Consider the following 55,865-nt stretch of genomic DNA (forward strand, 5'->3'; position numbering starts at 1 on the left):
AAGAGACTGACGACCTCGCAAATCTGGCGCGCATCCGATCAAGCTTCGCCAAACAGGGGCTGATGAGGACCCTTGGCGCAACGCTTGGGGACATTTCTCGTGGGTCCGTGGAAATCTCTTTGTCTCCAAGCCCCGCGATTTCGCAGCAGCATGGCTTTGTCCATGCCGGTGCGATCAGCGCCGTCGCCGATACGGCCGCCGGCTATGCGGCGCTCAGCACGATGGCGCCCGGCAGGGGCGTTCTGACGACAGAATTCAAGATCAATCTCCTTGCTCCGGCGGTGGGGGACCGTTTCATTGCGCGCGGCAAGGTTCTCAAAGCGGGCAAGACGCTCACGCTCGCGCAGGCTGAAGTGTTTGCGGAAAAGGACGGCGCGCTCAGGCTGATCGCGTTCTTGACGGCGACTTTGATGGCAATCGAAGGCCGGGATGGCATCACCGACTGACGCATATTTCGGCGCGGCGGCAGGTATTCAGCAGATTGGACAGGCGAGCGAAGGCTATTTCGCGACGGCTTCGAGCTCGGCGATGCGCTCGCTGCACACCGCATGGACGACGCGACCGAGCTCCTCGACCTGGGCGCCCAGCCACTCAAGATCCTCGGCGCTAATGCGGTAATGCTTCGAGTAGCGCGCCTTCACATAGGCCTCCTTCAGCTTCTCGAAGAGCGCGCGTTCCTTCTTCGTATCACGCGGCCAGACATGGAAAAGGCGACGGTCCAGCCGCTCGGCCTGCGTGCGCAGGAAGCCCAGATTATGGACGTGGGGCGTATAGAAGGTGCAGACCAGAAGGACGCAATGGTAGAGGCGTTCGGTCGCTTGATGCAGCGTAAACGCAGCATCTCGCAGTTCCTTCTGGGACACATAGAATAGAAACCCTTTCTTCGCGCTGAGCGCTAAAGGGAACCACTCCTCGAAGTACTCCCTGGCCATGGCGAGCGCCTGTTCAGGCGACTTCGGCTTCGGCGTATGGAACGGCGTGTCGTCGCTCTGATAGAGCGCAATGCCGTCCTTCGCGACGTCCATGAAGAAGTAGCGGCCATGGGCCAGGCCGTCGTTCACCTCCTGCAGCGAGTGCACGATGAAGTTGACCGGGGTCTTCAGAGTCTTGGTGATGCCATACTCGCGCATCAGCTGGTCCTCGGCCTTCTCCCAGTAGGGGATGCGGTCGGTGAGGCGTTTGTCGTTGACGACAACAAGCAGGTCGAAGTCGGATTTGTAGCCCTTGGCGGTGTGCGGCTCGTCGACCCAGCCGCCCCTCGCGTAGCTGCCGTAGAGCACGATCTTAAGGATGCGGGCCTTCTTCTTCCATGCCTGTGTGGCGAGGCTCGTCGCTTGCTCGAACCCCGCGAACAGCACCTCGAGAACGCGCTCAAGCTCGCGCTGCTTGGCTGGTGGCAGATGATCGAGGTCGGTGCGCATCGAAGACCTTCCTAGCAACTGGGGCATGACTTTGCACTGCAAGAACAGGGCGCTACGGCCACAACCCCCTGATCAGAGGGTTGTGGCCTCATCGAGTGCCACCAGGGCATCCGCCATGCGGCTTTCCACTTCGCGGACTGAGAGACCCAGCCGCAGCGCGATGCGGTCATTGACCAGCCCGTCCCAGGCCAGCTCCATGATCTGCCGCGACACGGGATCGAGCGCCGAAAACGCCGCCCGGTAGCGTCCGCCGACATCCGCGATCCGGCCGATAGCGCGCACCATGTGGCGCTCGACGCACCATTCGCTCATGCCAAGCTCGCGTGCGATCTCGGCGTAGCGCTTGCCCTCGACCCGGTGCGCCATGAACACGATGAGTGTCGTCTCAGGCAGGCCTTCAAACACCCGCCGCATGACCGATAGCCGGTCCATCTCCTGCGGCACGGCGGCTCCATTGATACGCTGCTGCATCCGTCTTCTCCCTCTCCAACAGCCGCACCCGGCGGAAGAGCGGGGTGGGCGGCGGAGCGCCGACAGGTCCGGCCATGAGGGCCGGGCCTGCACCCGAAGGGCTGGAACGCATGTGGAAGACCCGCGTCAGCGGGTTGCAGGACCGGCACGGCCGGACCAAAGGCAAAGCGACCCGCACACACCGCGCGGGAGCCGGTCAAACCATGCCGATCTCCTTCACTTGCGCGGGTGTTCTTCAGAAATCACGCTCGGCGCGAATCTCCACGCCATTCAGGATGGTTGAAAACTGCTCGAAGGAAAGGCGATGCGTTTTACCGGTTTTACGAAGCGACAGGCAGAGAGGTGCGGGGATTATCGTGCCCCGCCGGGCTCCCACCGCTAGAACAAGCTCCGTCGATATCGCTTTGGTCAAGGCCGGAAGCAGATCAGTCGGCTGATCGCATATAAGTCGCGATATGGCGTCAGCTCCATGCAATTATACAAGGCGGCAAGAATCCGCTTTACCCGCGCGAAACGCGCGAATGGAGCCGATCACGCTCGCCCCCATTGCCATGCGTGCTTCAAGGGTGGAGCTGCCGATATGGGGCGTCATGAGCAGGTTCGGTAGGTCGAAATAGCCGGGCGCGATATCGGGCTCTCCCGCGAATACGTCGAGCGCGGCGCCCTGGATGCGCCCGCTGTCGAGCGCCGCGATAAGATCGGCGTCGACCACGAGATCACCGCGCGCGATGTTGACGAGAAGCATCGAGGGTTTCGCCCGCGCAAGCGACACGGCGTTAACAAAGCCGCGCGTGTGCGGTGTCGATGGCGCCGCAAGGAGGAGAATGTCGGCCCTTGCCATCAAGTCGAGCGGATCGGGTACGAAGCAGGCATCGGACGTTTCGACCAGGAGGCGGTTCGTATAGGCAATGTGCATGCCGAAGGCGCGTGCCCGCCTCGCGACGGCGCCGCCGATTTCACCCATGCCATAGATGCCGAGCGTCCGACCGGCGAGCTCGACGCCCAGAAGTTGGTGCGGCGTCCACCCGGTCCACGTGCGACTACGGATCAGGTCTATGCTCTCTGTCGCACGGCGTGCCGCGCCGAGGATCAGGAACATTGCGGCGTCGGCGACTGCGTTGATCAGCGTACCCGGCGTATTCGAGACCGCCAATCCCCGCTCGCGCGCGGCATCGAGGTCGATATGATCGGTGCCGACCGAGTAGCTCGCGATCATCCGCAGCGAGGGCGGAAGTGCGCGGATTGCGGCGGCGTCGAGCGGCGAACAGCCCAATCCCGTCACGATGGCGTCTAACCGCTCGCCCGCAGCATGCAACTGCGCCAGTTGATCGAGCGCGTTGCCGGCTTCGGCCATGATCAAGCGGAACGCGGTCCGAAATTGCGCTTCGACGGGGTCTGGTAGCGGGAGGCAACAGAAGACGGCCGGGTCCTTCACGGCGTGCTCGACCCGATCGGCGGCAGCAGTATGCTGAGCAGGCCGGGCTCGAGCTTTCCGCCCAACGCTGCATAGGCTTCATGCGCCGCCGCCCCGTCGATCTCGCAATCGGACGATCCCCAGAACGCAATCGCGGCCTCCAGCGTGGGTGGCAGCGCACAGGCCGCTTCGAAGCCGCGCCGGAAAGCATCGGCGTCCCAGTCACCCGCCCGGTCGCGAACGGCGGAGAGGCCGTCGCGCAGGTGGTCAATCGGCAACGTGCCCGGCATTGCGAGAGAAACACGATAGGCACCGGCCAACAGCACGCCGCATGCATAAGACAAAGTTTGCGCATCCAGATTGGCGCGCTCATCCGCATCGACCGGAGGTCTGTGACGCAGCCAATTCCCAACGAAGTCCGCAAGTTCGTTCACGTCAACGACGTTGTCGGGCAAGTGCCACTGATTTGAAGCGACCATTATCGCCGCACCGTGGTTTCGCCAGCCCCGGCCCTGTGTGCGCCACCCGAACATGTGCCCACCGGCATGATCAAAGGACTCCCATTCCGTCCCGTGATCGTTGATTCGCCAGACAAGTCCTTGCACATTGCCGGGGTCAACGGTTTGGGGCGACAGCATGTCTCGCGCGATCTGAGGCGCGAACAGCCGATAACCGTCCAGCTCACCATCGTTCAGCATCGCGAGTAGCAATCTGAGATGGTCGGCCGGCCGCTGCAAGGCGGCGCCCGCCGGATATTCGCTGATATACAGGGGCAAGGTCGGCACATCGGCGGCGCCCATGCGGGAATAGCCCTGACCGGTGAGCGACCAGATGTCCGAGCGTACATAGTCAGGGTGCTGCGCCGGTGGATACTGGCTGAGCTTCATGCCGAGCGGGTCCATTACATGACGCTGGACGAAGCCTGAAAAGTCGAGGCCTTCAGTATTGGCGGTCTGCACGATGAGGCCGAGGGTGGCGATACCGAGATTGGAGTACATCCACTGGGCGCCGACCGGAGCGATCCAACGCTTCATGGTCCCACCCATCAGCGGCGACCATTCCCGGCTGAACTCGGCCTCGACTGTCTCGGCCAAATCCACGGACGGCTGCCAGGAACACGCACCATCGACGCTGAGTCCGGCCCGATGCACCATCAGGTCACGGACCGTAATATCCCGCTCACCGAGCGGATTATTGACCTTAAACGGCAAATGGCGGTTGATCGGATCATCCAGGTTGATCACACCGCGATCGACCAAGATCATGATTGCGGTCGCCGTGTAGGTTTTTCCAAGCGAGCCTGAGCGGTAGACGCTGTCACACATCATTTTCCGGTCGGCGGCAATGTCTGTCAGGCCATATCCCGCTTCCCAGATCATGCGACCTTTGTCGGCGAGCGCAATCTGCAGACCGGGTGTCTGATGCTTGCGCATCACGATAGGGATGTAGGTCTTGAGCGCGTCGATCAGCCGGAGACCGGCCAGATCAGTCGTGTGAATTCGTTCCTCGTTCATCGTGCAACTCCCCTAACTCAAAGAATATGGCACTCGCAGCCGATGTAATTCATCGCAAAGAGTCATCATTCGGCATCGCTGCGCACCGTGCGGGCCGCGAAGCAAAGGCAAACGATCGCCGGGATCAGGCTGCTCGTCATCAGGATGATCGCGTAGCGCAGCGACACCACGCCGACTGCCGGCGCCAGGAAGTCGCTGATCGCGCCCGTGGCAAGCGGCCCGATCGTCATGCCGATGGCGTGGAGCGACGCCATCACGATCGCCGAAGCCAGCGCCCGACGTTGCGAGCCGCAGATATGCTGGACCGCGCTATAAAGCACGGGAATCGCAGCCATCAACAGCGTGGCGAGAACGAAAAACAGAATGAAGACGTGCACGAGCGAGGTCACGGCGAAAGCGGCCATCGCCACCGGGCAGGCCAACGTCATGCCTGCAGCGGGCAACCAGACCAGCCATCGCTCGTCGCGCTGCGCAAGCTTGTCGCCGATGTGCCCGCCCCCGATCGTCCCAACGATCGTGCCCAGGGCGGTCGCCAGCGCGAACACGGCGCCGCCCTGAACAAGATCCATCTCGAGTACGCGCACCAGGTAGGTCGGTGCGAAGATCATCGGACCGGCGGTGAACAGCGAATAACAGGTCAGGCCGGCGAGGAGGAATACGAACGAACGCTTGCGGAACAGCACCCGAACCTCGTCCATCATGCCGTCGCCGCCAGCCTTTCCCGCCTTGAGCGCATGCCGGGCCGGCTCCTTCAGAACGATGGCGGCCAACAGTCCGATCGGCAGCGACAGCCCGGCCATCAGCAGAAAAGCGACCCGCCAACCGTAGAGCTGCGCGATCCACGCGCCGCCGACCATCGCGATGAGCGGTCCTGCCGTGGCGGCCATGTTGAGAATGCCGAAGGCGCGGCTGCGCTGGCCAGGCGGAAAATAGTCAGCGATCAGCGCATGGCTAGGCGGCACAGCGCCGCCTTCACCCGCCCCCACGCCCATGCGTGCGAAGAAGAGAAAGGTCAGGGTGGGCGCAACGCCGCACAGGCCAGTCATCACGCTCCACAGCGCCAGTGCTACGATCAGCAGCCATTTGCGATTGCCGCGGTCCGCCGCTCTGCCAAACGGAATGCTGAGCGCGGCGTAGCAGATCGCGAAGGGGGCGCCGCTCAGCAGCCCGAGCATGCGATCCGACATCTCGAACTCGCGGCGGATGGATTCCAGAAGGATCTGGAGGATGCTGCGATCGATGAAGCTGACGGTGGAGACAAGGAACAGAACGGCCAACATCGTCCAGCGCCGCGCCGGCGAGAAGCCGTTCCAGGGCATCCCGGGCGGCGGGAGATCGCTTCGCATCATCGTTTGCCATCCGATTCCAGCGCGAAGAGCAGGCTGCGACTGATCATGCCGGGCAGGACGCTGGTGTGGGTTGCGCCTTCGAAGGTTGTAAGCATGCAAACCAGCCCCGCATTGCGCAGTGCGATTGCAAAATCCTGCGCGGCATCGACCATCCTGGCGTTGGCCACAAGCGTTTGCATGGCGGCCAGGTCCGTGCCGGGCGGCATCATCGCCGGCAGCCTGTCCGGCGCATCCTGTTCCTTCGAGCCGACGCTGACGAACACTGTCGGGCGGGTGTTCGATCCCGCCAGTTTGGCGGGCAAATCCTTGAGGCCGGCGAGTATGGCAAAACCATCCCACCACAGAGACGGACTGCTGATCAGGAACGTCGCAAAGGCATCCGGCCGCGTGAGCAGCGCATAGCTGACGAACAGGCCGCCAAGCGAATGGCCAAGCAGAATGTTGCCGGTGAGCGAGGCCTGCGGGCAGCGTCGAGCGATCGCGGGTGCAAGCTCGTCGAGGATGACGGAAAGGAAGCGCTCAGCACCGCCCCGATCATTGCCGATCATGTGCGCCAGTGCCTTGACTTCGGCGGCATGAGCGGTGTGAAGCGGCGGCGTGAAATCCTTCGTCCTCAGCTTCGCCATCGTCATGAGGTCGCTGCCATATCCGATACCGACGACGATCACCGGTTCGATCGTCCCGGAGACCGACGCACTTTCGACGATTTCCGCCGCCATCCCCATCGCCATGTCGGCATCCAGCACGAACAGCACCCGCGCAGTGCCGGCGGCTTCAGCGAGGCCGGTGGGTAGGAACACGCTGATCGAATAGCTGGTGCCGCCTTCACCCGATGCGGTGAATGCAAAGCGTTCGATGCGTTCGATAGTGCTGGTTCCCACTGAGATACTCCAAGGATCGGGGTAATCGCGCCCCCGCAATCAGGTGTTTAGCGCGCGGTACACGATCTCTTGCGAGACGAGTTCGTTCGCATGCGGGTCGGGACGGATGCGCCGCCGGTTGGACATGCCGACGAACAGCAGGTCGTTTTCAGGATCGATCCAGAACCAGGTGCTGTATGCGCCGCCCCATTCATAGGTGCCGCGTCCCACCGGGCGGCCAGCCTTTTCGGGGTCGATGCAGACCAGCCCGTTGAGACCATGACCGTTACCGTTGCCGACGACATAATGGGCTGCGCCGTATGTATTCTTGAGCAGCGCATCCGGGAGATGATTGGTAAGCATGAGGTCGACCGTCGCGGGCAGCAGGATCCGTGTCTCGCCCAGCGTTCCGCGGTTGAGCAGCATGCGTGCAAAGCGTGCGAAATCGAGGGCGGTCGACCTGAACGAGGTGCCGCCCATCGGAAAGATCGCTTCCATCCGCTCCATGGGATCGGTCGTGATCGGCCGCATCTTTCCAGTCTCCGCGTCGACGATGTGGCTACGCGCGAGGCGGCGCGATCGCTCATAGCCCAGGTCGAAACAGGTATCGTGCATCTCAAGCGGATCGAAGATGCGCCGCTTGAGGAACAGGTCGAAACGCTCGCCGGTGATGCGCTCGGCAATTTCGGCCTGAAGATCGGTCGCATTGCCATATTCCCACGCTGTCCCCGGATCATAGCCGAGCGGCATCTCGGCATAGCGGCCGATCAGCTCGGTGAGCGATCGTGCATTGTCCCAACCGATCTTTTGAAACGCAGCAATGATCTCCTCCTTGGTCGAGCCCATGGTGAACCCGGCCGTATGAAGGAAGATGTCGAGCATGCTCGGTTCGCGGCTCGCCATTCCGCCGGGCTGCCTGGCTATATCCCGGAATTCGGGGAGGTGAGTGGAGATAGGGTCGTCGAACCGCCACTTGCCCTCTTCGTATAGCAGCAGCAGACCCACGGTCGTGAACGGCTTGCTCATCGAATACAGATTGAAGATGGTGTCGTGCATCAGCGGCGCGCGCGTTTCCAGATCGGCGAAGCCGGTGACGTGACTGAAGACGAGCTTGTCGCCGCGAGCCAGCAGGGCGACCATTCCCGGATACGTGCCGTTTGCCACCAGCGTGTCGAAATAGAGGCTCAGTTCGTACAGCCCGCTTGCCGAAAACCCGACGTCGCCAGCGACCCCCGGCGTGAATCTGAATCCGCTCATTTTAGATCGTCCTCCCGCGACGGCTGTGCGAACAGGAATGCGCGTGCCTGCTTGCTTGTCTCCGCTCGCGCTTCACGCGGTTTTCCCGGCCATATCGATCCAGCGGTCGAGCAGGGCGACACCAAAGCCGGTCGGACCTGGACCGCTACGCGACGAGGGGCGCGTCGCCCATGCCGTTCCAGCGATATCCAAGTGCGCCCAGCGGCATCCTGCGGTAAACTTCTCGATGAACTTTGCGCCCGCGACCGGTCCCCTGGCCCCCAGGCCGAACAGCCCCGGGGTGCCGAGATTGGCGACATCCGCGGCTATGGATTCGACCAGATAATCCTGCGCTGGAACCAACGGTAGCCGCCACACCGCCTCCCCGGTTTCCCCGCCGGCACGGATAAGCTCGTCCGCGAGCGCGTCATCTGCTGTAAAAAGGCCCGCAAAATCCTCGTGCAACACACTGGTGACCGCGCCGGTCAGCGTCGCGACATCGATGACCGTAGCAGGGAGATACCGAGATATCGCATAGGCGATGCCGTCGGCCAAAACGATGCGTCCCTCCGCATCAGTATCCAGTACTTCGATCGTCAGGCCGGCCAGCGAGGTGATCACATCACCGGGACGATAACCCTTCCCGTCGATCAGATTCTCGGCCATCGGCACGACGGCGACGACGTTCATGGCCGCCTTGCGCCGCGCGAGCCGCTCGATCGCGCCCAGCACGGCCGCGCCGCCTGCCATGTCCAGCTTCATCATGTTGATAACCGGCGGTACCTTAAGGTTCAGGCCCCCGGCGTCGAACGTCAAACCCTTGCCGACCAGCGCCACATCCCATTCCGGGCGGTCCGGTGTACCGCGCCATTCCGCGAGAGTGAGGCGCGGTGGATTGTCGCTGCCGGACGCGACGGCGAGAAGTCCGCGCGCACCGATTTCGCTGAGAGCCTCCGGCCCGAGCTGGTGCACTGTGATGCCGAGCGGTGTGAGGGCGGCCTCCGCTTCATCCGCGAAAACTGCCGGTGTAAGCAGATTGGCGGGCTGGTTGACCCAGGCCCGAGCGCGATTGACCGGATCAGCACGCTGGCGTGCGTGCTCGACCAACACCAGGTCCTCTGCCGCGACCAGCAGCAGGTGATCGCGATCTTCAAAGTGGCGGGTGTTGCGTCCGCGATCGGGGCTGAAACCGTGGAGGAGCACACCCTCGATCAGGCTGGTGAAGTGCTCGCCGATGTCAAGATCGGTTGCGGCAGGAAGGCGTGCGGCGGGCAGGCCGAGCGCACGCAGCGCCGCGACAATATGGCCCCCGGTCTCGCGCCAGCGACCCTTGGCGGTGTCATCCGCCACGGCGACGACAACGATACGCGCAGATATATCCTCCTGCCCGATCAGGTCGAGCCAGCATCCCGGCTGCGCCGCAAACCCGACCGCGCGAAGCGTCGCAGACACGCGTTCCGCGATGGCCGCTGGTGCACGAACTCGCCGCGCACTTGCAAGGACCAGCAAGGGCGCTTGCGCCCGGCCTGCCTCTATGTTGACACTGGTCCAGCTGGTCATGACAACTCCGCGACGCGATGACGGGAAAGATGAGCGATGTCGGCTGCAGTGATGTCGCGAACACGGGTACGGCCCATCAGCGCCATGTCGCGCTCGATCTCGGCACGGAATATCGCCAGAACCCTCTCAACGCCGGCCTCGCCGCCTGCCGCCAATCCGTAAAGATAGGGGCGGCCGATCGAGCAGCCATCCGCACCCAGAGCAATCGCCTTCAGCACATGCGTGCCGCGCCTTACGCCGCCGTCAACGATGAGTTGTGCGCGGTTCTGAATGGAATTTCTGATCGCTGGCAGATAATCAATCGGGGCACCCGTGCCATCGAGCTGGCGTCCCCCGTGATTGGAGACCATGATCGCGTCCGCGCCGCATTCGACTGCCTGCAGGCAGTCGGCGGGGCTCGATGCGCCTTTTACCACCAGCTTGCCGCCCCATTGAGCGCGCAGCCATTCCAGGTCCCGCCACGTCGCCGACCGGTCGAACTGCTTGTTGACATAGTCGATCACGCTGGTGCCGCTACGCCCGATCTCATCGACATAGCCCACAACGTTGGCGAGCTGAAAGGCGCGGTTGCGCAACGTGCCCAGCAACCAGCGGGGGTGTGCGGCAAAGCTCATCATGCTGCCCAGGGTGAAGCGGGGCGGCATCACCATCCCGCTACGAAGGTCGCGCTCACGATTTCCCGCGACCGTCGTGTCGGTGGTCAGGCACAACGCGCCGTAGCCGTACGCCGCCGCGCGCTCGAGCAGCGCCTTGGTCAGCCCGCGGTCGCGGAAGAAATAGAGCTGAAAGTACCGCATCGCCCCGGTCTCGGCCACCGCCTCAATCGACGTGGTCGCCATCGTCGAAAGGCCGTAGGGCAGTTGCGCCCGTTTCGCGGCGCGAGCGACCGCACTTTCGCCTGCGGCATGAAAGAGTTGCGACATGCCTGTTGGTGAAAGCATCAGCGGGAGCGCCGAAGGGAAGCCGATAAGCTCGGTGCCGGGATCAACCGCGCTGACATCGACCAGTATATGCTGCGCCAGCAGCCAGTCGTCGAAAGCTGCAGAATTACGGCGCATCGTCGTCTCGTCGTCCGCGCCGCCCTGCATGTAGTTGCGCAATGGAAGCGGTAGCGCGCGATCCGCCAGCCGTCCCATGTCCGCAATATTATATGCCCGCGCGAGGCGTTCCCCGCCTAACATGATCCGGCCTCCGGTACGCCCCCGGGAAGATCAGCCCACGACATCGGTATATACCCGGGAGAAATTGCCGCCCAGCACCAGGCCGATGTCGTCATGGCTGTAACCGGCCACCAGCATGCACTCGACCAGCTCGACGATTATCTGCGGCGATGCGAAAGCGAAGGCCGGCCGCTGATAGTTGCTGTCGTAGCGGTCGCCTGAAGTCTCGACGATGCGGTGAAGGATATCCGAAATCGACGTGTCGACATAGTCGAGGCCGAGACCGACATGCCTGATCCCGGCCTTATCGGCGATATGATCGACCTGCCGGAACAGCAGTTCGGCCGTTACCTCGTCCCCGCCCTCGGTCAGGAACATACCGACGCCGTTGATGCCGATCACACCGCCGGTGGCGGCGCAGGAGACGATCTGGGCATCGCTGATATTGCGCGGGTGGGGCAGCAATGCCGAGGGGTTGGAATGCGAGTAGACGACCGGCGCAGCGCTGGCCTCGGCCGCCTCCAGCGCGCTACGCTCGCCGGTGTGGGTCAGGTCGACGAGAACTCTTGCCTTGTTCATTGCCTCTACCAGCCGCCGCCCGAATTTCGAGAGGCCGGCATTTTCAGGTTCCATGCAGCCGTCGGCGGCGGGATTCCGGTCGTTATATGCGAGCAGCATTACGGTCACGCCGAGCGTTCGATAGGCTTCCACCATGGCCAGGTCGCCCATCAGCATGGCAGTACCCTGAAACGCCAGCGACACGGCGAGCCGACCTTCCCTGCCCGCTTGACTGACCTCTGTCGACGAGGCGGCGAGCATATATCTGTCCTTGCCGTCCGCCAGCATCGCGCGCAACGCGGCGATCTGACGGACGGTAAAGTCGATCGATGGATAGTGATCGAGCCCGGCGGTCAGGGAAATCCAGCCGACCCCCGCATCACGATATTGATCGAGCAAGTGGAACAGGCCCCGCCGACCCCCCAGATACCCTTCCAGAGGCGTCGCGGGCACCGTGAAATCGACAACCAGATTGGCTGCGATCAGATCAGCGGCACGTACTTTCTGCAATGTATCTGGCACTGCCTTCCTCTCTTGGAATATCGTCAGAAGGCAACGCGAAGGCGTGCACCGATCGTGCGCGGCGTGCCGATGATGACACCGCCGCCAGAAGCAGGAACGTTGGCGCCGTATTCCGGAATTTCGTTTAGCACGTTGAGTGCAAAGATATCGAAGCCGAAGCGATCGAAATCGAGGCCCGCAGTAAGGTTAAGGCGCGAGTTGTCCTTCAGGTTGCGCCATCCCGTGCCAAGCGAGGCGCCTACACCGGGCGCGACCAGCGGATCGGGGGACTGGTTGTCGGTGAACGCGAAATCGGCGCGAAGATTGAGATCGACATTGTCGGACAGTGCGGTGCCATAAGCCGCAAATGTCGAAAATGTGAGCGGCGGCGAGTTGGGCAGCTCCTGCCCGACCAGCAACTGCGACGTCGCCGAAGCTTTGGTAAGCTTGGAATTGACGTAAGCAACGCTGACGCCCAGATCGAGGCCCTGCGTCGGAGTCACGGCCACGCTCGTGTCGAAGCCGTAGATGCGTGCCTGCCCCTGGTTGCTGATGTATCCAAAGCGGCTGCCTCCAACAACGACCACGTTGGCGTCGAGCAGCTGGATATCCTGCCAATCCGTATAGAAGCCGGCTGCATTGATCGTGACTCGACCGTCCAGAAAACTACCCTTTACACCCAGCTCATAGTTGTTGACGGTGTCCGGCCGGAACAGCGGGGGTATGGTGGGCGCAATCCCTGAATTGAGGTTGGGCCCGCCCGAGCGGAAGCCCTGGCTGAAGGTAAAGTAGGTCAGTATCCGCGGATTGATTCGATAGGACAAACCCGCCTTGAAGATCAGGTCATCGACACTGGCCTTGACAAAAGAGGTGTTGTTGATCGCCGACAATGGCGCGGATGCGACCAGCACCTGCGTATAACTAGTCTTCTCCTTAAACCAGCGCGCGCCGCCCGTCAGGTCCAGGCCAGGCAGAAGCTCGAACGATGCCTCGCCATAGAAGGCGAGCTGGTTGAATCCTTCGTTCGGCACATCCCGATACAGGATGAAGGGCGACCGGCTGACGGGGCAGGGGCGCGTTATCCCGGCGTCCGAGGTGCCGAGCACCGCAGCGCCACCGGGCACGTCCAGCTCACCGCAGATCGACTGGTCACGCTCGCGATAGAAACCGCCGACAATCCAGTCGAAGCGATTGTCGCCTTGCGAAACCAGGCGCAACTCCTGCACGAAGCCCGTTTGCTTGATCTGGCTTGGCAAAGTCTCCTGCGGAAAGCCCAGGAACTGGAAACGAGGCCGATGGAGACGGTTGATCTTGTTGTAGGAAGAGGCCGATACGAGATCAGCGAATCCGAGATTCGCTTCGACCGTCAAGGCATAGAGCTGGAACAGCTGATCGGTCGAGCGATCCTCGCCTAGATTTTGCCGCAGCCCCCCAAGAGCCGGGTTGATGTCGTTGAAATCGTCGAGTCGGTTATCATCACGCAGGTACATGAGCTCAGCGCTGACGTCGCTTCCCAGCTTTGCACCAAGAACCGCGCGAACCGACCAATGCTCCGAGGAATTCACATTCTTCTCGCCGACCGCGACATTATCGATGAACCCGCCCGAGCGGCGCCACGACCCCACGACTCTCAGCGCGGCAGCCTCGGAAATGATCGGCACGTTGATGAGGCCGCGCACCATCCATTCGTCGCCGCCGGACTTGATCGTCGCGCCCGACGCTTCACCGCGCGCCTCGAAATCCAGAAAATTCGGGCTGTTGGTAATAAGGCGGACCACTCCGCTCATCGCCCCTTCCCCGAACAACGTGCCCTGCGGCCCCTTGAGCACTTCCACGCGAGCAAGGTCGTAGATAGCCAAATCAGGTGCTGAACCCGCCCCAGAGATTGGGATTTCGTTCAGATAAATACCGACGGCTTCCACCGAATCGGCGGTGCCGTATTCCGAGCCGGTCAGGTTAGCGACGCCGCGAATACCGATTCGCGTCTGTCCGCCGCCGACATCCGTCAAGCCGATGCCGGGCTGGTTCGCGAGATAATCTGCAAAGCCTCTCGCCCCCTGGCGGTCGAGCAACTCCCCTGACAATACGCTTATGCTGGCAGGCACATCGAGAACCCCGGTTTCGCGGCGTGTCGCTGTGACAACGATCTCCTCGCCCACAAAATCAGCTGATGTTGCTGTGTCCTGTGCCTGCGCGGGCGTGACCGCCAGCCCCAGGGCGGTTGCTGCAAGCAATGCGGCGACTGCCCCCCGGACCTGCGTGCGCAAACTCAAATGCACCTGAACAAACATATGCCCCTCCTTTTATTTTCTATCTGCCTCCCGGCGCACCGACGCAGCCTTGGAGCAAATGTAGGAGGCGTTGGATCAGCAGGTCTCATGCCACCCGCAGGCCGCGCATGGATTCGTATGTTTTTGATGGCTGCCGCCATTGTGCTTCAATCGCGGTCGCGACATGTCGAACGCAGTCGCTTGCCATGATGGCGTGAGAAGGAGCAGAGTACGCGACTATGAGCGAGTTGTTGGCCGTTGCCGAACGCCTGCCCGGGATCGAGGGACGTGCAATCCTGAGTCGCTCCGACTTTGCGGAGCGGATCGCGATCAACACGCCGCTGGCAAGGGGCGAGGTTGAACTGATCCGATCGTCGCTCGACCTGCTCGTTCAGATCAATAACGTGGTGCTCAAGCCGCCGTTCCGGACGATCATCCCCTGTTCCGACCGTCTGTATCTAAGACTTCCCGTCAGCGGCATCATGAATGTCGCGATGTCGGACGGCCAGTCGATCCAGATCGATCAGGAGGTCGTCCTACACGATTTCACGCAGAACGGCGAAATGTTCTGCTGGTCGCATGACCAGGAATATTATTATCGCAGCATTGTGGTGGAGATCAGCCGATCATACTTCACCGCGCTGATGCAGGACTGCGGCTGTACCGACCTGATCCAGGCCGGGAAGGCCGGGTTCTGCATTTCTGCGCCGTTGACGGTGTTTCCCGCGTCGATGCGGAGAGCGATGAACGAGATGCTGATATGCGACATGTCCGGCAGGCTGCGCGCGAATACGCTGTCGGCTCTGGCCGAACAGATCGTCTGCACTTTCTTCGCGCAGCTGACGGAATCCGCGCGCGAAGAACAGTCGGCCGCCAAACTGACGGGCAAGCAGATCAATCGCCTCAACGCAGTGCGACAGAGCATCGTCGACGATCCGGTGCACGTTCCGTCGCTGGAAGCGCTGGCACGGGCCGTTGGCACCAACCGTTCCGATCTCGCGAGCGGCTTCAGACATCTTTACGGGACCAGCATCCACGCCTTTGCGCGCGAAATGCGGTTGGAGCTCGCTCATCGTCTCCTGATGGAGACCGATCGCTCGATCCTCGACATCTCTCTTGAGGTCGGCTTCGCCTTTCCGGGAAATTTTGCGCCGGCGTTCAAGGCACGCTTCGGCATCAGTCCGAGCGATTTCCGTAGGACGCTCCCAGACAGGTATCGCAACTAGAGACGCCCGAAGAGCAAGGCTCAGCGCCCTCCCCGACGTGTTACCTCCTCCCCACCATATAGGGCGCCGCGTCGATCGCCGGCTTCGCACCGGTCATAAGATCAGCCAGCAGCCGGGCCGAGCCGGCGGCGAGAGTCCAGCCGAGATGGCCATGACCGCTGTTGACCCACAGGCCCGGAATGCGCGTCGATCCGATATACGGGCGTCCGTCCGCCGACACTGGACGCAGTCCTGCCCAAGCTTTTCCCGTTGCCAAGGTATCGTCAGTCGCGATCTGAGGATAGATCGCTTTCATGAAGTTGGTCAGGTTTTCGACCCTCTTCTTGTCCATACTCAGACTGTTTCCCGCGAACTCCGCCGTGCCGGCGACACGAAGACGCGTGCCGAGGGGCGTGATAACTGCGTGGTAGGCATCGTCGACCAGTGGAACGGTCGGCAGCGACCTCGCGCTGATCGGAGTGTAGGTCATCGAATAACCCTTCACAGGCTTGATCGCGAGGTCCGCCAGCCGGGATACGATAGCCGGGCTGGCAGCGCCCGTGGCGACCACGATATTCTCGGCCGGCAACAGTTCGTTGCCGATACGCACCCCGATCGCCTTGCCCCCGTGTACCTCGATGGACCGTACAGTCCGGTTGAAATGAAACACCCCGCCCAACCGCGTAATAGCCGCGGCGGCCGCCCGGCAGAACAAGTACGCGTCCCCGGACATATCCCGAGAATACTGTATCGCGCCGGCCAGTTGCCCTTCGATAGCCGCCAGGCACGGTTCGACCGCAACGGCACCGCGAGCGTCCATCACGCGCGTCGTCAGTCCGTGTTCGTTCAGCAGGGCCGTGGCCTTCGAAAGCTCGTCGAGCGCGCGCGCCGACCTGAAGATCTTGAGCGTGCCGCGCTCGCGCGCCTCATAGTTCAGGCCGAATGTCTCGGTCATGTCCCGAAGAACGGTCAGCGAATAGGTTCCAAGCGCGATGTTGGCGAGCGTCGCACGGCGATACTGGGATGCGCGGGCGTTCAGCAGAAAACGGGGCCCCCAGGAAAGCAGCGACGGAATTGCGCTCAGACGCAGCGACAACGCCGACGACGAACTCACCATATATTCAAGGAGATGGCGATGAATGCCCGGGGTGTTCCAGGGTTCGGCCATTGTCGGTGTGAGCAGCCCACCATTTGCGAAACTCGCGCCCAGCCCTTCATGCGCGGCTGAATCGAGAAGGACGACATGCTGCCCCCGTCGCAGCAACTCTAGGGCGGTGGTGAGGCCTACCACACCGCAGCCAATGATGAGATTGGTCAAGTCGATTTCCGTCACTCCAGTTCAGACAACAAGCTTTCGGAGGGGCGCAGGGAAACAGCTAGAACCAAAAGGACAGAGTCTGGAATACGATCGACACAATCGCCAGATAGGCTTCCATCGTACCCCGTTTCAATCTGAAAAATGCCATTTATCGTCGAATAGCTTCTAGAGCTTGCCAATGCCTTTCATGAGAAAGGTTGGATTGTTTTGCACAGCCCGGAGTTGCCACGGATGGAATTCATCGACGCTGAAATGGTGCGGTCCCGCTTGCCGATAGCGGGGTGTATCGATGCGATGGCCACGGCTATGACACTCGTCAGCAAGGGCGAACTGGCGATGCCGCCGCGGCTTATCATGCCCTTGGTCGATAACAGCGGATATTTCGGCCTGATGCCGAGCTCACTTGTTGAGCCGCGTATCTACGGCGCGAAGATCGTCAGCCTGCATCCCGCGAACCCGGCGGCAGGACGAGCGGCCATACAGGGTTTCGTCGCGCTGTTCGATCACGATAGCGGCACGCCCTTCGCCATCGTGGATGGCGGTGCGATCACAGCGTTGCGCACCGGCGCGGCAAGCGGTCTCGCGACGCGGACGCTCGCCCGGCCGGATGCAAACACGCTCGGATTGTTCGGATGCGGCGTCCAGGCCACCGCGCACCTTGAAGCGGTCTGCGCCGTACGTGACATCGCTGAAGTGCGTATCTGGGGCCGCTCGATGAGCAAGGCCGAAGCCTTCGCCGAGACACATGCCGACCGAACTGCGGCGCGGATCGTACCCGTCGACGATCCTCGCGTGGTGGCGGCGTGCGACATCCTGTGTACGACGACGGGCTCGCATGAACCTGTGCTGCTTGGCGATTGGGTGGGTCCCGGTACACATGTGAACCTGGTCGGTGCCCATGCGCCAACGACACGCGAGGCCGATACGCGACTTATTGCGGAAGGTCGCATCTATGTGGATTCGCTCGCCTCAGCTTTCGTCGAAGCCGGCGAGATTCTGATTCCGATAGATGAGGGCGCGATCGACCGCAGCCATGTCGTCGGCGAACTTGGCGCTGTGCTGATGCGGCAGATCCCGGGACGACAGAGTGACGATGAGATCACGATCTACAAGTCGCTCGGCATCGTCGCCCAGGATATCATCGCTGCACACGCCGTTTATCTGAATACAGCAGCTTCTGAGTCCCTAAGTGATTAGCTCGGCATCACAAGCGGCATAATCCGCCGCGTTTCCGACATAGGCGCGATGGCGACCGGCGAATGCTGAGCGCGAACAGCGCTCGGCGAGACGTCGAAAGCGTCTCGGAACATCCTGGAGAAATGCGACGCGTCGGCATAGCCGCACTCATATGCGATCTCGGCCATGCTCTTGCGGCTATGTTCCACGAGCCAAAGCGCGCGTTCGAGCCGGATTCGGCGATAGGTCTGCGCTGGCGATATAGCAAGCTGCGCGTGGAAAGCCCTTTCGAGCTTCTTTATATTCGTGCCCAGCGTTCTAGCGATCTCGCCGACGGGCATGACCGGGCTGATATTCTGCTGCATGATCAACAATGCACGTCGAACCAGTGGATCCTGCACCGGCACGCTGAGGTCGAGCGCCGTGCGGGCTTGCGGATGATTGGCCGAACGCGCCTCGTCGAACAACAGCAGGGATACGGTCTTCAACGCACGATCCCGGCCACAATGCCGTTGAATGAGATGGATCGCCAAGTCACTCGCGCTGGCCCCGCCCGGGCAGGTGATACGAGGGCCATCAATGACGAACAGGCGGTCGGGTTCGATCGTCAGCGCAGGAAACTCGGCCTGGAATTCGCTGACATGGAACTGATGAATGCAGCATCGTCGTCCTTCCATCAGGCCCGCGCGCGCCAACAGGAAGCTGCCTGTGCACGCGCCAACCAGCGGCACACCCTTGGCGCCGGCGTCTCGGACATAGTCGATTATCGCGGGGTCAACGCGATCCTGTGCTTCAAGCAGCCCCCCGATCACGACCACATAGTCAAAATTCTCGGGCGTCTGGAGCTTCGACGTCGGCTGAACCGAAAGTCCGGAGCTGGATCGAATGAGCGCAGACCCTGGCGACATGATTTCCCAGCTGCAATAGCGATTTCGACTGTGATCGATGTCGTCGCCCGCGATCCGCAACGCCTCGATGAAGCCCGTCAAAGCCATCAACGTGAAATCTGGAAGCAACACGAAACCAATGCGTAGCTGAAGCGCGGGGGTTAAAGATGCCCCTGCATTCTTGCAGTCAAACATGCCTGGTTCCCAACGAAGTTTGCTGCCGTTCCGATCATGTCGCCATGCTTCCAGAACTTGTCCGCCCTATTCTATATCTTACCGAGACATGCGTCCACATCGGCGACACGATCGCCAGTCTGCGCGCGAAGCATCAGCAGCCAGGGCCGGGGCATCAACATGCGGAGCTTTTTTGTATGTCACACACGCGACCGGCCGGAATTGAGACGGGTGCGCATTTCCCATCCTATAACTTTTCCCCCGGCCATCACGTTACACGGTTGCTGCGTGACGTGCTCTCGCCCATGCGGGACGGAACGATGCTGGCGATGGACATACTCCGTCCGGTTGAGGAAGACCGCTATCCCGTCATTCTGGTGCGCACCCCTTATGACAAGGTGAGGTTCTTCGCCTCGCCGATGCGCCGGCCTTTCCTCGATCGGATGGCTGCGCGGGGCTATGTCGTGGCCGTGCAGGATTGCCGCGGCCGTTTCAATTCCGACGGCGCGTTCGACCCCTATCGACAGGAACATGACGACGGCTTCGACACGATAGAATGGATCGCAAAGCAGGCATGGTGTGACGGTAACGTCGGGATGATCGGCAGGTCCTATGAAGGCCAGACGCAGTGGTTCGCCGCCGCAAAGGCCCCGCCTGCGCTCAAGGCCATCGTGCCATTCTGCTCGCCGCCGGGGAATGCCTTTGCAAACGAGCCGATCTGGGGTGGCGCGATGACGCTGGCGTCGGCGGAATGGGCCTTCGCACTCGGCAGGCGGACCTTCCAATTGCCCGATCTCAACACGCTGCTCGAGAAGGAACACCCTTATTTCGAGGCATCGCCGCTGTCCACGATGGGTGAAGCCGCGGGCACCTACAGCCCGTTCTGGGAAGAATGGCTGCGTCATCCGCTGATGGACGAGTTCTGGCAGAGTTGCGGTTACGATCAGTATCACCCCTCCATGACGGTTCCCGCTCTGAACGTCACAGGTTGGTGGGATCTGAACTTTTCCGGCGCGATCGACAACTTCGTCGAAATGCGAAGAAAAGGCGCTGGCCAGCGTGCCAGACAAGGCCAACGCCTTGTCATTGGCCCATGGCCGCACTGGCCCAATATCTGGCAATCGCGCAACGACGTCGACTTCGGCGAAGACGCTTTGGTCGATCTCGATGGCTATACTGCGCGTTTTCTCGATTTTTGGCTAAGAGGCGACACGGGGAACGGCCTGGACGAGGAGGCTGCTGTTCATATCTTCGTCCTAGGTGCGAACGAATGGTGGTCTGCCAATGAATGGCCGCTACCAGGCACGGAGTTCCAGGCACTTTACCTCGACAGCAATGGCGCCGCCAACACGCATGACGGCGACGGATGTCTGCGGTTTGACCTACCCGAAAGCCCGGGACATGATAGCTACATCTCGGACCCCTCCGACCCGATTCGAACCGTCTTCAACATGCATGACGGGCCCGTCGATGACAGGGTCGTAACCGGGCGCCCGGACATTCTGTGCTATACGACCGATGCCTTTACGGAGCTGACGGACATTGTGGGACCGGTTGAACTCGACCTCTACGCGTCCTCGAGCGCGCCCGACTGCGACTGGCATGTCAGACTTGTAGATGTGCACCCGGATGGGTGCGCGCGTTTTCTTTCTCGCGGAGTTCTGCGGGCTCGGTTTCGAAGCGGCTTTGACAGCCTCAACTTCCCGGAGCCCAACCGCATTCACAACTATAAGATTGATTTAGGTGCCGTAGGGATAAGACTTCTTCCGGGACATCGGCTGCGGGTTGAAATTTGCTCAAGCTGGTTCAATCGGTTCGACGTCAACGCTCAAACCGGCGCAGACAACTGGATGACATCAACGCTGACACCAATCAGCGCAACGCAGCGAATCTATCATACCCCGCACGAGGCCTCGCGGATCATACTTCCGTTCATAAGGCCAACACTGTCGAGTTGAACCTCCGGTCCGAATGGCTGGATGGATAGAAATCTCAGCTCCCTGACCTGCTATCACGCTGCTTTGGATGATCAGAACAATAGTGCGAGCCAGCAGATCATCCACCGCCCGTGGATTCGCAGAATAGCAGCGTTCTATCATTGGACGGAAGTGTCGTGCAGCGCGGGAGCCAGTCAGACCGACTTCATCCGACCGAAGGACGGATGGCTTTTCTCCTTCGTGAACTTGCCTCGAACGACGTTCGCCCTGCGCAACTTGTCGAGATGATCCGACCAATATTGCATCATGCGGACACGCTCGGCCCAATGCGCCCCGCGCAGGTAAGCACGCCGGACATCGTTGTTTTCGACGTGCGCCAGTTGACGTTCCGTGAATTTCCGGGAGTTGTTTTCCAAGGCGATAGCCTACACGCCCTGACAGCCGATTTGCGTGGGGCGGCTGGCGAAACCGAATCCGATGAGAAGGCCGTCCTGCTTCAGGACATAATTGAGCGCCTTGCCAGCATCCAGAAACACTATGAGGCAGTACTGCAGCGCGAGAGAATTCCCACACCCTACGCGCAAACAGGCAGAAACTAGCCGTCTCACGGTACCGATTTAGGCAGTGGCTTTATGCTATTTTGCCGCCGCTTCGAGCTCAGCAATCCGCTCGCTGCAAACGGTATGGACGACGCGGCCAAGTTCCTCGACCTGCGCGCCGAGCCAATCAAGCTCTTCCTCGCTGATGCGGTAGTGCTTCGAGTAGCGGGCCTTGACGTAGGCCTCCTTCAGCTTCTCGAAGAGGGTGCGCTCATTCTTCGTATCACGCGGCCAGACGTGGAAAAGGCGCCGGTCCAGCCGCTCGGCCTGCGTGCGCAGAAAGCCCAGATTGTGGACGTGGGGTGTATAGAACGTGCACACCAAGAGCACGCAATGGTAAAGGCTTTCGGTGGCCTGATGATAGAGGAATGCCGCCTCTTTGGGATAGCCGCGAGCTACCGCTTCCCTAGCCAGATCGAATTTGCGAAGGCCTGCCGGTAGCCACTCCTCGAAGTATTCCTTCGCCATGGCGAGCGCCTGTTTGGGCGTCTTGGGCTTGGGCGTATGGAACGGTGCGTCGTCGCTCTGGTAGAGCGCGATGCCGTCCTTCGCGACGTCCATGAAGAAATACCGGCCATGCGCCAGGCCGTCGTTAACCTCCTGGAGCGTGTGCACGATGAAGTTGACCGGGGTCTTCAACGTCTTGGTAATGCCGTACTCCCGCATCAGCTGATCCTCGGCCTTCTCCCAGTAGGGGATACGGTCGGTGAGACGCTTGTCGTTGACGACGACGAGCAGGTCGAAGTCGGACTTGTAGCCCTTGGCGGTGTGCGGTTCGTCGACCCAGCCGCCCCTCGCGTAGCTGCCGTAGAGCACGACCTTGAGGATGCGGCCCTTCTTCTTCCATGCCTGCGTCGCGAGCGCGGTGGCTTCCTCGAACCCCGCAAACAGCACCTCAAGCACGCGTTCCAGCTCGCGCTGCTTGGCGGGCGGCAGATGATCAAGGTCGGTGCGCATAGGGGACTTTCCTAGCAACTGGGGCGTGACTTTGCACTGCAAGAACAGCGCCCTACGACCACAACTCCCTGATCAGAGGGTTGTGGCTTCATCGAGTGCTACCAGCGCCTCCGTCATGCGGGCCTCGACATCGTGCAAGGAGAGTCCGAGCCGCACCGCGATCCGGTCGTTCGAAAGCCCATCCCACGCCAGCTCCAGTACCTGCCGGGATACGAAGTCGAGCGCTGCGAACGCCGCCCGGTAGCGTGCGCCGACGTCCGCAATCCGGCTGATCGCGCGCACCATGTGGCGCTCGACACGCCATTCACTGACGCCCATTTCTCGCGCAATCTCGGCATAGCGCTTGCCTTCGACCCGGTGCGCCATGAACACGATGAGCGTCGTTTCAGGCAGGCCTTCGAGCACGCGCCGCATCACCGACAGCCGGTCCATATCCTGCGGCACGGCGGTTCCATTGATAGGCTGCTCCATCCCTCTTCTCCCTCTCCAACAGCCGCACCCGGCGGAAGAGCGGGGTGGGCGGCGGAGCGCCGACAGGTCCGGCCCCAAGGGCCGGGCCTGCACCCGAAGGGCTGAAACGAAGTGGAAGACCCGCCACGCGGGTTGCAGGACCGGCACGGCCGGACCAAAGGCATAGCGACCCGCCCGCCCCGCGCGGGAGCCGGATCAGACAGACTTCATCCGGCCGAAGGCTGGATGGCTTTTCTCCTTCGTGAACTTGCCTCGAACGACGTTCGCCCTGCGCAACTTGTCGAGATGATCCGACCAATATTGCATCATTCGTACGCGCTCGGCCCAGTGTTCGCCGCGAAGATAGGCGCGGCGGACGTTGTTGCTTTCCATGTGCGCCAGCTGCCGTTCGATCGCGTCCGGATGCCATTTACGGCTTTCATTCAGAAGCGTGCTGGCAATGGCCCTGAAGCCGTGCGCGGTCATTTCATTCTGGGCGTAGCCCAGACGCCGGAGCGCGGCATTGATGCTATTGTCCGAAATCGGCCGGTCCGGTGATCGGATCGAGGGAAACAGGTAGCGGGAGTGTCGCGTATAGAGCCTCAGCTCACGCAAGAGCTCAAGAACCTGGGATGACAGCGGCACATTATGCTCGCGGCCCATCTTCATTCGGGCGCCCGGGATGGCCCAGAGTGTGCCGTCGAAGTCGAACTCATCCCATTCTGCATTCCTGAGTTCGCCGGGCCGGACAAAGACGTGGGGGAGGATCTTCAATGCAAAATCTACCGACGGCTGACCCTGGTAGCCGTCGATGGCCCGCAGCAATTCGCCCACGCGCTGCGGCTCGACGAGCGCGGCCCTGTGCTTGACCTTCGGGGCAATGAGCGCGCCGCGCAGGTCGAGCGTCACATCGCGTTCGGCCCGGCCCGTGGCGATGGCATAGCGGATCACGCTGCTGCACGTGCTGCGCAGACGGCGGGCCGTCTCGTAACGGCCCCGGACCTCGACCGTTCGCAATACGGTTAGAACCTCGGGCGCTTTCAGTTCTCCGATCGGCCGTCCGCCGATCAGGGGTTCGGCAAAGCCGATGAGCCAACGCAGCTTGTCCATCGTTGAGGACGAGCGGCCTTCAGCCTCGCATTTTTCAAGCCATTCCTCTGCCACGGCCTTGAACGTGTTTGCCTCGGGGACGGACGAGAGGCCGCGCGTGATCTTCTTGTAGACGGATGGGTTGATGCCTTTTTCGAGCATATCGGCCGCGCTCGCGCGCTTCTCGCGTGCGGCCTTGAGTGAGACCCTGGGATAGACGCCGAGGGCCAGCGTGCCTCTTTTGCCCGCGTGCCTGTAGTCCATGCGCCAATAGCGGGCGCCGTTCGGGTGGACGAGCAGATAGAGTCCATGCATGTCGGCGGCCTTGAATGGCTTGTCGCGGACCTTGAGTTTTCGGATGGCGGCATCGGTCAGCATGACGGTACATTTCCGCTTTCGAGGGAAAATATACCGCAAATGTACCGTCAGATTTGACGGTATACAACGAACGGGGACGGTTTGAGACGGAAAACGTACCGTCAGAAATGGCTGAAATCAGCCACTTTCCGGACGGGTGTGGACCCCTGCGGAAAGCGGTTGGTGCCCACGGCCGGGATCGAACCGGCACGCCTGAAACAGGCGAGGGATTTTAAGTCCCTTGCGTCTACCAATTCCGCCACGTGGGCCGCTGCGGTGTTTCGGCGTGCCTAGCGTCTCTAGATGGCGCCGTCGAGGGGGTCGTGTCCGGCGGCGGAGAGTGCGTCCATCAGGCGCGCTGCGGCGTCGTCGAGCGCGGTCTGCTCGCGGCTGCGGATCACGAAGTTCGCGCCGATGCGGCCTTCGCGCCAGAAGGGGTAGCTGCCGATCTGGATGCCCGGCTTCTCGCGCTCCACCGCGATCAGCAGGTCGGAGACGCTGCTCTCGGGTACCCAGGCGCCCACCGTGCGGTCGAGCACGGGAAGCCCGCCTTCGAGCTTGCCGTCGAGCCCCTGGAGCATCCCCTGCGTGATCTTGGGGACCCCCGCGAGCATGAAGACGTTGCCGATGCGGATGCCCGGCGCGCCCGAAACGGGGTTCTCGATAAGGTCGGCGCCGCCGGGCACGCGGGCCATGCGCAGCCGTGCCTCGGTGATGCGGTCGCCGTAATATTGGCGCAGCATCGCCTCGGCATCCGGGTGCAGCACGACCGGCACGCCCAGCGCCTCCGCGACGGCATCGACACTGATGTCGTCGTGCGTCGGCCCGATGCCGCCGGTGGTGAAGACGTAGTCGTACTGGGCGCGGCAGGCATTGACGGCAGCGACAATGGCACCCATCTGATCGGCGACGACGCGTGCCTCGGCGAGCTGGATTCCCTGAATGTTAAGCCATTTCGCGAGATAAGCGAGGTTGGCATCCTGGGTCCGGCCGGAGAGAATCTCGTCGCCGATGACGATGAGCGCGGCAGTCCAGATGCGGGTTTCGACCATGCGGCTATCCGTAGCCGCAGTGGCAAACAGGGTAAAGCGTGATGGCAGGGTGCCGCACCACCGTTGCCGGATCGGGCTGGTTTAGGGTATTCGGAGTGACGACATGATCGGGATTCTCACCTTCGCCCTGCTGGCGGCCCCTGCGCCGAAGGCTGTAACGCTGGACGCAAACGTCCGCCGCGCCGCGCTCGATGTCGTCTCCTGTGCACAGGCGTCGGGCATCGGCAAGGGCGCCCGCAGCGTCACGATCATTGATTACGGCCGCACCTCGCTGGAGCCGCGCCTGTGGGTGGTGGACATCAAGACCGGTGCCGCGCTCGTTCAGGAATATGTCGCGCACGGCCGCAACTCGGGCGAAAATCGCACCACGAGCTTCTCGAACGCGATGAACTCGCGCCAATCGAGCCTCGGCCTCTTCGTCACTGCCGAGACCTACCAGGGCGCGAACGGCTATTCGCTGCGCATGGACGGGCTGGTGCCGGGGGTGAACGACGCGGCGCGCGATCGCGCCATCGTCATGCACGGCGCGCCTTACGTGAACCCGGAAGCGGGCGCGAAGCAGGGCCGCCTCGGACGCAGCTGGGGCTGCCCGGCGCTGCGTAGCGCGGTCGCGCAGGGTGTCATCGATCTCATCAAGGGCGGCAATTTCGTGTTCGCCTGGCACCCGGACAAGGATTGGGTCGGCACCTCGCCCTACGGCAAGTGCGTCGTCGCCATGAAGGATCGTCCGGCTGGCGCCAGCCGCACCGCGCGTTAGGACAGGTTGTATGGACATGGAAGTTTCAGACGTCATTCTCGATGCGTCCGGCATCAAGCTGCACGGGCCGGAGGCCTTCGAAGGGATGCGCCGCGCGGGCCAGCTTGCTGCGGCGGCGCTCGATATGCTGGTGCCGCATGTCGTGCCCGGCGCCCGCACGATCGATCTCGATACGATGGTCTACGAGTTTGTGCGCGAACGCGGCGGTGTTCCCGCCACCGTGTTCTACAAGGGTTACAGCCATTCAAGCTGCATCAGCATCAACCATGTCGTCTGCCACGGCATCCCGAGCACGAAGAAGCTGGTGAAGGGCGATATCGCCAACATCGACATCACCGTCATCGTCGATGGCTGGCACGGCGACACCAGCCGAATGTTCCTTGTCGGCGATGTGCCGCTGAAGGCGCGCCGCCTCGTCGATATCACCTATGAGTGCCTGATGCGCGGCATCGCGGCGGCGAAGCCGGGCAACCGCCTCGGCGACATCGGCCACGCCATCCAGTCGTACGCGGAAGAGCAGCGCTGCGGCATCGTGCGCGACTTCTGCGGGCACGGCCTTGGCCGCATGTTCCATGACGAGCCGAGCGTCGTCCATGTCGGCAAGCCGGGGCGCGGCGTGTTGCTGAAGCCCGGCATGTTCTTCACGATCGAGCCGATGATCAACCTCGGCCGCGCCGATGTGAAGGTGCTCGACGACGGCTGGACGGCGGTGACGCGCGATCGCTCGCTCTCCGCACAGTTCGAACACTCGATCGGCATCACCGAAACCGGCTGCGAGATCTTCACGAAATCGCCGACCGGCCTCGATCATCCGCCCTACGCGGCCTGAGAGAAAAGTCGCTGGCCCTGAAGAGGGGCGCTTTACAGCTCCAGTGTCATGCAGGCGCTGTAGGGGTCTTCGCGGTAATCCCCGAACGGCGGGCAAAGCGTGAAGCCGCGGCTCGCATAGAGCAGCCGTGCCGCATCGAACGCGGCGGGCGTGCCCGTTTCCAGGCTTAGCCGCGTGTAGCCGCGCTTCTTTGCTTCTTCGATGATGTGGTCGAGCATCACGGTCGCGACACCGCGCCGGCGATGGCGTTCGTCCGTCCGCATCGATTTGATCTCGCCGTGCTGCGGATCGAGTTCGCGCAGCGCGCCGCAGCCCAGAAGAACGCCTTCGTCCCACACCGTCCAGAAGGTGATATCGGGCGCGCGCAGCGCGTCGAGATCGAGAGCGTGCACACTCTCGGGCGGCGAATGACGGTGCATCTCGTCGAGATGTGCCTGCAGCAGCGCGGCGATTTCCGGGCCTTGCAGAGTGTCGCGGCGTATCTCCATCAGCCGAGCGCCTCCCTCAGCACCGTGATCAATCGCTCGCAGTCCATATCGTCATTGTAGAGGTGTGGTGTGACACGCAGAGAACGGCCGCGCAGTGAAACAAAGACGTTCTCGGCGGCAAGGCGTTCGAGCAGGCCGCCCGGCACGTCGTGCGGAAAGCCGAGCGACAGGAAGTGCGGCGCGCGCGTTCCGGGGTCGGGCGCGAGAAGGCCGATGCCGCGCGCCGCTTCGCCGAGCGCGAGGTTTCGGTGCCCCAGCGTTTCGGCGATGTTCGCGATGCCCCAGCCGAGCAGCATGTCGATGGCGGCGGTGGCACCCATCAAGAGCGGCGGGTTCGCCTTTTCGCCCATGTCGAAGCGGCGCGCGCCGGGCTGGAAATCGTTTCGATAGTCGACCAGCCGCGAGAAATCCTCGCTGCCGCCGCGGTTCATCCAGTTGTGCTCGATCGGCGTGCCGCCCTGATGCTTGGGCGCGACATACAGCATACCGATGCCGTAAGGGCCCATCGCCCACTTGTAGCACGCGGCGACCATGAAATCGGGCTGCACGCTGCGTGCATCGAACGGCAGCGCGCCGAGCGACTGCGTGAGATCGAGCACGAGCGCCGCGCCCGCCGCGCGGCACGCCGCGCCCACGGCGTCGAGGTCGACAAGGCCGCCGTCCGCCCAGTGGCAGTTCGGCACGGCGACCAGCCCCGTGTCCGGGCCGATCGCGGCGAGCACGGCAGGCGTCCACGCCTCTCCGGCTTCGCGCTTCACCGTCACGATGCGCGCGCCGCAGGCGATGGCATGTTCGCGCCAGATGTAGAGGTTGGAAGGGAACTGGTCGGCGAGCACCACGATGTCCTGCCCGCGCCGGAGCGGCAGGTTCCGCGCCGCGACGGCAAGCCCGTAGCTGACCGAGGGAACGACGGCGAAATCGTCCGGGCTGCTGCCGGCGAGCGCTGCGAAGCGGCTGCGCGCCGCCTCGGTGTGTGTGAAGAAGTCGGCGGGGCGATACGTCCACGGCGCGGCTTTCAGCGCCGCACCGCTTTCGACCGCTCCAGTCACCTCATGCGCGAGTGGCGACATGTAGGCGCAGTTCAGGTAGGCGACCTCACGCGGAATATCGAACCGGTCGCGCTGGCAGGGGATCATGCTCATGGTTCCGTTAAGCCAGAAGCCTATGACAGCTGCAAGGACTGGCCTTTACCCCCGGCTTGCGGCTAGCGTCGTTTCATGCCCGATACGGATTCCAACAACGCTGATGCCGGCCACCGCGCCCGTATGCGCGCGCGCATGTTGCAAGGCGGCGGCGATGCGTTCCACGATTACGAACTGCTCGAATATCTGCTCGGCCTCGCGATTCCACGCCGCGACACGAAGCCGCTCGCGAAGGCGCTGATTGCGCGGTTTCAGTCGTTCGCAGCGGTGATCGCGGCGGAGCCGCGCGACCTGAAGCGCGTCGAAGGCGCGGGTGACGCCGTGATCGCGACGCTCGGCTTCGTACGCGCCGCCGCGCTTCGCCTCCAGCGTGCGAACGTCTATGGAAAGCCCGTGCTTGCCGGCTGGCAGGCGCTGCTCGATTATCTCCATGCCGACATGGCGCATCTGGGGCGCGAACGCTTCCGCGTGCTGTTCCTCGATTCGCGCAACGTGCTCATCGCGGACGAGGTGATGTCGGACGGCACCGTGAACCAGACCTCCGTCTACGTCCGCGAAGTGATCCACCGCGCGCTCGATCTCGGCGCGACCGCCCTCATCCTTGTCCACAATCACCCCTCGGGCGACCCGAAACCGAGCCGGGATGACATCCAGCTCACCAACCACGTCCGTGACGCGGCGCGCGTACTCGGCATCCAGCTCCACGATCACATCGTCATCGGCCGCGAAGGCCACGCCAGCTTCAAGGCTCTCGGGTTGCTCTAAGGCTGGAAACGCCGCCGCCGCTCTGCTACCCGCGCGGCCCAGAACAGGAGCCCCGCGCATGATTCCACGTTACAGCCGCCCCGAGATGACGACGCTCTGGGAGCCGGAAACCCGTTTCCAGATCTGGTTCGAGATCGAGGCGCACGCCATGGACGCGCTCGTCGAGCTTGGCGTGGTCCCCGCGGAGGCTGCGAAGGCGGTGTGGGAACGCGGCGGCTTTAATGTCGCGCGCATCGACGAGATCGAGCGCGAGGTGAAGCATGACGTGATCGCCTTCCTCACCAGCCTTGCCGAGCATGTCGGGGAGGAAGCGCGCTTCGTCCACCAGGGCATGACGAGTTCGGACGTGCTCGATACCTGTTTCAACGTGCAGCTCGTGCGCGCGGCGGACCTCCTCATCGCTGATCTCGATGCGCTGCTCGCCGCGATCAAGCGCCGCGCGCTTGAACACAAGATGACCCCGACGATGGGCCGCAGCCACGGCATCCATGCCGAGCCGACCACGTTCGGCCTCAAGCTCGCGCAGGCCTATGCCGAGTTCGAACGCTGCCGCGCGCGCATGGTAGCGGCGCGCGAGGAAGTCGCCACCTGCGCGATTTCGGGCGCGGTGGGCACGTTCGCGAACATTGACCCGCGCGTTGAAGAGCACGTCGCGAAAGCGATGGGGCTGACGGCGGAGCCGGTCTCAACGCAGGTGATTCCGCGCGACCGTCACGCCATGTATTTCGCGACGCTCGGCGTCATCGCCTCGTCGGTCGAGCGTCTGGCGGTCGAGATTCGCCACCTGCAGCGTACCGAGGTGCTGGAGGCGGAGGAGTATTTCTCGCCGGGCCAGAAGGGCTCCTCGGCGATGCCGCACAAGCGCAACCCCGTGCTCACCGAGAACCTCACCGGGCTGGCACGGCTGGTGCGCGGCTATTCGATCCCGGCGATGGAAAACGTTGCGCTCTGGCACGAACGCGACATCTCGCACTCGTCCGTCGAGCGGATGATCGGGCCGGACGCGACCGTCACGCTCGATTTCGCGCTCGTCCGCCTCACTGGCGTCATCGACAAGCTCCTCATCTACCCTGAGCGGATGCAGAAGAACCTCGACAAGATGGGCGGGCTCATCCACTCGCAGCGCGTACTCTTGGCGCTGACGCAGGCGGGCGTCAGCCGCGAGGATTCGTACCGGCTCGTGCAGCGCAACGCGATGAAGGTGTGGGATTCGGACGGGCAGCTCCAGCTCCTCGACCTCCTCAAGGCCGACCCGGACGTGACCGCGCGTCTTTCGAACGCGGAGCTCGAAGGCCTGTTCGATCTCGGCTACCACTTCAAGCACGTCGACACGATCTTCCGGCGCGTCTTTGGTGAATAAATCCTGTGAAATAGGATTTATCCGGCCTGACAAGCCACTCTCACCGCGCTCGCCTACTTCGTCTACTTGCGGCTTTTTCAGAAGCGGTGATGCTTGCGTTCCTGCCGAAGCTGGATACCGGCGTCGAGCAGCGGTGTCGGCGTGCGCTCGAACTCCGCGGGCGTCATGCCGATGAAGTGCTTGAACTCGCGCGTCCGGTGCGATTGGTCGAAATAGCGCAGCGCGGCGAGATAGTCGTCGTCCGGATCGCCGAGGCCGCGCATCGCGGCGGCCATGTCGAGGAAGCGGCTACGACGCATCACGGTTTTGGGCGTGTGCCCGAAATGCGCGGTGGACAGGCGTTCGAGCTGGCGCGACGAGATGCCGAGCTCGTCGGCAACGTCTTCGACACGCGTCGCGCTGTCGAGGCGGGCGACGCTCTCAAGGTGCTGCATCGCGCGGTTGACGCGCTGGGGCGCTTTCAGCTGCGCGGTGATCGCGGCCTCGCAGACCGCGACGATCGCGTCGTCGTCGGTCAGCTTGGCGACGTCCGCGAACCGCGCCTCGGCGTCTTCGCCCCACACGTCGGAGAGCCGGACCATGCGGTCCGCGAAGTCGGAAGCGGGGCGGTCCGAAAGCGCGCGCCAGCCGGAGGGGCGGAGAGCGACGCCGACAATGAAGAACGGTCCGCGCACGCGCACTTTGAAAGGCCGTGCGTTGGCGCCGAAGAACAGGACGTCGCCCGGACGCTCCCAGCGCCCCGGCGCGACCTCCGCGGCCCAGTCGCCGGTGATGAGGATGCGGACGAACGCAGTCTCGGCCAGCAGCCGGTCCACCATGACGAAATCGTCGGGGAGGGGTGCCCGGAATACATAGTGGCGCGCGACATAGGGCGCGAGGTGAGGTGAGGGGGCATAGTTGCGCGACTGCAGCATGAACGGCTCTTCCGGCTCAATTCGTATACGCGCGGCAACTAATTACGAATGCGTATTGTTCCGCCCCCGCAAGATTCAGAGGAGTCGAATCTCACGAAGCCGTTGCAGCAGATAAGCGTTGGAGGTGATGCCTTCGGGGTAGCGATCCGGGTTGGCCGCGGTCACGCAGCCTGGCAGCGTCTCGATCCGGTAGTCCGGCGCGAAATGGAGGAAGAACGGCATCGAATAGCGCGCGCGTCCCGCCGCAGGCCCCACGGGGTTCGCCACGCGGTGTGTCGTCGAGGGCAGCACATGATTGGTCAGTCGCTGCAGCATGTCGCCGATATTCACGACGAGGGCGCCTTCGGGCGGACGCACCGGCATCCAGGAACCGTCGCGGTTCAGAAGTTCGAGCCCCGCTTCCTCGGCGCCGAGCAGTAGCGTGATGACGTTGATGTCCTCATGCGCGGCAGAGCGGATGCCGTTCGGCGCTGTGGGCTGCGGCGGGTAGTGCAGGAAGCGCAGGACGCTGTTGCCGTCACGCGTTGGGCCGGAAAAAAAGGCATCCGGCAGGTCGAGTCCGATGGCGATGGCTTCGAGCAGGCGGGCGCCCGCCGTTTCGAACGCGGTGAACATGCCAAGTGCCGCTTCGCGGAAACCGGCAACCTCGGGCCACACGTTCGGCGGCATATCGGCGGCATAACGGTGCCCGGGCGGGAACTCGCGCCCGACGTGCCAGAACTCCTTCTGGTCGACCTCTGCGGCATCCTTGGCAGCCTCGACACCGAACGGCGTATAGCCGCGCGCGCCGCCGGTGCCGGGGAGATGCCATTGCCGCTTCACGGCATCGGGCAGAGCGAACAGACGCCGCGCCGCGGCGTCCGCCGCGTTTATGGTTGCTGCCGGGATGCCGTGATCGGTCACCACACCGAAGCCGTACATCCTGAAGTCGTGCATCAGCTGCTGCGAAAAATCAGCCGGGCGGCCCGCTATCGAAATGGGGCTCAAACTCTCGGCGGTTACGGTCATCTCGTAGGCTCGCAGGCAATTTTCACGCGGGAAATCCTAGCGCGGCGGGAACCGCTTGTCGCCTGCGGTGTTGTGTCATCTGACTCGCGTGATTTCTGCCCCCAACGCACGCGGGTCACCCTGCCCGAAGGAGTGGGCCGCGTCGGATTAATTCCGGCGCGGCCCTTTCCATATGATGCGCGCGCCTTTCAAAAGGACATTTGCCAAAGGGACCGCTAGGGTTCTCCTTCGAACAGGGAGAAGCCGATGCGCCGTTTCGTTGCCGCCGCCATTTTCATGTGTCTCGCCGGACCTGCCGCCGCCGATGCGCTCACCGATGCGGTCGCGGCCGACACGCCGTATCTGGTGGCGCTCTACAAGCATCTGCACGCCAATCCCGAGGTTTCGTTCGAAGAGGTCGAAACGTCGACCCGGATGGCGGCGGAGCTCAAGAAAGCGGGATTCGCGGTGACCACGGGCGTTGGCAAGACGGGTGTGGTCGCAGTTCTTAAGAACGGCGACGGGCCGGTGGTGATGCTGCGTGCGGACATGGATGGGCTTCCCGTGACCGAGGAAACCGGCCTGCCCTACGCCAGCAAGAAGACCATTCAGGTTCCGGGCGTCGGCACCTCCGGCGTGATGCACGCCTGCGGCCATGATATCCACATGACGAGCATGATCGGCACGGCGCGGCGGCTCGCGGCCTCGAAGTCCGAATGGTCAGGTACGCTCGTCATCATCATGCAGCCCGCCGAGGAACGCGGTGGCGGCGCGCGCGACATGCTGGCGGATGGGCTTTATGCGCGCTTTCCAAAGCCTGCGCACGTCATTGGCCTGCATGACAGCGCGACGCTGCCTGCCGGAACGCTCGGCATCTCGGACGGCTACGTGATGGCGAACGTCGATTCGGTCGATATCGACGTGAAGGGCAAGGGCGGCCACGGTGCCTATCCGCACACGACGAAGGATCCGATCGTGCTCGCAAGCCGGATCGTCGGCGCGCTGCAGACACTGATCAGCCGCGAGCTCGATCCGCAGACACCCGCCGTGGTGACGGTCGGTGCCTTCAACGCCGGCACGAAGCACAACATCATTTCCGACGGCGCGCACCTGCAGCTCACCGTGCGAAGCTATTCGGATGAAACCCGGCAGTATCTGATCGGTGGCATCAAGCGCATCGCGCGGGGAGAGGCGATCGCAGCCGGAATGCCGGAAGAGTTGATGCCCGTCGTCAATGTGGCCGACGAGTTCACCCCTGCCACGTACAATACGCCGATTCAGACCGGCGTGCTCAAGGAGGCCTTCGTCGCGCGCTTCGGCGCGGACAAGGTGAAGCCCTATAAACCCGAGATGGGCGGCGAGGATTTCAGCCGGTTCTACCGCGAGGACAAGAGCATCGAAAGCACGCTGTTTCGCGTCGGTGCGGTCAAGCAGTCGACCTATGATGCAGCGGGCGGTGATCCGACGAAGCTGCCGTCGCTCCACTCCTCGAAGTTCGCACCCGATCCCGAACCCACAATCCGCACCGGCGTCGAGGCAATGGTGACGGCGGCGCGGGCTGTGCTCGGCAAGCGCTAGGCGCGGTCTTTCAGGTAATAGCGCTCGATTTCCTTCAGGTCGGCGTCCAGTTCGTAGACGAGCGGCTGGCCGGTCGGGATTTCGAGCGTGGGGATTTCATCGTCCGAGATGCCGGAGAGGTGCTTTACGAGCGCGCGCAGGCTGTTGCCGTGCGCGGAGATGACGACGCGTTCGCCTGCCCTGAGGCGCGGCGCGATGGAGGCGTCCCAATAGGGGAGCACGCGGGCGATCGTGTCCTTCAGGCTCTCGGTGCGCGGCACGGCGATGCCCGCGTAGCGTCGGTCCCTCGAGACGTCGAACGCGCTGTCCGCTTCCAGTTCGGGCGGCGGGATGTCGAAGCTACGGCGCCAGATGTGAACCTGCTCGGCGCCGACCTTGTCGATCATCTCCTGCTTGTTGAGCCCGGTGAGGCCGCCGTAGTGGCGCTCGTTGAGGCGCCAGTCCTTGGTGACGGGTAGCCAGAGGCGTCCCATTTCCTCAAGGACGAGGTTGAGCGTCTTGATCGCGCGCGTTTGCAGGCTGGTGAAGCAGGTGTCGAAATCGAAACCTGCGCCGGCGAGAAGCTGCCCGGCGGCGCGGGCTTCGGCGGCGCCTTGCTCGGTGACGTCGACGTCCCACCAGCCGGTGAAGCGGTTTTCAAGGTTCCAGGCCGACTGGCCGTGGCGCAGCAGTACGAGACGGGGCATTGCGTATTTCCTGAAAGTCAGCGGAGTTGGGGAAGCACTTCGAGCGCGGCGGCGAGGCAATCGCGCCCGAGCGCCTTCGAACGCGCGGGCGACCAGCCATAATCTGCGTCCGGCGCCACATTCGCGTCCTTGAACGGCATTTCAAGCGTCATTGACAGGCAGCCGAAACGCTCCGCGAGCGCGTTGGTGGCGACGGTGAGGTTCGCCTTGCCGGGCGCCGGGGTCTCGTAGCCGTCAACGGTCTGGAAGTCCGGCGAGAGGCGGTCGAGAATCGCGATGTAGGCGGCGAGCCGCTGAGTCATCGCGTCGGTGATTGACGGGATGCCTTCGAAGCCCGCGATGAAATTGTTCGGGATCGCCTCGTCGCCGTGGACGTCGAGCACGAAGTCGGGCTTGTCGCGGTCCATGCGCGCGAGCACAGAAAAGACCTCGGGGCTGCGTTCGAGCGACGGCGACGCCCATTCGCGGTTGAGGTTCACGCCGACAGCGTTCGTGCGCAGGTGCCCACGGCGGGAGCCGTCCGGATTCATGTTCGGAACGATGCGCAGCGTGGCTTTCGCGCGGAGCGCGCGCGCCACCGGGTCGGCTGGGTCGATCAGGCGTTCGAGCGCGCCTTCCATCCACCATTCGGCCATCGTCTCGCCGGGGTGCTGGCGGGCGATAAACCACAGGTTCACCGGGCCATCGCCAATCGTCAGCAGATCCATGTCCTGCCCGTCGAGCGTCTTGCCGATAACCTCGCTCATCACGCCCGGCGTCCTGCCGATGCGGGCAACGAGGTCGTTGTGCCGTTCCATGCTGTAGGGCGCGAAATAGGCGATCCAGACGCTGTCTTCCTCAGGCGTCAGCCTGATGGTGAGCGTTCCGCCGTCAGCGGCCTTGTCGTAGGCGGTGTCGGCGCGGCGCCAGTCGCTGCGGTCGTAGGAGACGACCGCGCGATAGTCCGGCCAGCCGCCCGGATAGGCAGAGGCTTCGAGGCCGACGAGGCGGATGGTGCATGGCTCACCGCACACGCCCGAGAGGCGGAAATAGAACCACTGCGCGAACTCAGACATGTGATCGCGCGGGATGGTGAGCACGATATCGTCCGCGCGCTCGGCACGCGTTACAGCGATATTGCCGCCGTCGAAGGCGGCGGAAACGGTGACGGCCATGACACTCCTGTGGGCAGGGCTTACTGGGATTTGTAGGTCACCGTTTGGCCCGACGTGCCCGGAAAGTCACGCAAAAGTGCATCGGCAAGCGCGGGCATCGCCGCTGCGAGCGGTCCGTAGCGCGTCGTGCTGCCCGCTTCCGCAACGGCGCGGCCTTCCCAAAGCACGCTCTTGTCTGACGCGCGCTCGATCTTGAGCGCGAGCATGTTGATCGCGGTTTCCTTGGTCTTCTTCTCGCCGATGCCGAGGCTGGTGCCGAGACCGACGCCAACGTTCTTGCCGAACGTGCCGCCACCGATGCCGATCGTGATCGGAGAACCGCCGCCTACGCTTTCGCGCGTGGACTGCCCATAGGCGAGGACGCCGATATACTCCGCGCCGTCACGCGCCGGCGCGACCGTGAAGCCGTGTTCTGTGAGCTCGGCGCCGACCGCGGACGCATAGTTCTGAAACTCGAGCGTCCCTGCCGCAGCCTTGTCGAGTGGTTCCAGATAAACGCTGCCGCGCAGCCCAGGCTGCGTCATGTGGAAGCGCGTGACGTCGGCTTCGAAGCGATTGGTGGTGCAGGCGGCGAGAAGTGCGAGCGCGGTGAGCGCAAGGGCCTGTTTCTGCATGGCGGTTCCCCTGGAACAATTGTGCAATCCTATCGCATCATCCTGCGGCTTCACAGCTTTCTTATGCCTGAACGGCTTGCCGGGCTGCCGCTGTCCGCCTATCCGGCGAGGGCGCGAAATAGGAGTGACGGAATGGCATCGGTTCTGGTGACGGGCGGCGCGGGATATATCGGCAGCCATGCCGTTTTAGCACTGAAAGATGCCGGCCATCAGGTCTCGGTGATCGACAATCTCGTCACTGGGTTCCGCTGGGCGGTGCCGGAGGACGTGCCCTTCTACGAAGGCAATGTCGCCGACGAGTCCCTGCTGGACCGTATCGTCGCGGAGCAGGGCGTCGCGGCAATCATGCACTTCGCGGGTTCGGTGGTGGTCCCCGAATCGGTGAGCGATCCGCTCAAATATTACCGCAACAACACCGCCGCGAGCCGCACGCTCATCGAATCAGCGGTCAGGAACGGCGTGAAGCACTTCATCTTCTCGTCGACCGCTGCGGTCTACGGCATCCCCGACCACACGCCCGTGGACGAAGAGACGCCGCGCGTGCCGATAAACCCCTACGGCACCTCGAAGCTGATGACGGAGTTCATGCTGGCGGACGTCGCGGCCGCGCACCCGATCAACTATGCGGCGCTGCGCTACTTCAACGTCGCGGGCGCCGACCCTGCCGGGCGTACCGGCCAGTCGACAGCGGGCGCGACACATCTCATCAAGGTCGCTGTCGAGGCGGCAACCGGCAAACGCCCGCACATCTCCGTGTTCGGCACCGACTATGCGACACCCGACGGAACCGGGGTGCGCGACTACATCCATGTCAGCGATCTTGCTGCCGCGCACGTGCTTGCGCTCGGCTGGCTCGAGGAGCGGCCGGAGGAGTCGGTAACGCTCAACTGCGGTTACAATCGCGGCTTCTCGGTGCTGGAAGTGCTGGATGCGGTGGAGCGTGTTTCGGGCCGCAAGATCGAGCGGCGCATGGAGCCGCGCCGCGCGGGCGATCCCGACGCGCTCGTAGCTGAAAATGCCAAGATTCTCGAAACCTTCCGCTGGCAGCCGCGCAACGGCAACCTCGATACAATCGTGACTCATGCGCTTGCATGGGAGGAGAAGCTCGCCGCGCGCGGCTGAGCCTTCAGGTCGAGAGAAAACGGCGCGAGTCGCCTTCCAGCACCATCGCGGTGAGGCGGCCGGTGGCGTACGCCCCCGTGTCGATGCCGGTGCGGTTTGCCTGCGTGTCGACATCGCGCGTGATTGAATGGCCATGCACGACGTGGAAGCCGTGATCGCCCTTGTGTTCGAGGAACGCCTCGCGAATCCAGATAAGATCGCGCTGGCGCTGCTCCTCCACCGGCACGCCGGGGCGGATGCCGGCGTGGACGAACAGATAGTCGCCTTCGCGGCGCATGAGTTCGAACGATTCGAGGAGTTCGAGATGCGTGCGCGGCATCACCTCGCGGAGCGCGCCGAGCGCGGCGGCCTCGTCGTCGCCGAAGGCGAGTGCTGCGGGGAGGCCGTAGCTCGCCAGCGTCTCGCGCCCGCCGTGCCTCAGCCAGCTGGGATAAAGCGATTCGTTCTCGCGCGGCCGGCCGCTGACGAGGTGCGCGAGAATCGATTCGTGGTTGCCCTTGAGCAGCGTCCAGCGCCGGCCCTTGGGAGGGCCCTCCGCCAGCCGGTCGAGCACCGCGGCCGACGCGTTGCCGCGATCCACATAGTCGCCGAGGAAGATGATTTCCGAATCGCCGCTCCAGCCTTCAAGATCGGCGTCGATCTGGCCGAGCAGCGCGTCCAGAAGGTCGCGACGGCCGTGAATGTCGCCGATCGCGTAGAGGCGCAGGCCTTCGTGCAGGCGGTCTGTGCGTTTCGGGCGGGATCGGAAGCGGGAGAGCATGGCGCCCATGTAATGCACGCGGCGCGGCGAGCAAGCCGGAAGCCTTGACTTCATGCGGTTTGCCCCGTAGGGACGCGCGCTCTTGAACAGCACCAGAATCAGTTTCGCAGGCGGAAAACATGAAGATCCGGAACAGCCTCAAGTCCCTGAAGGGACGTCATCGCGATTGCCGCGTCATCCGCCGCCGCGGCCGCACCTATGTGATCAACAAGACGAATCGCCGCTTCAAGGCGCGCCAGGGCTGATTCTTCACTGCTGAATCTTCCGCTGCTGGCCGAAGCTGCGATCGACGCCGTCATCTTTGATGTTGGCGGCGTTCTTTATCACTGGCACCCGCGCTACCTCTACGAAAAGCTGATCCCGGACCGGGACCGGCTTGAATGGTTCTGCGCCAATGTCGTGACGCCGGAATGGCATTTCCAGCACGATGCCGGGCGGCCCGCCGCCGAAACCACCGCCGAACTCGTCGCTGCCTTCCCGGAGGAGCGCGACCTCATCGAGGCCTATGTACCGCGCTGGCTGGAAACGCTGCCGGGGCCGGTGGACGGCATGATCGAGCTGGTGCACGCGCTCGCCGACCAAGGCGTGCCGCTTTACGGCATTACAAACTTCTCGCACGAATTCTGGCCGCGATTCGCGTCAACCGAGCCAGCATTCGCGCGCTTCCACGACATCATCGTGTCGGGCGAGGAGCGGCTGGTGAAGCCTGATCCCGCCATTTTCGCGCTGGCGAAGCGCCGCTTTCCGGTGGACCCGGCGCGCGCGCTGTTCATTGACGATCGCGACGACAATATCGCCGCCGCGGAAGCGGCAGGCTATCGCGGTCACGTGTTCACCAGTGCGGACCGGGCGAGGGCGGCGCTGACGGCGCTGGGGCTCTCGCTCTGAGACTGGCAAGGCGGCGCGGCGATAGCGTGCGCAGAAAACAGGATCGGCGTCGCGAACAGCGCAAGTCCTGCTGATCCAGCGCCAAGCAGCAGCAAGTCGCCATGAAGTTTACGCATGATGAAATATCCTGGATTCGTGCCTGATGATGCACGGCTACAGGGCGGCCGTCATATAAGCGTCAAAATAGAAACGACGGGGGCGAAACAATTCTGTCCGCGTGTTTTCACGCGTTCGGCAATTGATTTGCAGCGGCTTATTTTCGGCCCTTCAGTTCATCGCCGGTAAGCCGCGCGACGTGGAGCACGTTCGTCGAGCCCGGCGTGCCGAAGGGAACCCCGGCCATGATGATGATGCGGTCGCCGCCGCTCGCGACGCCCGCGCGTAGCGCCATGCGCTTGGCCTTGTTCACCATCTCCTCGAAGTCGTTCACATCGCGCGTATGAACCGCATGGACGCCCCAGAGCAGGCCGAGCTGCCGCGCGGTCGCAAGTTTCGGCGTCAGCACCAGGAGCGGCACGTTGATCCGCTCGCGGCTGGCGCGCCGTGCCGTCGAGCCGGAGGTTGTGAAGCAGCACACCGCGCGCGCCGATATGGTCCCGGCGATCTGCCCCGCCGCGCCGGAAAGCGCGTCGGCGGTCGTCGGTTCGAGCAGCGTTTCGGTGAAATGCACGCGCCGGGCGTGTTCGGGATCGGTTTCGACCGCGCTCGCGATTGCGTCCATCATCCGCACGGCTTCGACAGGCCAGGCGCCCGCCGCCGATTCGGCGGAGAGCATCACGGCATCGGCGCCGTCGTAAACGGCGTTGGCGACGTCGCTCACCTCTGCGCGCGTCGGTGTCGGCGAGGTGATCATCGATTCGAGCATCTGCGTGGCGACCACGACCGGACGTCCCGCCTTGCGCGCGGCCTGCACGATGCGCTTCTGTGCCATCGGCACCGCCTCGGGCGGCATCTCTACGCCAAGGTCGCCGCGCGCGACCATCACCGCGTCGGCGATCTCCAGAATTTCCGTCAGGCGGTCGAGCGCCTGCGGCTTTTCGATTTTCGCGAGAAGCTGCGCGCGCCCGCCAATGAGCGTCCGCGCTTCTGCGACGTCCTCGGGGCGCTGCACGAAGCTGAGTGCCACCCAGTCGACGCCCGCGTCGAGCGCGAAATCGAGGTCGCGGCGATCCTTCTCCGTCAGCGCAGCGAGCGGCACCACTGCGTCGGGGACGTTGAGGCCCTTGTTGGACGACAGGCGCCCGCCCACCATGACCTCGGTTTCGATTCTATCCGGGCTCACCGCAAGGACGCGCAGCGCCACCTTGCCGTCGTCGATGAGCAGCCGGTGGCCGGGCTCGGTGGCGCCGAAGATCTCGGGATGCGGCAGGAAGGCGCGTGTCGTACTGCCCGGGGTGTCGTTCCGGTCGAGCGTGAAGCGCTGGCCGTTCTTCAGTTCCACGGGGGCGTCGAAGCGGCCGATGCGGATTTTTGGTCCCTGCAGATCGGCCAGGATCGTCATCGGCCGCGCGGTTTCGCGTTCGAGTGCGCGGATATGGCCTACGACCTCGGTGTGGCCTTCGTGCCCGCCGTGGCTCATGTTGAGCCGGAAGGCGTCCGCTCCGGCGAGATAAAGCGCGCGAATCTGTTCGTAGCTGCTCGAGGCTGGCCCGAGCGTTGCGAGAATGCGGACCTTGCGGCGGCGCGGCTCTATCTTCATGTGACCCCTTCGCAGTGCTTGCGCGCGGATACCCCTAGAGCGTTACGCTTGTGGGTGCAAAGACAGGAGATGGTGATGGCGATCGACGACAATGTGCGGACCGAAATGGAAGCTGCGGCGTTCCGGCGGCTGGTCGATCACCTCCGGCATCGCACCGATGTGCAGAACGTCGATCTGATGGGCGTCGGCGGGTTCTGCCGCAACTGCCTCGGCGACTGGCTGCGCGAGGCGGGCGCGGCGCGCGGTGTGACGCTCGGCAAGGACGAAGCACGGGCGCTCGTCTACGGAATGGACCCGGCGGACTGGAAGGCGAAGCACCAGACGGAGGCGAGCCCGGAGCAGATGCGCCGCATGGACGAAAGCGTCGCGAAAAACGCACATTAACCCGCCTTGCGGAGTTGGAGCGGGCGACTTACGAACCCCGACCGATTTCTTCATCCATGATTCGAGGCAGGCATGACCGACAACGTATCCGTCGAACAACTCCGTCTTTTTATCGAACGCATCGAGCGTCTTGAGGAAGAGAAGAAGGGCATCGCTGACGACATCAAGGATGTCTACCTCGAAGCGAAGAGCCAGGGCTTCGACCCCAAGACGATGAAAACCGTCGTGCGCCTGCGCAAGATGGACAAGAACACGCGCCAGGAAATGGAAGCGCTGCTCGATACCTACAAGGCGGCGCTCGGCCTCGAGGAGTGACGCGCGCGTCCCATTGCGGGACGCGCGGGGCACAGACTGTCCCGCTCCGGGACGGAAAGCGGACAGGGGCAATCATTCGATCTCAATAAAATCAACATGTTGAGATTCTGGCACGGTGCTTGCTGTTCTCTGGACAGCCGCCGGAGCCACGGCCCCGGCGAAGGCGGCGACCCAACCTGGCGGTGGTCAATGACCCCGATTGCCTCCAGGCGAAAACCCTGAGTTGAGCGGCGATACCACGGCCCCGGTATCGCCGCTTTTCTCGTTTTGGGCGGCTTGGCGCATCGCATCCGCACCTCTAATATCCCGTCCATGAAAATCAGCCTGACCGTTAACGGATCCCTCTGCGAACTCGACGTGGAACCGACGATGTTGCTCGTCGAAATCCTGCGCGATCATTTGCGCCTCACCGGCACACATATCGGCTGCGACACCAGCCAGTGCGGCGCATGCAACGTGCTCATGGATGGCAAGGCGGTGAAGAGCTGCACGGTGATCGCCGGGCAGGCCGACGGCACTGCGGTGACAACGATCGAGGGGCTCGGCGGGGATGGGGCGCTGCACCCTATGCAGGCGGCGTTTCGCGAGGCGCACGGGTTGCAGTGCGGCTTCTGCACGCCGGGCATGGTGATCGCAGGGATCGCCATCGCGGCACGGCACGGGTCGGACGTGGACGAGGAAACCATCCGTCACGACCTTGAAGGCAATCTCTGCCGCTGCACAGGCTACACCAATATCGTGAAGGCGATTCGCGCGGGGGCGGCGGCGCTGTGACGGCGTATCACCGACCTGCGAACCTTGCCGAGGCAGCCTCGCTTCTCGCCAGTGGCGGCGATGTCGCCTGCCTTGCCGGCGGTCACACACTCATTCCGGCGATGAAATCCCGCCTGCGAGCGCCCGATGCGCTCGTCGATCTCGCGCGCGTTCCAGGCCTTTCGGGCGTATCGCGCGAGGGCGAGCGTGTTTGGATCGGCGCGATGACGCGCCACGCCGAGGTTGCGAAGAGCGCCCCGATCGCGGCGCTGGCGCGCCTCGCGGGCGGCATCGGCGATCCGCAGGTGCGGGAGCACGGCACGCTCGGCGGCAGCGTTGCCAACAACGACCCGGCGGCTGACTATCCGGCAGCGGTGCTGGGGCTGGATGCTGTGATCGAAACAAACCGCGGCACGCATACGGCGGACGACTACTTCCTCGGCATGTTCGCAACCGCGCTCGAAGACGCCGAGATCATCACGCGTATCGGCTTCTACGTGCCGCAGGCGGCAGCCTATGCAAAGTTCGCGCACCCCGCCTCGCGCTACGCGCTCGTCGGCGTATTCGTCGCGCGCTTCCCGGGGGGGGCGCGCGTGGCCGTGACCGGCGCGGGGCCGGGCGTGTTCCGCTGGACGGGCGCGGAAGCGGCGATCGATGCGGGCGGCGCGCTTCCGGCGCTTGCGCCGGACGATCTCAATTCCGACATCCACGCCGGCGCCGAATATCGCGCGCATCTCGCCGGCGTGATGCTGCGCCGCGCACTTGGAGACATGGCATGATCCTTTCCACCACCCCTACCATCGAAGGCCGCCCGGCGACCAAGTACCACGGCGTCGTCACCGGCGAGGCGATCCTCGGCGCGAACATCTTCCGCGATCTCTTCGCGGGCATCCGCGACATCGTCGGCGGGCGTGCGGGTTCCTATGAAACCGTGCTGCGCGAGGCGCGGCAGCAGGCGCTCGATGAACTGGCGGCGGAGGCGCAACGGCTCGGCGCGAACGCCGTTGTCGGCATCGATCTCGACTACGAAGTGCTGGGGCAAGGCGGATCGATGCTGATGGTTTCGGCGTCGGGAACGGCGGTCACCGTTTCCTGAACATTGCCAGTAGCGCCCTCGCTCGCGTAAAGACCCGGCCACATTTCCAGAAACCGGCACGAACGAGTCCCATGGCAGGTCATTCCAAATTCAAGAACATCATGCACCGCAAGGGCGCGCAGGACAAAAAGCGCTCGGCGATGTTTTCCAAGCTTTCCCGCGAAATCACCGTCGCGGCCAAGATGGGCACGCCCGATCCCGACATGAACCCGCGCCTGCGCGCGGCGGTGATGGCGGCGAAGGCGCAGTCGATGCCCAAGGACAACATACAGCGCGCGATCGACAAGGCGAGCGGCGGGGATGTCGAGAACTATGAAGAGATTCGCTACGAAGGCTTCGGCCCCGGTGGCGTATCGCTGATCGTCGAGGCGCTCACCGACAACCGCAACCGCACGGCGACGAATGTCCGCACGATCTTCTCGAAGAACGGCGGGAACCTTGGTGCTTCGGGATCGGTGAGCCACGGCTTCGACCGCATGGGCCTGATCGAATATGCGGTGAAGGCGGGGAGCGCGGACAAGGTGTTCGAGGCAGCGCTCGAAGCCGGCGCCGAGGATGTGCAGTCGAGCGACGACGGCCACGAGGTCTGGACCGCGCAGGATGCGCTGCACGAGGTCGCGAAGGCGCTCGAAGCCGTTCTCGGCGAACCGGAAGCCGCGAAGCTTGCGTGGCGACCGCAGACGATGGTGTCGGTTGCGGAAGGAGACGCGGGATCGCTCCTCAAGCTGATCGATGCGCTCGACGATGACGACGACGTCCAGACCGTTTCGGGCAATTACGAGGTCTCCGACGACGTGATGGAGAAGCTCGGCTGATCATTCTCGGCGTCGATCCGGGGCTGAACGCCACCGGCTGGGGCGTGATCCGGGCTGAGGGTAACCGTATCTCGCACATCGCGCACGGCACGCTCCGCATTCCCGCGGACCTGCCGATGGCCGCGCGGCTCTCGGCGCTTTACTCGGGGCTTGCGAGCGTCGTCGCGGAAAGCGGCGCCGGGACGGCGGCGGCCGAAGAGGTGTTCGTCAACAAGAACCCGCAATCGACGCTGAAGCTTGGGCAGGCGCGCGGCGCGGCTCTCGCGGCTCTCGCGGGATCGGGACTTGACGTTGCGGAGTATGCGACGCGTCTCGTCAAGAAGGCGCTGGTCGGTACGGGCGCGGCCGAGAAGGACCAAGTGCGCGCGATGGTGGAGCGTCTGATGCCCGGTGTGAAGATCAAAAGCACCGACGCGGCGGACGCGCTTGCGGTGGCGATCTGCCACGCGCACCATATGGCGAGCGCGAGGGCGCTGGGGGGATACGCACGATGATCGCGAAGCTGAAGGGCCTGCTCGACACAGTCAACGCAGACGCTGCGGTCATTGATGTGAACGGGGTGGGGTATCTCGTCTCGGCGTCGACCAAGACGCTTGCGTCGCTCGGCGGTGTGGGCACCGCGGTCTCCCTGCATATCGAGACACATGTCCGCGAGGATGCGATCCAGCTGTTCGGTTTCGTGAGCGAGCGCGAGCGTGACTGGTTCCGCCTGCTGCAGACGGTGCAGGGTGTCGGCGCGAAAGTGGCGCTGGCGATCCTGTCCGTGCTGACGCCGGACGAACTGCACGCCGCGATCGCCAACCGCGACAAGACGATGGTGGGCCGCGCGAGCGGCGTTGGTCCGAAGCTCGCCGAGCGCATCGTCAACGAACTGAAGGACAAGGCGGGTGGTATCGCCGGGGCGACGATCCCCGTGGGCGGCTTCGCCGCTGCCGCGCCGAAAGGCGGCCTCGCGGCGGATGCGCTCTCCGCACTCGCCAACCTTGGCTACAAGCCTGCCGAAGCGAACCGCGTTGTCACGGCCGCGATCGAAGAAGCGGGCGAGGGCGCGGATGTCGGTACTGTGGTGCGGCTGGCGCTCAAGAAAGCCGCACGGTGATGAAAGGAACGACGATGCGCGGGCTGATCCCGGTTGCACTCATGATGATGGCCGCTGCGACTGCCCAGGCAGAGCCGTTTCGGACTGGCCCGGTCTTTTCGGATTTCGGCAAGAGCGCGCCCGTAGAATCCGATCTCCCGATCCCGAGGGGCACGGTTTTCAAGGTGGCGTTCGATGTCGCCAAGGGCGCGGATGCGGGGGAGATCAATCGTACGTTCGACAGTGCGGGCCGCTTCATCAACATGCATGTCGCGGCGGGCGTTCCGCTGGAAAACATCCACCTGGCGATCATCGTCCACGGCACCGCCGGTTGGGACGTGACGAACGATACGGTTTACCGTGCGCACAACGGGGACAAGCCCAACGGTTCGGCTGCCGTTATCGCCGCGCTTCTGGAGCGCGGGGTCGCGGTCTACCTTTGCGGACAAAGCGCAGCACGCATGGGGGTGACCAAGGCAGATCTGTTGCCCGGCGTGAAGCTTTCGCTTTCGGCGATGACGGCCCATGCCCTGCTTCAACAGCAGGGATATACGCTGAACCCGTTCTGATGCAGCTGCCAGCCGAAGGCTCGACAGGCGTGGCGGGCTATCGCATGGAGACGGCGTGACGGATCAGGAACGCATCATAAGCTCTCAGCGTACCGGCGAGGACGTGGATGCCGCGCTTCGGCCCAAGCGGCTGGAGGAGTTCGTCGGGCAGGCGGCAGCGCGGGAGAATTTGCGTGTGTTCATTTCCGCCGCAAAGCAGCGCGGCGAAGCGATGGACCATGTGCTGTTCTTCGGGCCGCCGGGGCTCGGGAAGACGACGCTGGCGCAGATCATCGCGCGCGAACTGGGCGTCGGTTTCCGCTCCACCTCCGGCCCGGTGATCGCGAAGGCGGGCGACCTCGCGGCGCTGCTCACCAACCTTGAACCCAATGACGTGCTGTTCATCGACGAGATTCACCGGATGAATCCGGCGGTGGAGGAAATCCTCTACCCGGCGATGGAGGACCGCGCTCTCGACATCATGATCGGCGAGGGCCCCTCGGCGCGATCGGTGCGGATCGACCTGCCGCCCTTCACACTCGTGGGTGCGACGACGCGCTCGGGGCTTATCACGACGCCGCTTCGCGACCGGTTCGGTATCCCTGTTCGGCTCAATTTCTACACGGTCGACGAACTCGAACACGTGGTGACGCGCGCCGCCGGGCTGCTCGGCATGGCACTGTCGCCCGAAGGCGCGCGCGAAATCGCCGGCCGCGCGCGCGGTACGCCGCGCATCGCCGGGCGCCTGCTGCGGCGTGTGCGCGACTTCGCGCATGTTGCGGGCGCGGAGATTGTCGATCGTATGGTCGCGGACACGGCGCTCTTGAGGCTGGAGGTCGATGCGCTCGGGCTCGACGCGATGGACCGGCGCTACCTCGGCATGATCGCCGACATCTACAAGGGTGGCCCGGTCGGCATCGAGACGTTGGCGGCAGGGCTTTCGGAGCCGCGCGATACGCTCGAAGAGGTCATCGAACCCTTCCTGATCCAGCTCGGCCTCGTCGCGCGGACTGCGCGCGGGCGGATGCTGAATGGCCGGGCCTGGACGCACCTTGGCCTTGCCCCGCCGGCCGGTGCCGGAGACGTCCTCCCCTTCGAGGACTGAGCCGCGCCCTCGAATCGGCGCATTTTCGGGCTTCCCCGCCGAGTCCTGCCCGGTTAGACACCGGACGGAATGACGGGTGAAACAACAAGCGGCCCGACCTCAGGCGCCTTTGTGGACGGTGTTCACCGCTTTCCCGTGCGCGTCTATTTCGAGGACACCGATCTTTCGGGAGTCGTTTATCACGCGAACTACCTGCGCTTCATGGAGCGCGCGCGGTCGGACATGCTGCGCGTCGCGGGGATCGACCAGCGCGCCTTCTTCGATGCGGGCGAGGGGGCCTACGCGGTGACGGACCTTCATATCCGTTACGTGCGTCCCGCGCGGCTCGACGACGTGCTCCATGTTGAAAGCCGTGTAAAAAGCATCGGCGCGGCGTCGTGCCGGATCGCGCAAGTCATCGTACGTTCAGGGGAACTCGTCACGGATGCGCTTGTTACAGCTGCACTCGTCGGGCGAGACGGCAGGCCGAAGCGTCAGCCGCGGGAATGGCGCAGGGTATTCGAGGATTTGGCCGTAAAGGCGGGAAACGGGGAGCCGGATGGAAACTGAGGTTGCAAACGTCGCGTTGGCGGGGGCCGCGGATATGTCGCCGTGGGCGCTGTTCATGCAGGCGGATATCGTCGTCAAGGCGGTGATGATCGGGCTTCTGTTCGCGTCGATCTGGTCGTGGGCGATCATCATCGAACGTGCACGGCGGCTGAAGGTGATCGGCAAGCAGACCGAGGCATTCGAAAACCGCTTCTGGAAGGCGAACAGCTTCGAGGACATCCGCGAGGCACCGGGCAAGGCCGAACATCCGGCAACCAAGGTGTTCGCGGCGGCGATGAGCGAGTGGCGGCGTTCGACGGCGGGCGGCACTTACGACCGCGTCGGCCTTCGCACGCGCCTCGGCGGTGTGATGGGCGTCGCCATCGCGCGCGAGATCGACACGCTTTCCGACCGGCTCAACATTCTTGCCACCATCGGCTCTGTCTCGCCGTTTGTCGGCCTGTTCGGGACGGTGTGGGGTATCATGCGCAGCTTCACCTCGATCGCGGCGACGCAGAACACGACGCTCGCCGTCGTTGCGCCCGGCATCGCCGAGGCGCTGTTCGCGACCGCGATGGGTCTGTTCGCGGCGATTCCCGCAGTGATCGGCTACAACCGGCTTCTCTACGGCATCGGCCGTGTCGAGGGGCGCCTGCACAATTTCGCCGAGGAGTTCCAGGGCGAACTCTCGCGTGAGCTTGAAACCATGGCACCGAAGGCCTGACGCATGGCGATGGGCATAGCTCCCGGTGGACGCAGAGGCGGCAAGGCGCCGCCGATGAGCGAGATCAACGTGACGCCGCTTGTCGACGTCATGCTCGTCCTGCTCATCATTTTCATGGTGACGGCGCCGCTGCTCGTCTCCGGCGTTCCCATCGACCTTCCCGATAGCAAGGCGGGCGCGCTGAAGCAGGACAACACGCCGATCCAGGTGTCGCTGAGCGCCGAGGGCGAGGTTTATGTCGACGAGCAGCTCGTGCCCGCCGAAGAGCTTGCTGCGAAGCTCGCAGCGATCGGCGAAGCGCGTGCGGGCGAAGCGGAGGGGCCGCGCGTCTATGTGCGCGCCGACCGCCGCCTCGACTTCGGAAACGTGATGCGCGTGATGGGCGAGGTGAACGCCGCGGGTTTCAAAAAGGTCGCGCTCGTGAGCGAGGCCGGCGCAGAGGACCGGTGACCGAGAATCGTGCGATCCTGATTGCCGGCGTGGCGCACCTGGCGCTGTTCGCCGGGCTGTCGCTGAGCTGGAGCCTGATGTCGAAGGACATCGCGCCGATCGTGGAGCCGATCCCGGTCGAGTTTGTCGACATTTCCGACGTGCCGACCGTGCAGGAAAAGCCCAAGCCTTCGATCGAGGCGGCGCCGCGCGAGACGGTGGAGGAAGCCGAGCCTGAGGTCGTTGAGCCCGAGCCGACGCCGGAACCGACCCCGCCGCCGGTTGAGGTCGCGCCAAAGGAAGCGCCGAAGCCCAAGGCCGAGCCGAAAAAGCCTGATCCCAAGCCGATCGAAAAGCCGAAACCCAAGCGTGATCTTTCGAACCTGATCGACAAATCGCTGAAGGACGCGCCGCGGAAGACCAAGCCGACCGACTTCGCGAAATCGATCGAACAGGCGATTCCCGAAGGCGCCAAGCTCGACGCGCGGACGATGGCAACGCTGGCACAGGCGATCCGCGACCGTATCTACCGCTGCTGGGACCCGGGCGCGGGCGGACCGGACGCGCGCAATATCAAGACGCTGCTGCGCGTGCGCGTGCAGCGCGACGGCACCATCATCGGCCGGCCGGAGGTGTTGTCGCAGAGCGGCGTCGGCCCCGGCAACGCCGCTTATGGCCGCGTGGCGCGCGACGCCGCGATCCGCGCCGTTATGAACCCCGCATGTTCACTGGAAGGACTTCCCCCGGAACTTTATGACGGGTGGAAGGATTTCGAACTCAATTTCGACCCAAGCGAGACGCTGTAAGGAAATGCCTGTGAAACGCCTCATCTCCGCACTGTCGGCCCTTTTGATCGCGATCGCCGCGACACCGGCCGCCGCCCAGCTTCGCGTCGACATCAACGCGGGCATTTCGAAGCCGATGCCGATCGCGGTGCCCGCGTTCACGACGCCCGCGCTCGCGACCACGGTTGCCGGCGACACGGCGGCGCTCGGGCGGCAGGTGGCGGAGGTCGTTTCGAACGACCTTGCAAGCTCCGGCCTCTTCAAGCCGATCAACCCTTCGGCGTTCACCACGACCGTCGCCTATGCCGACGTGCTGGCGCCGCGCTTCCCGAACTGGCGGACGGTGGCGGCGCAGGCGCTGGTCACGGGCTTCGTGCAGGTGAACGGCAACGGCTCGATCACGGTGGGCTGCTATCTATACGATGTATTCTCAGAGGAGATCCTCGCGCGGGAGGGCTTCTCGACGCAGCCGGCGTTCTGGCGGCGGGCCGCGCACAAGTGCGCTGATGCGGTCTATTCGCGGCTGACGGGGGAAAGCGGATACTTCGACAGCCGCATCGTCTATGTTTCGGAAACGGGTAGCCAGACGAAGCGCATCAAGCGGCTTGCGATCATGGATCAGGACGGTGCCAACCACCGCTTCCTGACGAACGGCCAGAACCTCGTGCTGACGCCGCGCTTCTCGCCGAGCCAGCAGACGGTCGCCTACATGTCGTTCGCGCAGAACCGGCCGCGCGTTTACGTCTACAACATCGGCACCGGGCGCCAGACGCTGGTCGGCAACTTTCCGAACATGAGCTTCGCGCCGCGCTTCTCGCCCGATGGGCAGAGCCTCGTGTTCTCGATGGCGCAGGGCGGCAACACCGATATCTATCGCATGAGCGTGAACGGCGGCACGCCGCAGCGGCTGACGAGCACGCCCGGCATCGATACCGGCCCGAGCTATTCGCCCGACGGCAGCAAGATCGTGTTCGAATCGGATCGTGGCGGCACGCAGCAGCTCTACGTGATGAACGCGGACGGTTCGGACCAGCGCCGGATCAGCTTCGGCGGCGGACGTTATGCGACACCGGTATGGTCCCCGCGCGGCGATCTCATCGCCTTTACGCGCATGGGCGGCGGCGGTTTCCGAATCGGCGTGATGCGCCCCGACGGCTCGGGCGAGCGGCTGCTCACCGACAGCTGGGGCGATGAGGGGCCGACCTGGTCGCCGAACGGCCGTGTCGTGATGTTCTTCCGGAGCCAGCGTGGCGGGCGCGCCGACCTCTGGTCGGTGGACCTTACGGGCGTCAACGAACGGCGCATTCCGACACCGCTCGACGGGTCCGATCCGGCGTGGTCTCCACTTTTGCCTTAAAAAGCATAGCATTCAGGTGTTATTAAGGGTTGTCGACCGAGTTCAGTTTGGAAACCGTAATGACGGATTCGCGTTGTTGAGTGGAAACCGGCGACTGTCGCCGGGTTCTTTTGGGGTTCCGAGACAGGGAGAGTGATGATGAAGACTGCCTTGAAAGTGGTGATGGTGGCCGCGCTGGTCACGACGGCAGCGTGCTCGAAGAAGGCCGAAGAGCTGCCGCCGCCGCCGCCGCCCGCGGCCCCGGCTGAAACACCGACCCCGACTCCGGCGCCTGCGCCCGTCACCAGCACGGTTGTGCCGGGCAGTGTCGAGGACTTCGTCCAGCAGGCGGGCAGCGACCGCGTGTTCTTCGAGTTCGACAGCTACCAGCTCGACAGCGCGTCGCAGGCGACGCTGACGAAGCAGGCCGGCTGGCTCGCCCAGTATGCGAACGTGAAGGTCACGATCGAAGGCCACGCCGACGAGCGCGGCACGCGTGAATACAACCTCGCGCTGGGTGAACGCCGCGCCAACTCGGTGAAGAACTTCCTCGCCGGGCAGGGCGTTGCCGCTGATCGCATCAGCGTGATCAGCTACGGCAAGGAACGTCCGGCCGTCGAAGGTTCGGACGAGAGCGCCTGGGCACAGAACCGCCGCGCCGTCACGGTGCTGGTCGGCGCTGCCGCGAGCTGAGCCCGCGTCAGACTGAAGTTGGAGAGGGCCGTCCTTCGGGGCGGCCCTTTTCTTTTGCGGCGAGACCTGTGAGCGGGCGGAGCCATGGCACGCCGCGGCCGACGATGTAGAACAGCGATCCGTGCTCCCGCGCCAGCCCACGATACCGGCAGGTCTTGGGTTCGCCGCGAAGCTCGCGTATATCCGCCCGCGAAAGGTGAGAGTCCCCAGCATGTCCCTTCGTCCCTGGCGCGATATCGCGCGGCGCAAATCGCGGCAGATCATGGTCGGCAGCGTTCCGGTGGGTGGAGACGCGCCGATCACCGTGCAGACCATGACCAACACGCCGACCTCCGACGCGAAGGCGACGATCGACCAGATCCGCCGCTGCGAGGAAGCGGGGGCGGACATCATCCGCGTGTCGTGCCCCGATGTCGAATCGACCACGGCGTTCCGGCAGATCGCGCGGGCGGCGCGGGTGCCGCTCGTCGCCGACATTCATTTCCACTACAAGCGCGCGCTCGAAGCGGCGGACGCAGGCGCGGCGTGCCTGCGCATCAATCCGGGCAACATCGGATCGTCGGAGCGTGTGGCGGAAGTGGTGCGCGCCGCGAAGGCGAACGGCTGCGCGATCCGCATCGGCGTCAACGCGGGAAGCCTTGAGAAGGATTTGCTCGAAAAGTACGGCGAGCCGTGCCCCGAGGCGCTCGTCGAAAGCGCGCTCGATCATATCCGCCTGCTCGAGGAGCACGACTTCCGCGAATACAAGGTGGCGGTGAAGGCTTCCGACGCGTTCCTCGCGGTTGCGGCCTACCAGCAACTCGCCGAAGCCGTGGATTGCCCGCTGCATCTCGGCATCACCGAGGCGGGCGGGCTGATCGGCGGCACGGTGAAGTCGGCGATCGGCATCGGCTCGCTGCTCTGGTTCGGCGTCGGCGACACGATCCGCGTGTCGCTGTCCGCGGAGCCCGAGGAGGAAGTCCGCGTCGGCTATGAAATCCTGAAGACGCTCGGCCTGCGCACGCGCGGCGTCCGCGTCGTGTCCTGCCCCAGCTGCGCGCGCCAGGGCTTCGACGTCATCCGCACGGTGCAGGCGCTGGAGGATGCGCTCCAGCACATCAAGACGCCGATGTCGCTCTCGATCCTCGGCTGTGTCGTCAACGGTCCCGGCGAGGCGCGCGAGACCGACATCGGCATCACCGGCGGCGGCAACGGCAAGCACATGGTCTATTTGTCGGGCATCACCGACCACACGATCGCGGACGCTGACATGATCGCGCACGTCGTGGGTCTTGTTGAAGCCAAGGCTGCCGAGATCGAAGCGGGGAGCGCGGTGAGCATGGACACGTTGCACGGCAAGGCCGCATGAAGACGGGGTCCGACATCAGGCTCGAACCGCCGGTGGCGCGCAAGGCCGTTGCGACCGGCGCATCGGCAACCGGGGCAACGACGCTCGGCTACGGCGCCGTTGCGGCGCTGACGCTCGGGGCCTTCGCGCTCGGGGCTGTCGCGGTCGGCGCGCTTGCGATCGGGCGGCTCCGCATCGGCAAGGCGCGCATCCGCAAACTGCGGATCGACGAACTCGAGGTCGGAACGATCACCAGAACAGGCGAGGATCGCGCGTGACCCTTTTGATTCGCGCAGCGGTGCGCGAGGACGCGCCGCTTATCTTCCGTTTCATCTGCGATCTCGCCGAATATGAGAAACTGCGCCACGAGGTGAAAGGCGACGCCGAAGGGCTTGCCGAGCAGCTGTTCGGCCCGCGCCCCTATGCCGAGGTGCTGATCGCCGAGGATGACGGCGCGCCCCTTGGCTTTGCGCTGTTCTTCCACAATTTCTCGACCTTTGAAGGGCGGCCGGGGATTTACCTCGAAGACCTGTTTGTCGCGCCCGAGGCGCGCGGCAAGGGTGCGGGCAAGGCGCTGCTCGCGCGGCTTGCGGCGCTTGCGATCGAGCGGGATTGCGCACGCGTCGAATGGGCGGTTCTCAACTGGAACACGCCTGCGATCGATTTCTACCGTTCGCTCGGCGCGCGGCCGATGGATGAATGGACGGTCAACCGCGTCGACGGCGAGGCGTTGAAGGCGCTCGCCGCGTCAGGGTAGCGGTTCGAGTACGCGGTCGAGCGGCGCGGGGCCGTTGCCGAAACGTTCGAGGTGCGGATAGCGGAGTCCGCCGGTGTAGCCGAGGCGGATCGTGCGATAGCGCGGGCCTTCCTTCACGAGCAGTTCGATGGGGGTCTTGCCGCCCTTCGCGGCGGTGATCGTCGCCTTGAAATCGGCCTCGTTGAACTCGCGGCCGTTCACCGCCATGATCCGCGTCGCGGTCGTCACGCCTTCGCGGAACATCGGCCCGTCCCACACGACGTTGGAGATCGCCCCCGTAGCACTGACCGTGATGCCCACCGAATGGCTGAGATCGGTTGTGCGGCTGCGTGCGTCGCTCGAAACCTGATAGGGATTCGGCGTTTCCTTGAAGACGAGCCGGTAGCCGCCCTTCTCGATGCCGCCAAGCGGGGGTTTCGCGATCTCATCGACGCGGGTTTTCAGGAAGGTCGCCCAGTCGTGCGGCGCGACCGCATCGAGCGCGGCGACAACATCCTCGAAGGTGTAGGTGACCGTGCCCCAATCGCCATCGTTCATGCCGAAGAAGCCGCGCGCGAAATCGTCGAGCGATTTCCTGCCGCCAGTCTTCTCGCGGATCAGCATGTCGGCTTCCATCCAGATGAGCGAGCCTTCGCTGTAATAGTCTTCCGAACGCTGCCACGTGCGGAAGGCCTGCGGGCGGCGGGCGTTGGTGATGGGGTCGTTGGTGGTGTCGATGAGCGGCTTCCACGCCCGGCCCGGCTGCATCTCGTAGAAGGCCGCCTGATTCGCGAACTCGCCGAGCACGACATCCTTTGGGATCAGCCCGGAGCGCGCGGCGAGCACCGAATCCCAGTAGCTCGTCTGCCCTTCATAGACCCACAGCAGGCTGTTCTGCATCGGCGTGCGATAGTCCGGCGTCCAGAGATCGGCGCCGCGGCGGAACTTGCCGTTCCAGCTGTGCGTGAATTCATGGGGAAGCAGCCCACGCATTGCCGCCGTGTTCGCCCAGTCCGTAAAATAGACGCGGGGCAGAGCGTTTTCGGAGCTGCGGTGATGTTCAAGGCCGATGCCGCCAAGCTCGGTGGAGAGCGCGAACAGGAATTCGTAGCGGTCGTAGTGGCGCGATCCGAACAGCTTTATCGCCTGATCGACCATGCGCCGGTGCGCCGCGATCTGATCGTCGGTGGCGGCAAGGTCGCCGGGGCGATCGGCGAAGACATTGAGGCGAACGTCGTGGCCGAGATCCCACGCCTTGTAGTTGCTCCCGGCGAACATCGGGCTGTCGACGAGCGTTTCGAAATCGGTCTCGGCGTAGCGGAGCGTATTGCCGGTGCGCACCACACCGTCCAGCGCGGCGACACCCTGCCAGCCTTCGGGCAGCGTGACCGCGGGGCGCACGCGGATCTGCCGCGTGTAGTGACCTGCCGGGTAGAGCGCGACCGTCTCCCATTGCAGGTTCAGCATCTCCGCCGTCACGCTGACGCGGCCCTGATTGCCCTCCGTGGGGGAAAGGTACTGGAAGCGGACGTCGAGCACCTTCGCGCCCTTCGGCACATCGACGGTGAAGGCATAGACGTCGCGCGGGTCGCGCTTCCACGGCACGGGCTTGCCGCCCGCGCTGATCGTGAGCCCGGCAAGCGCGGCGATCGGACCGCGCGGGGCGTGCTTGCCGGGGAGCCATTCGGGATAGCGCAGCGTCAGCGGCCCCGGCACGGCGACGGGGATCTGCTGGCGGACGCCGAGGATACGCCGGGCCGTGTCCGTGGCGTCGATATCGAGCGTCATCACGCCCGGGTAGCGGAGATCCTGCGCGGGCTGTTCCGCTTGAACATAGGTGGGTGTTCGGGGAAGGCTGTTTTCAGCGGCGGCGGGGGCCGCCAGAAGAATCAGGAACGAACAGAACGCACGCAAGGCAGTCTCCCCGGGAAATGACTTTCCCCGAGGAATGACGG

58 protein-coding genes, 1 tRNA gene and 1 pseudogene (1 of these 60 running past the window's edge) are annotated in these 55,865 nt (G+C 63.9%); 31 read left to right on the plus strand and 29 right to left on the minus strand.

Features of this window, described 5'->3' with window-relative positions; all coding sequences use genetic code 11:
• A protein-coding gene (locus tag AAC014_RS02745) for a PaaI family thioesterase (protein ID WP_339703820.1) crosses the window boundary here: on the plus strand, nt 1–446 show its 3' portion. 151 nt of this gene lie to the left of the window's left edge; the window shows 446 of its 597 coding nt (coding positions 152–597); its start codon lies off the left edge, out of view; its stop codon occupies nt 444–446.
• Between the two features lie 54 nt (nt 447–500).
• Here AAC014_RS02745 and AAC014_RS02750 read toward each other — a convergent pair whose 3' ends face one another.
• From AAC014_RS02750 to AAC014_RS02800, 11 genes are all read right to left on the minus strand, one after another.
• Complete coding sequence (locus AAC014_RS02750; RefSeq protein WP_339703821.1) at nt 501–1,421, minus strand: nucleotidyltransferase and HEPN domain-containing protein; 921 nt, start codon at nt 1,419–1,421, stop codon at nt 501–503.
• 72 nt (nt 1,422–1,493) lie between these two features.
• The gene (locus AAC014_RS02755) at nt 1,494–1,892 is read right to left on the minus strand and encodes a sigma factor-like helix-turn-helix DNA-binding protein (protein WP_339703822.1); all 399 of its coding nucleotides are present in this window, start codon (nt 1,890–1,892) and stop codon (nt 1,494–1,496) included.
• A 475-nt stretch (nt 1,893–2,367) separates the two neighbouring features.
• Entirely contained in the window at nt 2,368–3,246 is an 879-nt protein-coding gene (locus AAC014_RS02760) for an NAD(P)-dependent oxidoreductase (RefSeq protein ID WP_339703981.1), read from the minus strand.
• 77 nt (nt 3,247–3,323) lie between these two features.
• A complete protein-coding gene (locus AAC014_RS02765; RefSeq protein WP_339703823.1) occupies nt 3,324–4,820 on the minus strand; it encodes a serine hydrolase domain-containing protein in 1,497 nt (498 codons plus the stop codon).
• A gap of 65 nt (nt 4,821–4,885) precedes the next feature.
• The gene (locus tag AAC014_RS02770; RefSeq protein WP_339703824.1) at nt 4,886–6,169 is read right to left on the minus strand and encodes an MFS transporter; all 1,284 of its coding nucleotides are present in this window, start codon (nt 6,167–6,169) and stop codon (nt 4,886–4,888) included.
• Nucleotides 6,166–7,050 carry an alpha/beta hydrolase-fold protein gene (locus AAC014_RS02775; protein ID WP_339703825.1) on the minus strand — a complete coding sequence of 295 codons (885 nt, stop codon included), beginning with the start codon at nt 7,048–7,050 and terminating at the stop codon, nt 6,166–6,168. The genes AAC014_RS02770 and AAC014_RS02775 overlap by 4 nt, the downstream gene beginning before the upstream one ends.
• A 39-nt stretch (nt 7,051–7,089) precedes the next feature.
• Entirely contained in the window at nt 7,090–8,286 is a 1,197-nt protein-coding gene (locus AAC014_RS02780; protein WP_339703826.1) for a serine hydrolase domain-containing protein, read from the minus strand.
• Between the two features lie 72 nt (nt 8,287–8,358).
• Complete coding sequence (locus AAC014_RS02785; RefSeq protein ID WP_339703827.1) at nt 8,359–9,825, minus strand: leucyl aminopeptidase family protein; 1,467 nt, start codon at nt 9,823–9,825, stop codon at nt 8,359–8,361.
• Nucleotides 9,822–10,961: an alpha-hydroxy acid oxidase gene (locus AAC014_RS02790; protein WP_339703828.1), complete on the minus strand. Its 1,140-nt coding sequence runs from the start codon at nt 10,959–10,961 to the stop codon at nt 9,822–9,824. The genes AAC014_RS02785 and AAC014_RS02790 overlap by 4 nt, the downstream gene beginning before the upstream one ends.
• A 75-nt stretch (nt 10,962–11,036) precedes the next feature.
• On the minus strand, nt 11,037–12,053 hold the full coding sequence (locus AAC014_RS02795; RefSeq protein WP_339703829.1) for a membrane dipeptidase: 1,017 nt from the start codon (nt 12,051–12,053) through the stop codon (nt 11,037–11,039).
• A 35-nt stretch (nt 12,054–12,088) separates the two neighbouring features.
• Nucleotides 12,089–14,335: a TonB-dependent receptor gene (locus AAC014_RS02800; RefSeq protein ID WP_339703830.1), complete on the minus strand. Its 2,247-nt coding sequence runs from the start codon at nt 14,333–14,335 to the stop codon at nt 12,089–12,091.
• A gap of 230 nt (nt 14,336–14,565) precedes the next feature.
• Between AAC014_RS02800 and AAC014_RS02805 the strand changes: the two genes are divergently transcribed.
• Nucleotides 14,566–15,540: an AraC family transcriptional regulator gene (locus AAC014_RS02805; RefSeq protein ID WP_339703831.1), complete on the plus strand. Its 975-nt coding sequence runs from the start codon at nt 14,566–14,568 to the stop codon at nt 15,538–15,540.
• Nucleotides 15,541–15,580: 40 nt separating this feature from the next.
• Here AAC014_RS02805 and AAC014_RS02810 read toward each other — a convergent pair whose 3' ends face one another.
• Nucleotides 15,581–16,837: an FAD-dependent oxidoreductase gene (locus AAC014_RS02810; RefSeq protein WP_339703832.1), complete on the minus strand. Its 1,257-nt coding sequence runs from the start codon at nt 16,835–16,837 to the stop codon at nt 15,581–15,583.
• A gap of 231 nt (nt 16,838–17,068) precedes the next feature.
• Here AAC014_RS02810 and AAC014_RS02815 point away from each other — a divergent pair, with 231 nt between their 5' ends.
• The gene (locus tag AAC014_RS02815) at nt 17,069–18,034 is read left to right on the plus strand and encodes an ornithine cyclodeaminase family protein (protein ID WP_339703833.1); all 966 of its coding nucleotides are present in this window, start codon (nt 17,069–17,071) and stop codon (nt 18,032–18,034) included.
• On the opposite strand, the gene AAC014_RS02820 is transcribed toward AAC014_RS02815, so the two are convergent.
• Entirely contained in the window at nt 18,031–19,095 is a 1,065-nt protein-coding gene (locus AAC014_RS02820) for a GlxA family transcriptional regulator (RefSeq protein ID WP_339703834.1), read from the minus strand. The genes AAC014_RS02815 and AAC014_RS02820 overlap by 4 nt on opposite strands.
• Before the next feature lie 284 nt (nt 19,096–19,379).
• Between AAC014_RS02820 and AAC014_RS02825 the strand changes: the two genes are divergently transcribed.
• Nucleotides 19,380–21,032 carry a CocE/NonD family hydrolase gene (locus AAC014_RS02825; protein WP_339703982.1) on the plus strand — a complete coding sequence of 551 codons (1,653 nt, stop codon included), beginning with the start codon at nt 19,380–19,382 and terminating at the stop codon, nt 21,030–21,032.
• 173 nt (nt 21,033–21,205) lie between these two features.
• Here AAC014_RS02825 and AAC014_RS02830 read toward each other — a convergent pair.
• The 6 genes and pseudogenes from AAC014_RS02830 to AAC014_RS02855 all read right to left on the minus strand — a co-directional run.
• Nucleotides 21,206–21,400 (minus strand): annotated as a pseudogene (locus AAC014_RS02830) (hypothetical protein); the annotation flags it as partial.
• A 246-nt stretch (nt 21,401–21,646) separates the two neighbouring features.
• Nucleotides 21,647–22,567 carry a HEPN domain-containing protein gene (locus tag AAC014_RS02835; RefSeq protein ID WP_339703835.1) on the minus strand — a complete coding sequence of 307 codons (921 nt, stop codon included), beginning with the start codon at nt 22,565–22,567 and terminating at the stop codon, nt 21,647–21,649.
• Between the two features lie 72 nt (nt 22,568–22,639).
• On the minus strand, nt 22,640–23,038 hold the full coding sequence (locus tag AAC014_RS02840) for a sigma factor-like helix-turn-helix DNA-binding protein (protein ID WP_339703836.1): 399 nt from the start codon (nt 23,036–23,038) through the stop codon (nt 22,640–22,642).
• Between the two features lie 195 nt (nt 23,039–23,233).
• Complete coding sequence (locus AAC014_RS02845; protein ID WP_339703837.1) at nt 23,234–24,484, minus strand: integrase arm-type DNA-binding domain-containing protein; 1,251 nt, start codon at nt 24,482–24,484, stop codon at nt 23,234–23,236.
• 160 nt (nt 24,485–24,644) lie between these two features.
• Nucleotides 24,645–24,732: transfer RNA gene (locus AAC014_RS02850), tRNA-Leu, on the minus strand.
• A gap of 30 nt (nt 24,733–24,762) precedes the next feature.
• Entirely contained in the window at nt 24,763–25,515 is a 753-nt protein-coding gene (locus tag AAC014_RS02855; protein ID WP_339703838.1) for a molybdopterin-binding protein, read from the minus strand.
• A gap of 103 nt (nt 25,516–25,618) precedes the next feature.
• On the opposite strand from AAC014_RS02855, the gene AAC014_RS02860 reads away from it, so the two are divergent.
• On the plus strand, nt 25,619–26,272 hold the full coding sequence (locus tag AAC014_RS02860; RefSeq protein WP_339703839.1) for a murein L,D-transpeptidase catalytic domain family protein: 654 nt from the start codon (nt 25,619–25,621) through the stop codon (nt 26,270–26,272).
• Nucleotides 26,273–26,282: 10 nt separating this feature from the next.
• The gene (gene map / locus AAC014_RS02865; RefSeq protein ID WP_339703840.1) at nt 26,283–27,101 is read left to right on the plus strand and encodes a type I methionyl aminopeptidase; all 819 of its coding nucleotides are present in this window, start codon (nt 26,283–26,285) and stop codon (nt 27,099–27,101) included.
• A 32-nt stretch (nt 27,102–27,133) separates the two neighbouring features.
• Here map and AAC014_RS02870 read toward each other — a convergent pair whose 3' ends face one another.
• On the minus strand, nt 27,134–27,589 hold the full coding sequence (locus AAC014_RS02870; protein WP_339703841.1) for a GNAT family N-acetyltransferase: 456 nt from the start codon (nt 27,587–27,589) through the stop codon (nt 27,134–27,136).
• Entirely contained in the window at nt 27,589–28,731 is a 1,143-nt protein-coding gene (locus tag AAC014_RS02875; protein WP_339703842.1) for an aminotransferase class V-fold PLP-dependent enzyme, read from the minus strand. The genes AAC014_RS02870 and AAC014_RS02875 overlap by 1 nt, the downstream gene beginning before the upstream one ends.
• A 75-nt stretch (nt 28,732–28,806) precedes the next feature.
• Here AAC014_RS02875 and radC point away from each other — a divergent pair, with 75 nt between their 5' ends.
• Entirely contained in the window at nt 28,807–29,496 is a 690-nt protein-coding gene (radC, locus tag AAC014_RS02880; RefSeq protein WP_339703843.1) for a DNA repair protein RadC, read from the plus strand.
• A gap of 58 nt (nt 29,497–29,554) precedes the next feature.
• A complete protein-coding gene (gene purB / locus AAC014_RS02885; RefSeq protein WP_339703844.1) occupies nt 29,555–30,856 on the plus strand; it encodes an adenylosuccinate lyase in 1,302 nt (433 codons plus the stop codon).
• Between the two features lie 77 nt (nt 30,857–30,933).
• Here purB and AAC014_RS02890 read toward each other — a convergent pair whose 3' ends face one another.
• Together AAC014_RS02890 and AAC014_RS02895 are read right to left on the minus strand one after the other, a co-directional pair.
• Nucleotides 30,934–31,770: a helix-turn-helix domain-containing protein gene (locus tag AAC014_RS02890; protein WP_339703845.1), complete on the minus strand. Its 837-nt coding sequence runs from the start codon at nt 31,768–31,770 to the stop codon at nt 30,934–30,936.
• A 75-nt stretch (nt 31,771–31,845) separates the two neighbouring features.
• Complete coding sequence (locus tag AAC014_RS02895; RefSeq protein WP_339703846.1) at nt 31,846–32,778, minus strand: 2-oxoglutarate and iron-dependent oxygenase domain-containing protein; 933 nt, start codon at nt 32,776–32,778, stop codon at nt 31,846–31,848.
• Between the two features lie 246 nt (nt 32,779–33,024).
• Here AAC014_RS02895 and AAC014_RS02900 point away from each other — a divergent pair, with 246 nt between their 5' ends.
• The gene (locus AAC014_RS02900) at nt 33,025–34,335 is read left to right on the plus strand and encodes an amidohydrolase (protein WP_339703847.1); all 1,311 of its coding nucleotides are present in this window, start codon (nt 33,025–33,027) and stop codon (nt 34,333–34,335) included.
• Here AAC014_RS02900 and gpmA read toward each other — a convergent pair.
• Genes gpmA through AAC014_RS02915 form a run of 3 tightly spaced genes read right to left on the minus strand, consistent with a single transcriptional unit; the run spans nt 34,332 to nt 36,789 of the window.
• On the minus strand, nt 34,332–35,021 hold the full coding sequence (gene gpmA, locus AAC014_RS02905) for a 2,3-diphosphoglycerate-dependent phosphoglycerate mutase (protein ID WP_339703848.1): 690 nt from the start codon (nt 35,019–35,021) through the stop codon (nt 34,332–34,334). The two genes, AAC014_RS02900 and gpmA, sit on opposite strands and share 4 nt — an antisense overlap.
• A 17-nt stretch (nt 35,022–35,038) precedes the next feature.
• Nucleotides 35,039–36,175 (minus strand): M14-type cytosolic carboxypeptidase, encoded by a 1,137-nt coding sequence (locus AAC014_RS02910; protein WP_339703849.1) that lies wholly within the window; start codon nt 36,173–36,175, stop codon nt 35,039–35,041.
• Nucleotides 36,176–36,195: 20 nt separating this feature from the next.
• Nucleotides 36,196–36,789 (minus strand): DUF4136 domain-containing protein, encoded by a 594-nt coding sequence (locus AAC014_RS02915; protein WP_339703850.1) that lies wholly within the window; start codon nt 36,787–36,789, stop codon nt 36,196–36,198.
• Nucleotides 36,790–36,921: 132 nt separating this feature from the next.
• Here AAC014_RS02915 and galE point away from each other — a divergent pair, with 132 nt between their 5' ends.
• Entirely contained in the window at nt 36,922–37,911 is a 990-nt protein-coding gene (gene galE / locus AAC014_RS02920) for a UDP-glucose 4-epimerase GalE (protein WP_339703851.1), read from the plus strand.
• Nucleotides 37,912–37,915: 4 nt separating this feature from the next.
• Here the strand turns inward: galE and AAC014_RS02925 are convergent, their stop codons facing one another.
• Nucleotides 37,916–38,725, minus strand: a complete 810-nt coding sequence (locus AAC014_RS02925) for a metallophosphoesterase (RefSeq protein ID WP_339703853.1) — start codon at nt 38,723–38,725, stop codon at nt 37,916–37,918.
• A gap of 65 nt (nt 38,726–38,790) precedes the next feature.
• Here AAC014_RS02925 and ykgO point away from each other — a divergent pair, with 65 nt between their 5' ends.
• Together ykgO and AAC014_RS02935 are read left to right on the plus strand one after the other, a co-directional pair.
• Nucleotides 38,791–38,916 carry a type B 50S ribosomal protein L36 gene (gene ykgO / locus AAC014_RS02930; RefSeq protein ID WP_050599643.1) on the plus strand — a complete coding sequence of 42 codons (126 nt, stop codon included), beginning with the start codon at nt 38,791–38,793 and terminating at the stop codon, nt 38,914–38,916.
• Nucleotides 38,917–38,968: 52 nt separating this feature from the next.
• On the plus strand, nt 38,969–39,559 hold the full coding sequence (locus tag AAC014_RS02935; RefSeq protein WP_339703983.1) for an HAD family phosphatase: 591 nt from the start codon (nt 38,969–38,971) through the stop codon (nt 39,557–39,559).
• A 253-nt stretch (nt 39,560–39,812) separates the two neighbouring features.
• On the opposite strand, the gene pyk is transcribed toward AAC014_RS02935, so the two are convergent.
• Nucleotides 39,813–41,258, minus strand: a complete 1,446-nt coding sequence (pyk, locus tag AAC014_RS02940; protein WP_339703874.1) for a pyruvate kinase — start codon at nt 41,256–41,258, stop codon at nt 39,813–39,815.
• 69 nt (nt 41,259–41,327) lie between these two features.
• On the opposite strand from pyk, the gene AAC014_RS02945 reads away from it, so the two are divergent.
• From AAC014_RS02945 to AAC014_RS03035, 19 genes are all read left to right on the plus strand, one after another.
• The gene (locus AAC014_RS02945; RefSeq protein WP_339703985.1) at nt 41,328–41,642 is read left to right on the plus strand and encodes a DUF1244 domain-containing protein; all 315 of its coding nucleotides are present in this window, start codon (nt 41,328–41,330) and stop codon (nt 41,640–41,642) included.
• A gap of 72 nt (nt 41,643–41,714) precedes the next feature.
• Nucleotides 41,715–41,957 carry a DUF2312 domain-containing protein gene (locus AAC014_RS02950; RefSeq protein ID WP_339703876.1) on the plus strand — a complete coding sequence of 81 codons (243 nt, stop codon included), beginning with the start codon at nt 41,715–41,717 and terminating at the stop codon, nt 41,955–41,957.
• A 312-nt stretch (nt 41,958–42,269) separates the two neighbouring features.
• On the plus strand, nt 42,270–42,731 hold the full coding sequence (locus AAC014_RS02955; RefSeq protein WP_339703878.1) for a (2Fe-2S)-binding protein: 462 nt from the start codon (nt 42,270–42,272) through the stop codon (nt 42,729–42,731).
• Nucleotides 42,728–43,489, plus strand: a complete 762-nt coding sequence (locus AAC014_RS02960; protein ID WP_339703880.1) for an FAD binding domain-containing protein — start codon at nt 42,728–42,730, stop codon at nt 43,487–43,489. Before AAC014_RS02955 ends, AAC014_RS02960 begins: the two co-directional genes overlap by 4 nt.
• The gene (locus AAC014_RS02965) at nt 43,486–43,806 is read left to right on the plus strand and encodes a heavy metal-binding domain-containing protein (RefSeq protein WP_121047077.1); all 321 of its coding nucleotides are present in this window, start codon (nt 43,486–43,488) and stop codon (nt 43,804–43,806) included. Before AAC014_RS02960 ends, AAC014_RS02965 begins: the two co-directional genes overlap by 4 nt.
• A 71-nt stretch (nt 43,807–43,877) precedes the next feature.
• Nucleotides 43,878–44,621, plus strand: a complete 744-nt coding sequence (locus AAC014_RS02970; protein WP_339703883.1) for a YebC/PmpR family DNA-binding transcriptional regulator — start codon at nt 43,878–43,880, stop codon at nt 44,619–44,621.
• Complete coding sequence (gene ruvC / locus AAC014_RS02975) at nt 44,618–45,115, plus strand: crossover junction endodeoxyribonuclease RuvC (RefSeq protein ID WP_339703987.1); 498 nt, start codon at nt 44,618–44,620, stop codon at nt 45,113–45,115. The genes AAC014_RS02970 and ruvC overlap by 4 nt, the downstream gene beginning before the upstream one ends.
• A complete protein-coding gene (gene ruvA / locus AAC014_RS02980) occupies nt 45,112–45,720 on the plus strand; it encodes a Holliday junction branch migration protein RuvA (protein ID WP_339703885.1) in 609 nt (202 codons plus the stop codon). The genes ruvC and ruvA overlap by 4 nt, the downstream gene beginning before the upstream one ends.
• Before the next feature lie 14 nt (nt 45,721–45,734).
• On the plus strand, nt 45,735–46,268 hold the full coding sequence (locus AAC014_RS02985) for a DsrE family protein (protein WP_339703887.1): 534 nt from the start codon (nt 45,735–45,737) through the stop codon (nt 46,266–46,268).
• Nucleotides 46,269–46,323: 55 nt separating this feature from the next.
• Nucleotides 46,324–47,352, plus strand: coding sequence for a Holliday junction branch migration DNA helicase RuvB (gene ruvB, locus AAC014_RS02990; RefSeq protein ID WP_339703889.1), 1,029 nt, complete (start codon nt 46,324–46,326; stop codon nt 47,350–47,352).
• A 69-nt stretch (nt 47,353–47,421) separates the two neighbouring features.
• Nucleotides 47,422–47,901, plus strand: coding sequence for a YbgC/FadM family acyl-CoA thioesterase (locus AAC014_RS02995; protein WP_339703891.1), 480 nt, complete (start codon nt 47,422–47,424; stop codon nt 47,899–47,901).
• Entirely contained in the window at nt 47,891–48,604 is a 714-nt protein-coding gene (gene tolQ / locus AAC014_RS03000) for a protein TolQ (protein WP_339703893.1), read from the plus strand. The genes AAC014_RS02995 and tolQ overlap by 11 nt, the downstream gene beginning before the upstream one ends.
• 54 nt (nt 48,605–48,658) lie before the next feature.
• Nucleotides 48,659–49,054, plus strand: coding sequence for a protein TolR (tolR, locus tag AAC014_RS03005; protein ID WP_339703895.1), 396 nt, complete (start codon nt 48,659–48,661; stop codon nt 49,052–49,054).
• The gene (locus AAC014_RS03010; protein ID WP_339703897.1) at nt 49,051–49,839 is read left to right on the plus strand and encodes a cell envelope integrity protein TolA; all 789 of its coding nucleotides are present in this window, start codon (nt 49,051–49,053) and stop codon (nt 49,837–49,839) included. Before tolR ends, AAC014_RS03010 begins: the two co-directional genes overlap by 4 nt.
• Before the next feature lie 4 nt (nt 49,840–49,843).
• Nucleotides 49,844–51,175, plus strand: coding sequence for a Tol-Pal system beta propeller repeat protein TolB (gene tolB, locus AAC014_RS03015; RefSeq protein ID WP_339703899.1), 1,332 nt, complete (start codon nt 49,844–49,846; stop codon nt 51,173–51,175).
• Between the two features lie 138 nt (nt 51,176–51,313).
• The gene (gene pal, locus AAC014_RS03020; RefSeq protein ID WP_339703901.1) at nt 51,314–51,847 is read left to right on the plus strand and encodes a peptidoglycan-associated lipoprotein Pal; all 534 of its coding nucleotides are present in this window, start codon (nt 51,314–51,316) and stop codon (nt 51,845–51,847) included.
• Between the two features lie 211 nt (nt 51,848–52,058).
• On the plus strand, nt 52,059–53,195 hold the full coding sequence (ispG, locus tag AAC014_RS03025; protein WP_339703903.1) for a flavodoxin-dependent (E)-4-hydroxy-3-methylbut-2-enyl-diphosphate synthase: 1,137 nt from the start codon (nt 52,059–52,061) through the stop codon (nt 53,193–53,195).
• A complete protein-coding gene (locus AAC014_RS03030; protein ID WP_339703905.1) occupies nt 53,192–53,452 on the plus strand; it encodes a hypothetical protein in 261 nt (86 codons plus the stop codon). Before ispG ends, AAC014_RS03030 begins: the two co-directional genes overlap by 4 nt.
• Nucleotides 53,449–53,931 carry a GNAT family N-acetyltransferase gene (locus AAC014_RS03035; protein WP_339703907.1) on the plus strand — a complete coding sequence of 161 codons (483 nt, stop codon included), beginning with the start codon at nt 53,449–53,451 and terminating at the stop codon, nt 53,929–53,931. The genes AAC014_RS03030 and AAC014_RS03035 overlap by 4 nt, the downstream gene beginning before the upstream one ends.
• On the opposite strand, the gene AAC014_RS03040 is transcribed toward AAC014_RS03035, so the two are convergent.
• Nucleotides 53,923–55,824, minus strand: coding sequence for a peptidase M61 (locus AAC014_RS03040; protein WP_339703909.1), 1,902 nt, complete (start codon nt 55,822–55,824; stop codon nt 53,923–53,925). The genes AAC014_RS03035 and AAC014_RS03040 overlap by 9 nt on opposite strands.
• Between the last annotated feature and the right edge of the window lie 41 nt (nt 55,825–55,865).

The sequence above is a fragment of the uncultured Sphingosinicella sp. genome, assembly GCF_963974575.1.
Taxonomy (GTDB): domain Bacteria; phylum Pseudomonadota; class Alphaproteobacteria; order Sphingomonadales; family Sphingomonadaceae; genus Sphingosinicella.

Bases quoted from the DNA above. Each gene is read 5' to 3' on its own strand.
- AAC014_RS02970 (WP_339703883.1), top strand. From the start codon at position 43,878: ATGGCAGGTCATTCCAAATTCAAGAACATCATGCACCGCAAGGGCGCG.
- AAC014_RS02845 (WP_339703837.1), bottom strand. From the start codon at position 24,484: ATGCTGACCGATGCCGCCATCCGAAAACTCAAGGTCCGCGACAAGCCA.
- AAC014_RS02895 (WP_339703846.1), bottom strand. From the start codon at position 32,778: ATGACCGTAACCGCCGAGAGTTTGAGCCCCATTTCGATAGCGGGCCGC.
- AAC014_RS02800 (WP_339703830.1), bottom strand. From the start codon at position 14,335: ATGTTTGTTCAGGTGCATTTGAGTTTGCGCACGCAGGTCCGGGGGGCA.
- AAC014_RS02965 (WP_121047077.1), top strand. From the start codon at position 43,486: ATGATCCTTTCCACCACCCCTACCATCGAAGGCCGCCCGGCGACCAAG.
- AAC014_RS02790 (WP_339703828.1), bottom strand. From the start codon at position 10,961: ATGGGACGGCTGGCGGATCGCGCGCTACCGCTTCCATTGCGCAACTAC.
- AAC014_RS02820 (WP_339703834.1), bottom strand. From the start codon at position 19,095: ATGTTTGACTGCAAGAATGCAGGGGCATCTTTAACCCCCGCGCTTCAG.
- galE (WP_339703851.1), top strand. From the start codon at position 36,922: ATGGCATCGGTTCTGGTGACGGGCGGCGCGGGATATATCGGCAGCCAT.
- AAC014_RS02910 (WP_339703849.1), bottom strand. From the start codon at position 36,175: ATGGCCGTCACCGTTTCCGCCGCCTTCGACGGCGGCAATATCGCTGTA.
- radC (WP_339703843.1), top strand. From the start codon at position 28,807: ATGCCCGATACGGATTCCAACAACGCTGATGCCGGCCACCGCGCCCGT.
- AAC014_RS02875 (WP_339703842.1), bottom strand. From the start codon at position 28,731: ATGAGCATGATCCCCTGCCAGCGCGACCGGTTCGATATTCCGCGTGAG.
- AAC014_RS02785 (WP_339703827.1), bottom strand. From the start codon at position 9,825: ATGACCAGCTGGACCAGTGTCAACATAGAGGCAGGCCGGGCGCAAGCG.
- ykgO (WP_050599643.1), top strand. From the start codon at position 38,791: ATGAAGATCCGGAACAGCCTCAAGTCCCTGAAGGGACGTCATCGCGAT.
- AAC014_RS02755 (WP_339703822.1), bottom strand. From the start codon at position 1,892: ATGCAGCAGCGTATCAATGGAGCCGCCGTGCCGCAGGAGATGGACCGG.
- pyk (WP_339703874.1), bottom strand. From the start codon at position 41,258: ATGAAGATAGAGCCGCGCCGCCGCAAGGTCCGCATTCTCGCAACGCTC.
- AAC014_RS02915 (WP_339703850.1), bottom strand. From the start codon at position 36,789: ATGCAGAAACAGGCCCTTGCGCTCACCGCGCTCGCACTTCTCGCCGCC.
- AAC014_RS02860 (WP_339703839.1), top strand. From the start codon at position 25,619: ATGATCGGGATTCTCACCTTCGCCCTGCTGGCGGCCCCTGCGCCGAAG.
- tolB (WP_339703899.1), top strand. From the start codon at position 49,844: ATGCCTGTGAAACGCCTCATCTCCGCACTGTCGGCCCTTTTGATCGCG.
- AAC014_RS02945 (WP_339703985.1), top strand. From the start codon at position 41,328: ATGGTGATGGCGATCGACGACAATGTGCGGACCGAAATGGAAGCTGCG.
- pal (WP_339703901.1), top strand. From the start codon at position 51,314: ATGAAGACTGCCTTGAAAGTGGTGATGGTGGCCGCGCTGGTCACGACG.
- AAC014_RS02825 (WP_339703982.1), top strand. From the start codon at position 19,380: ATGCGGGACGGAACGATGCTGGCGATGGACATACTCCGTCCGGTTGAG.
- AAC014_RS03030 (WP_339703905.1), top strand. From the start codon at position 53,192: ATGAAGACGGGGTCCGACATCAGGCTCGAACCGCCGGTGGCGCGCAAG.
- AAC014_RS02770 (WP_339703824.1), bottom strand. From the start codon at position 6,169: ATGATGCGAAGCGATCTCCCGCCGCCCGGGATGCCCTGGAACGGCTTC.
- AAC014_RS02950 (WP_339703876.1), top strand. From the start codon at position 41,715: ATGACCGACAACGTATCCGTCGAACAACTCCGTCTTTTTATCGAACGC.
- AAC014_RS02995 (WP_339703891.1), top strand. From the start codon at position 47,422: ATGACGGGTGAAACAACAAGCGGCCCGACCTCAGGCGCCTTTGTGGAC.
- AAC014_RS02815 (WP_339703833.1), top strand. From the start codon at position 17,069: ATGGAATTCATCGACGCTGAAATGGTGCGGTCCCGCTTGCCGATAGCG.
- AAC014_RS02765 (WP_339703823.1), bottom strand. From the start codon at position 4,820: ATGAACGAGGAACGAATTCACACGACTGATCTGGCCGGTCTCCGGCTG.
- gpmA (WP_339703848.1), bottom strand. From the start codon at position 35,021: ATGCCCCGTCTCGTACTGCTGCGCCACGGCCAGTCGGCCTGGAACCTT.
- AAC014_RS02890 (WP_339703845.1), bottom strand. From the start codon at position 31,770: ATGCTGCAGTCGCGCAACTATGCCCCCTCACCTCACCTCGCGCCCTAT.
- AAC014_RS02985 (WP_339703887.1), top strand. From the start codon at position 45,735: ATGCGCGGGCTGATCCCGGTTGCACTCATGATGATGGCCGCTGCGACT.
- AAC014_RS02835 (WP_339703835.1), bottom strand. From the start codon at position 22,567: ATGCGCACCGACCTTGATCATCTGCCGCCCGCCAAGCAGCGCGAGCTG.
- AAC014_RS02900 (WP_339703847.1), top strand. From the start codon at position 33,025: ATGCGCCGTTTCGTTGCCGCCGCCATTTTCATGTGTCTCGCCGGACCT.
- AAC014_RS02855 (WP_339703838.1), bottom strand. From the start codon at position 25,515: ATGGTCGAAACCCGCATCTGGACTGCCGCGCTCATCGTCATCGGCGAC.
- AAC014_RS02760 (WP_339703981.1), bottom strand. From the start codon at position 3,246: ATGGCCGAAGCCGGCAACGCGCTCGATCAACTGGCGCAGTTGCATGCT.
- AAC014_RS02840 (WP_339703836.1), bottom strand. From the start codon at position 23,038: ATGGAGCAGCCTATCAATGGAACCGCCGTGCCGCAGGATATGGACCGG.
- tolQ (WP_339703893.1), top strand. From the start codon at position 47,891: ATGGAAACTGAGGTTGCAAACGTCGCGTTGGCGGGGGCCGCGGATATG.
- tolR (WP_339703895.1), top strand. From the start codon at position 48,659: ATGAGCGAGATCAACGTGACGCCGCTTGTCGACGTCATGCTCGTCCTG.
- ispG (WP_339703903.1), top strand. From the start codon at position 52,059: ATGTCCCTTCGTCCCTGGCGCGATATCGCGCGGCGCAAATCGCGGCAG.
- AAC014_RS02780 (WP_339703826.1), bottom strand. From the start codon at position 8,286: ATGAGCGGATTCAGATTCACGCCGGGGGTCGCTGGCGACGTCGGGTTT.
- AAC014_RS02955 (WP_339703878.1), top strand. From the start codon at position 42,270: ATGAAAATCAGCCTGACCGTTAACGGATCCCTCTGCGAACTCGACGTG.
- AAC014_RS02870 (WP_339703841.1), bottom strand. From the start codon at position 27,589: ATGGAGATACGCCGCGACACTCTGCAAGGCCCGGAAATCGCCGCGCTG.
- AAC014_RS02750 (WP_339703821.1), bottom strand. From the start codon at position 1,421: ATGCGCACCGACCTCGATCATCTGCCACCAGCCAAGCAGCGCGAGCTT.
- map (WP_339703840.1), top strand. From the start codon at position 26,283: ATGGACATGGAAGTTTCAGACGTCATTCTCGATGCGTCCGGCATCAAG.
- AAC014_RS02925 (WP_339703853.1), bottom strand. From the start codon at position 38,725: ATGAAGTCAAGGCTTCCGGCTTGCTCGCCGCGCCGCGTGCATTACATG.
- purB (WP_339703844.1), top strand. From the start codon at position 29,555: ATGATTCCACGTTACAGCCGCCCCGAGATGACGACGCTCTGGGAGCCG.
- ruvA (WP_339703885.1), top strand. From the start codon at position 45,112: ATGATCGCGAAGCTGAAGGGCCTGCTCGACACAGTCAACGCAGACGCT.